Genomic DNA, 57671 nt, shown 5'->3' with positions numbered 1-57671 from the left:
AACTGTTTTTTTTGACCTTTGTTCTTTTAGCTATAGGGTTTCAATTATTAGGTTTCCATAATCCTGTAAAATATGCGTTTCTCGTATCGCTAGTTGATAGTATCCCTTTTTTAGGTACAGGAATACTATTAATACCGCTTAGTGTTTACTTTTTCTTAATGGAGCAACGAATGGCTGGGATAATCGTTTTACTTCTATATATATTTGTTCAGTTAACAAGGCATATTGTAGAAAATGTTTTGTGGTCTTCCTCTATGCAAATAAAGGCCGTCCACGTATTCTTTCTAAGCGCGGCAGCCATTTTAATCTTTGGATTTATAGGAATATTATTTAGTCCGTTTATTTACTTAATCGCAAACAAGTGGGAAAATCTTACGAAGACTTCATCACAATAACTTGACCATTTTTCATCTTTTTACGAATCCAGCGATAGAGTAGCGGTTTAAATAGATTTCTTGTAGGGGAAAATAACAACATAAAGCCAAGAAAATCCGAAATAAAACCAGGAAGTATTACTAAGATAGACCCAATAAAGATGAAAATTCCATTTATAGCAACCTCTCCTGGTGCTTGACCATTTTTGATATTGTCCGAAACTTCTCGAAAGGCTCTCATTCCTTGTCTCTTTGCAAAATATGCACCAATTATCCCACTTGCTAAGATCAAGAGTAATGTATATCCTGCTCCAATTGTTCTACCAGATAGCAACAATATATATAACTCTATTGCTGGGATAACTATGATTAAGCCTATAATCCATTTCATACATTCACCTTCCTATGAAAAGCGCAATCGCCTATGTCTGCCCCGACAGGCAAATGGGGAAAAGCGAGGAGGCAGCTCCTCAGCCACCACAGCTTTTTCACATTTGACCCCGAGGGGTAAGGCGCTGGAGCTAGATCTCCTAGAATAATTGCCCCACCTTAAATGGTGAGGCAATTTTTTAAATAATGCTTGCGTGACCGTTATAAATAGCCCCACTGATCGCATCTATTGTTAATTCTTGACCATCTTTTATTAATTTGGTGGCATTTTCAACACCAACGATGACCGGAATTCCTAAGCTTAGCCCGACAACTGCTGCATGACTAGTCAATCCGCCTTCTTCTGTAATAAGCCCTTTACAATTTTCAATGCTTGGAACCATATCACGATCAGAACCAATCGTAACAATAATACTATTTGTTGTGTCCTGTCCTGCCAACTCACTTGCATTATTTACTACAATGGCTTTTCCATGTGCAGAGGATTTCCCAATTCCTTGCCCTTTAGCAACTTTGTCACCAATTACATGAACTTTCATCAAGTTTGTTGTACCCGCTTCACCAACTGGAACTCCTGCAGTAATTACAACAAGCTCCCCATGGTTTACATACTGATGGGCGATACTTTCTTCAATTGCTGTTTCTAGCACTTCATCTGTTGAATAAGCTTTTTTCCCAACAATCGGGTAAACTCCCCATACGAGGGTTAGGTTTCTAGACGGTAAATCAGAAGACGTCACTGCAATGATTGGAACTCCTGGTCTAAACTTAGCAATCATTTTAGCCGTATGACCGCTCTCTGTAGGTGCGATTACTGCTTTTACTTTTAAGTTTATCGCAGTATGTGCGACAGCTTGTCCAATGGCATCCGTTAAATTCACGTCACGCGCTTTACTTAGCTTGGATACATGTCCACGATAATCGATTGCGTTTTCTGTTCTTTTAGCGATTTTATCCATTGTTTGAACAGCTTCTACAGGGTAGGTACCTGCTGCAGTTTCACCTGATAGCATAATAGCATCTGTTCCATCTAAAATAGCATTTGCAACATCACTAGCTTCTGCACGAGTTGGTCTTGGGTTACGCTGCATGGAATCTAGCATTTGGGTTGCTGTAATAACTGGTTTTCCTGCTTCATTACATTTTTGAATAAGGCTTTTTTGTACTAAAGGAACCTCTTCTGCTGGAATTTCTACACCGAGATCTCCCCTTGCGACCATTAAACCGTCTGAAACTTGAATAATTTCATCAATGTTATCGACACCTTCTTGGTTTTCGATTTTCGGGATGATTTGAATATGAGAGCCTTTATTATTTTCAAGTAACTCTCTAATTTCGAGTACATCTTTAGCTCGACGTACAAAAGATGCGGCGATGAAATCTACATCTTGCTCTATTCCAAATAGTATATCTTTTGCATCTTTCTCTGTAATTCCCGGCAATTGTACAGAAACTCCAGGTACATTTACACCTTTATTGTTTTTTAATGTTCCAGCATTTTGAACATACGTAGAAATAATGCCATCAGACATATTAATATTGGTAACGATTAACTCGATTAAGCCGTCGTCTAATAAAATAATTGAACCTTCTTGTACATCTTCTATTAGTTTTTCATATGAAATAGAAAAACGTTCCGTATTTCCTAAAACTTCCGTCATAGAAATATCAATTGTTTGACCAGACTCAAGTTCAATTGCGTCATTTTCCATTTTATGTGTACGAATTTCTGGCCCTTTCGTATCCAATAAAATCCCTACAATTTTCCCTACTTTTTTGGACACTTTTCTAATTGTTTTAATCCTTGCAGCATGTTCTTCGTGGCTTCCATGTGAAAAATTTAATCTAGCTACGTTCATCCCTGCCTCGATTAATTTTTCTAACTTTTCCTCTGATTCACTTGCTGGCCCTATTGTACAAACTATTTTTGTTTTTCTCATTGTCCAAATCCTTTCTATGTAAAAGAATTATTATCTGGTCTTAAATAGATAATTCTTTCGATAATTGATACATATCCTTATCGAATACTTCGTTTCTTTCAAATGCTTCATTCATATCATAGTCTACCACTTCATGGTTCTGTATGCCAACTGCACGTCCCCCATTACCTGCCATTAAAACTTCAACAGCTTTTGCACCGAACATACTTGCAAGCACTCGGTCACGACCAGTCGGGGATCCTCCGCGCTGAATATGTCCTAGAACGGAAACACGGGTTTCAATATTTGCTTGCTCCATTAATTTAGTTGCAAATTCTGATCCACTCATAACTCCTTCAGCAACGATAATGATACTATGTTTTTTTCCACGAGAAGTTCCGCTTTTTAAACGTTCCACTACTTCTTCCATATTCATGTTTACTTCTGGAATAATAATTGTCTCTGCTCCGCCTGCTAAACCAGCCCACAAAGCTAAATCTCCTGCATCTCTCCCCATTACTTCAACAATAAAAGTTCGATCGTGAGAAGTGGCTGTATCACGAATCTTATCAATACAATCAATTACCGTGTTAAGTGCAGTATCGAAACCAAGCGTATAATCTGTTCCTGGAATATCATTATCAATCGTGCCAGGTATTCCTACGCAAGGGAATCCTTTTTTCGTTAACGTCATCGAACCACGATAAGAACCATCACCGCCGATAACAACAAGCCCTTCAATACCGTTTGCTTTTAATTGTTCTATCGCTTTTTGTTGGCCTTCCTCTGTTCGAAACTCTGGACATCTCGCGGAATAAAGCTTGGTTCCACCTCTTTGAATAATATCCCCTACCGAGCCCAAATTTAACTCTTCCATATTTCCATCGATTAACCCTTGATACCCATGAAAGATTCCTACTACTTCTAGTCCCTCATATATTGCTTTTCTTACAACAGCACGTATTGCAGCATTCATCCCAGGCGCGTCTCCACCACTCGTTAATACACCTATACGCTTCACAATGGTTCCTCCAAACTTTTATATTTAATAATTTCATCTTATCATGAATGGAGTCAAAAAAAATGCGTCACTATAGACGCATTTTTTTACTCGGTGAATTCCCCAATATGTTTGAACTTATTATAACGCTCATCGATTAATTGTTCAGCAGAAAGCTTGGAAAGCTCACGTAAAGAGTTGAGAAGAACTTCTTTCATATACGTTGCTTGTGCCTCTGAATCTCTATGAGCACCGCCATAAACTTCGCGAATAACTCCATCAATGATATTCATCTTTTTCAAATCAGGTGCAGTTATTTTCATCGCTTCTGCCGCTTGTTTAGCGAGTGATGCATCTTTCCATAAAATCGATGCTGCTCCTTCTGGAGAAATAACCGAATAAGTGGAGTTTTCCAGCATATGAATATGGTTTGCAACGCCAAGTGCAAGCGCACCACCACTTCCACCTTCTCCAATGACAACACTAATAACCGGTACTTTTAAACCAGCCATTTCCACTAAATTTCTAGCAATCGCTTCACTTTGTCCACGCTCTTCTGCTGCTTTACCAGGATAAGCCCCTTTTGTATCGATAAAACAAATAATCGGGCGATTGAATTTTTCTGCTTGTTTCATTAAACGCAATGCTTTTCGATAGCCTTCCGGATGTGGCATTCCGAAATTACGTTTAATATTTTCTTTTGTATCAGCTCCACGTTGATGACCAATAATCGTAATAGGTTTACCATCGAACAATGCAATTCCACCTATGATTGCAGCATCATCTCCGTACAGACGGTCGCCATGTAGCTCGATGAAATCTGTAAATAATAATTGAATATAATCTCTTGTCGTCGGACGGCTAGGATGACGAGCAACCTGCACACGATCCCATGGCTCCATGTTTTCATAGATTTCTTTTTCTAATCTTTGTAATCTTTTTTCTAGATTTTCTATTTCTGCAGTCATATCCACGTCTGCATTTACAGTATACTCTTTTAACTCTTCTATTTTAGCTTTTAGCTGAACAACTGGTTCTTCAAAGGGCAATGTTTTTACCATGTAGAAACCTCCTTACTCATATGCATTTGGACAAGTGTTGCCACTTTTTCACGCATATCTTTTCGATGAATTACTGCATCCAACTGGCCATGCTCCATTAAAAATTCTGCTGTTTGAAAATCTTCCGGAAGTTTTTCACGCACTGTTTGTTCAATTACTCGACGACCAGCAAATCCTATCAATGCTTTTGGTTCTGCAATATTAATATCACCTACTGAAGCAAAGCTTGCTGAAACACCGCCTGTAGTTGGATGCGTTAAGATGGAAATATATAAAAGACCGTGATCGCTATGTCTTCTTAACGCTACGGAAGTTTTCGCCATTTGCATTAACGATAGAACACCTTCTTGCATTCTAGCCCCACCGCTTGCAGTGAAAATAATAAATGGAACTTGAAGCTCCGTTGCTTTTTCAATAGCTCTCGTAATTTTCTCTCCAACAACAGATCCCATAGAACCCATTCTGAAATGGGAATCCATAATTGCTACAACTACTTTTTGTCCTTCTAATTGACCCACACCAGTAAGGACGGCTTCATTTATACCAGTTTTTTTTGCATCCGATTTAATTTTTTCTGTATAGCTTGGAAAATTTAATGGATTTACTGTTTCTAAATGGTCGTCCATTGATTCAAATGTGTTTTCGTCTAAAAAGATTTCTACTCGTTCATGTGCAGTCATTTTCATATGATGATCACAAGTAGGGCAGACTTTTAAATTTTTCATCAAGTCCTTAGTGAAGACATTTTTTCTACATTCCGGACATTTCATCATAATTCCTTCCGGCACATCATTTTTCGCTTTTTCAGTTGGTATTGTTGCATATTTCTTTTTTTGGTTTTTTCTAAATATGTCTCGAATCATTTTATTTCTCCCCTATTCGTTAACAATTTCCATTCATTGTAATAGGATATTGCTTGTTGCTCATTCCCAACTTTTAAATTGGTCAAAAGTAGCTTCCAGGCTTTCTTCTCTTCTACATTCATAAAACTGCGATAAGGTTCATCAGCAAACTGTTTCAATAAAAACCATATTTTCAAGGCTAGTCGATTATTAGATATAATGATAATTTCTCGAATAATATCTTCTTGAAGTACTTCCTCATGTAATTTATCTAAGAAAGCATCCCAAATGGATTGTTTATGAAGTACATCTGTCATACATATTGTACGAATTGCGTCTTTTTCTAATGCTTGCATCGTAGTATGAACATCTTTTTTGGATTTAACATCCTGTAATATAAAAGTAGATAATAATTCCACTAACTGATGTTTGCGAAAATCAGAAAGAAAAGTTCCTTCTCCTCTTCTTGTTTCTATTATTCCAAGCAATTCTAAACTTCTAAGCGCTTCCCTTACAGTGGATCGACCAACCTGTAGTCTTTCTGCAAGCTCTCTTTCAGACGGTAGTTTTCCACCAACTGCAATATTTTCATCATGAATGAGTTGTCTTAGTTGCTTAACTATTTCTAAAAACATTTTCCTGGAGTTATTATTTGGAATCATTCAAGCCTCACTCTTCCATTAATTACAAAGTGGTCTGACCACTCATAGTTAATAGCATACAAAAAAATGAGAGTCACGTAAAGAAAAAACTGTACGAGGAATGTACAGTTTATCTTGAAACTATTTTTCCTATTATTTGAGTTCGACCATTACGACGCTCCGATTTTCCCTCCACTACAATGATTGCTAGCTCTTCTAACAAAGAATTATGCTTTGCATAATCCTCTGGAAATAGCGTGACAGAAACACTTCCCGTTTCATCCTGTATCGTGACAAAAGCCATCGATTCGCCTTTTTTCGTTCGAATTTTTTTTATTTCCTGTATTAATCCAACTACGGTGACTTTCCAATCTTTCGAAGCTTGGACGACATCCCAAATATCCATAACTTGTTGAGCCATATGCTTTTTCTTCGAAACTGTAGGATGCTCTGAAAAATATTGACCTAATACTTCTTTTTCAAATTGAAGTTTGACCATAAGTGGCAATTCATCCGTTCGAATATACTTTGACTTTCCAAAATGAGTCGCATTTCCTTCAAATAAGTCAGTATCCTCCGTAGGACTAACAAGTTCTGCGTACTTTACTGCTGCGTCCAGTGTTGCCAGTAGGGTAGATCGCTCTTCTTGGAAATGATCGAGTGCACCTGCTTTGATAAGTGGCTCCATATTTTTTCTAGTAAAATGAATAGCAGATAAATCAGCAGCAAGGTCAAAAAGATCCTCCCACTTCCTTGTTCCATTCCTTCTTTGTTGTAATAATTTTTGGATAAATGCGTGTGAAACACCTTTAATCGCTTGTAAACCAAATCTTACTCCATCATTTTCCACAGTAAAAAAGTTGCTGCTATTAAAAATAGAAGGCGGTAGTATAGGAATTCCTTTTTGCTTCATTTCCATTACTAGTTGATTAATCTTGTCTTGATTGCCCGTTGCTGTGCTAAGTAACGCACAATAAAAAGCTTCTGGAAAATGTGCTTTTAAGAAAGCCATTTGATAGGAGATGACACTGTATGCTACCGCATGGCTTTTTGGAAAACCATAATCTGCAAAGCGAACAATCAGATCATATACAGATGAAGAAGCCTGTTCAGAATGACCTAGTTGAATTGCTTTTTGCACAAAATGCGTTCTTTCTTTTTGCAAGATTTCTCGATTTTTTTTACTTACTGCTCGACGGAGTAAATCGGCTTCTCCAAAAGTAAAGCCTGCCATTTGGGATGCGATTTGCATTATTTGTTCTTGATAGACGATAATCCCATATGTTTCTTGTAGGATCGGCTGTAAAACCGGATGTTCAAATGTCACCGGTAGTTGTCCTCGTTTTCGTTTCGCATAAAGTGGAATACTTTCCATTGGACCTGGTCTATAAAGAGCATTTACTGCTACAATGTCTTCAAACTTTGTCGGTTGGATTTGCTTTAGGGATTGTCGCATACCTTCCGACTCTAGTTGAAAGACACCCGTCGTATCGCCGTTTTGTAATAGATGGAAGGTACGCTTATCATCGAAAGGAATAGAATCCAGCGAGAAAGATTGACGGTTATTCTTATGGATAATCTTTAAAATTCGTTCAATAATCGTTAAGTTTCTTAGCCCGAGAAAATCCATCTTTAACAAGCCTGCCTGTTCCACTTCTTTCATCGGCCATTGTGTTAAAAATAGATCGTCATGCCCCATTTGAATGGGAACTACGTCTACTAATGGGACCGGTGATAGTACAACCCCTGCGGCATGCGTAGAGGCATTTCTAGGTAATCCTTCTAACGCCAATGCAACTTCAAACCACTTTTTTCGTATTTCTTCTGTTTGTATAAACTCACGTAACTTTTGTGATTGTGCATACGCTTCTTTTAAAGTTATGCCATGTTTGTTTGGGATAAAAGAAGAAATAGCTTCTAATGTAGACGATTCAAAGCCAAAGATTCTCGCAACTTCTCTGGCTACTGACTTTGCGGATAATGTACCAAATGTAATAATTTGCGAAACATAATTTTTTCCGTATTTTTCGGCAACATATCGAATAACTTCCATTCTTCTTGAATCCGCAAAGTCAATATCAATATCGGGCATGGTGATACGTTCAGGATTTAAAAATCGTTCGAATAAAAGACCATATACAAGAGGGTCCACGTCCGTTATAAAAAGGGAATAGGCGACAAGTGAACTTGCGGAAGATCCTCGACCCGGACCAGTCAAAATACCCACTCTTTTGGCAAATTTTATAAAATCTTGCACGATTAAAAAATAATCCTCGTAATTCATCTCATTAATAATTTGAAGTTCATAATGTAGACGGTCTTTATAATTTTGTGTCACTTCGCCTAAACGAATGGTTAAGCCTTCTTCGCAAAGTGCTCGCAAATAATCTTTTGCACTTTGCTGCTCAGATAAGGGAAATTTCGGCATAATATGTGATTGTTTGTCGAAATTAACACAACATCTTTCTAGCATAGCTTTCGTATTTTCAAGCCATTCAGGTACATCGGAGAACCATTCCGCCCATTCTTTTTCTGTCAACACATGATAGGAATCTTCCGGAGGTTTTAATCGATTTCGATCAGACATTTTTAAAGATTGATCCATAGCGTTTAATACTTCATAGGCAAACGCATCTTCTTTTTGTAGATAGCGACTCATATGAAAAACAGTAATATTAGTGGAGAATTGTTTTGATGCTTTGAATATTTCGTCTTCGAACTCTTGCTTTATTCCATTCGTTCTTTCTATTCCAACATACAAATTATTATCTCTAAATAAGTCTTTTAGCTCCCCTAAACTATCTTCAGAAAACTGTTTATCTCCTCGATAAACTGCAATGAGACCATCTTTATAAGCTGCAAGCCATTTCTTAGGGAGTTCCTTCAACTCCCTTGTTTCTAAGCCGCTTGAAATTTTTAACAGATTTTCATAGCCTTTAATATTTTCCACATACAGTACGAGTGGAACACTTTTATCGTCTAATTGGACATGGATTGATAGTCCGATAACCGGATGAATTTGTTGATTTTTCATTGCATGCCAAAAAGGCATTATGCCATACAAAGTACTATTTGTAATGGCGACTGCCTTTGCGTGATTACTTTTTAACTTTTCTATAAGTGGCTCCAATTGAATTGTACTTTTCAGCATATCCGCTGATGTTACAATTTGTGGATATACTGTTTCCATATAACACACCTCAATTTACAGCTTTTTTAAATCTTCAATTACCAAATCTGCTTCTTCCCAAGTTTGTACAGAAGCCCCGGCAGCAAGTGGATGACCGCCACCACCATATTTTTTCGCCACTGTATTAATGATAGGACCTTTAGATCGCAAGCGAACTCGAATGGTATCTGTATCTTCTATGAAAAATACCCAGCATTTCATGCCTTTGACATCCGCTAACACACTTACTAATAAGGAAGCCTCTGAATCGGATACATTATATTCTTTTAATAATTTCCGCGTTAGTTTCATATGACCAACACCGTTGTCATCCATTTCAAAGTTTGCATATATATATCCTTTTAACTGAAGCAGGTTGCTTTCTACTTCATACATCCCATTAAATAGTTCTGTGCGATCAAACCCATAAGAAATTAATTGACCTGCAAATTTCATCGTTTGCTCTGTTGTACTATGGAACATGAATCGACCAGTATCCCCAACAATCCCTGCATATAAAAGTCTTGCAACAGTCGCATCCATCTTCCAGTTTTTATAGTCTTTCGCTTCTGCGAAAAGCTCACAGATCAATTCACTTACAGAGCTTGCATTTGTATCGACCCAAAGTAAATCTCCGTACGCATCATCATTTGGATGATGATCGATTTTTATCAGATAGCTTCCTAGCTTATAACGTTCGTCATCAATTCTTTCCGTATTAGCTGTATCTGTAACAATGATTAATGCATCTTTAAAATCCTCATCCAACACGGAGTCAGGACGAGCAAGAAAATCTAATGTGTGTTCATGTTTTCCCGTTGCTAGTACTTTTTTGTTCGGATAGTTCAGAGATATTAACTCTTTCAGTCCAATTTGAGAGCCATAAGCATCCGGATCTGGTCTCACATGTCTGTGAATTATTATTTTGTCATAGCGTTCGATTGTGTCGATGATTTGTCTTTTCATGTCATTTCTCCTCAGTTAGTCAGGATTACCATTCGCATTTTTTGAAATTTACTATTACAATAATAGAAGGATATGATGGAAGTTTCACTTTAATGGAGGTTCATAATGATTCTTAATGGAATATTGATATGTGCAATAGTTATCTCATTTGTTTGGTATTTCTATTTTAAAACAAAACAGTTACGAACAAATTTACCGATTCGAAAAAAATGGTTTGCTGCAAGGGCAGCTGTATGCCTTGGTGCGTTCATGTTTTTCTTCGGTCTTAACTTTTTAGTAATTTACCAATCCTCTGTTACGTATGCTGTTACTGGTTTGTTTGTTTTACTTGGTGGTTATTTTATGTATCATAATTATAAAGCAAGCAAGCATTACGGACAGTTTGTTCAAGAGGAACTCACGTTAAATCAATAAGGATTAGAATGATGCAGCTCTAACAGCTGCATCATTTTTTTATCCCGCATTAACGGGGCAGTAAGACTCCGACTTCAAGATTGAAGAAAAACGTAAAGATGAGTGGGAGATCAACTGCCCGTATAAGCCCGATGAAATAAATGATCCCAGACTAAGTACGCAACATCGTGTTGCTCCTGCGCACAGCTCGTGGCAAAATAAAAGAGCGTTTGCAACGTCTGTGTGTCCCACATCGTGTGGGACATAACTAACAATCTGCGGGGGATGAAGACCCCCCCTGCTGATTGAAGTTTCACTTTATCTCTCCAATAACTGATACGTAACCATTGCTTTTCCTACTAATTGTTTTTCGTTGAAAACTTCTAGGTCCATTTTTGCCACTTTTCTACTCATTTCTAAAACGCGAGCATGTACTCGAAGTATACTCTCTAATTGGATTGGCTTTGTATAATAAATCGTCATATTCTCGACAACACTTTCTCCACGTTTTCGAATTTTCAACGTTTGAGATCCTGTCTCCGTGACTAGTATCGTAAATGCACCGTAAGACATTGCACCAAAATGATCGGTCATTTGAGGGGTTACTTCAAATTCAAAGATAAATTCCTCTGAAGAAATTGCTTTTATTTGCTGTTTCACAATATCATCAATAGTTTCTCCATTTTGAGGTTGCCTCGACGCTGCTTGCAAAGCTTTTAAGACGTCCTGTCTACTGATAACCCCTTCTAGATTGTTGTTATCGCCTACAACTGGCAATAAATCGATTCCTTCCCAAATCATACGGTGACTTGCCGAAGCTACACTCGTTTTCATCGTAATAGATATAGGTGTTCTCGTCATAACTTTTTCAATTAGTTCATGATTTTCTTTTCCGATTACATCTCTAGCTGTGACAATTCCTACTAATTTATTCGCTTTATCCACCACTGGAAATCCTCCATGTGTGGTTTCATCATTCAATTCTCGATATTGCTTTACATGATCGGTAGTACGTAGAAACGATGTTTTTTCTAAAGGAATATAAATATCCTCAATAAGCAGTACGTCTTTTTTGATCAATTGGTCATCAATTGCACGATTAATCATCGTTGCAACCGTAAATGAGTCATAACTTGTTGAGATAACCGGCAATTCAAATTCATCAGCTAGTTTCTTTGTAGGCTCTGGAACATCAAAGCCCCCTGTTACAAGTATTGCCGCTCCTGCCTGTAGTGCGGTTTCATGAACCTTTAAGCGGTTTCCAACAATGAGTAAATTACCAGGCTCTACGTATCGCATCATATCTTCTAATTGCATGGCACCTATTACAAATTTGTTCAACGTTTTATAAAGACCCGTTTTACCACCTAATACTTGTCCATCTACAATATTTACAACTTCTGCGAAAGTTAGCCGTTCAAAATGCTCTTTTTTCTTTAACTCTATTCGTATAGTTCCTACTCGTTCAATCGTACTAACTAGCCTTCTAGTTTCCGCTTCTTTTATGGCACGATAGGCAGTTCCTTCACTAACTATTAAGTCTTTTGCAATTTGCCTAACCGATATTTTATCTCCAACTGGCAGTTTTTCTATATACGCTAATATTTGTTCGTGTTTTGTTGTCATGTAGTCACATCCAAACGCTTGTTATACGTTTATTGTACCACATTTTCCTTTTTTTCTAATCACGTGACAGTTGTACGCTGTCTCCTGCATTTAAAACTTGAACTTCCGCTGATTTTACAAGTTCCTTGAATTTATTTGGATCCTGTTTAATTGGTGGGAAAGTATTGTAGTGAATTGGTACAACTATTTCTGGTTTTAATAATTCCACAGCATAGGCAGCATCCTCTGGCCCCATTGTGAAATTATCTCCAATAGGTAGGAAAGCAACTTTAATGTTATTTCTATCACCGATTAACTTCATATCTCCAAACAAAGAGGTATCCCCTGCATGATAGATTGTCTCTCCCTCTACTGTAAGTAGTATTCCAGCAGGCATTCCAGTATAAACGGATTGACCATCTTCCTTTGTATATGAGGAGCTATGGAATGCTTGTGTAAATTTTACTGTACCAAATTCAAATTCTCTGGAACCACCTATCCCCATTGCATGCACTTTAACACCTTGAGATTCTATAAACTCTGCAAGCTCAAACGGTGCAACTACTAACGCATCGCTTCTTTTTGCAATCTCAACAGTATCCCCTACATGATCATTATGACCATGTGTCAATAGAATGACATCAGCCGTTACTTCCGAAGCCTCTAGATCGGTTTGTCCATTTCCATTTATAAAAGGATCAATTAATATTGTATGTGTATTTGTTTGAATTTTTACTACTGAATGTCCATGATAACTGATATACATGTTGTCATCTCTCCTTAAAAATTATTATACTTCTTAAGTATTGATTCTACGTAGATGCGATAATTCCTTTATTCTGCTATCCTTAATTTATAAATATAAAAGAGGTGTCAGTATGAATCAAGTCGAAAAAATCCAAAACTTTTTACAAACAAACAATATGGAAGCAGCTTTCATCACCACTCCTGATAACGTATTTTACTTTACTGGTTTCCGAAGTAATCCGCATGAACGACTACTTGGTGTCGCTATTTTTAAAGAAGCAGAGCCGTTTATCATTTGTCCGCAAATGGAAATCCCAGATGCAAAAGCTTCCGGTTGGAAAGGTCAAATTGTTGGACATCAAGATACAGATAACGCATGGGATATTGTTGTTCAAACAATGAAAGAAAAAGCAGGAGATATTACAACGCTCGCAGTTGAAAAAGCCCATTTAACAGTTGAAAGATTAGAAGCTTTAATCGAAAGAATTCCCAACTTACAAGTTTCTAGAATTGATGAGAAAATAAACGATCTTCGTGTCATAAAGTCCGAAGAGGAATTAGAAAATATGCGCAAGGCTGCTGAACTTGCTGATTTCGCAATTGAAGTTGGATGTAAAGAAATTGCAGAAGGTAAAACGGAGTTAGAAATTTTAAACGCAATCGAACTAGCTGTGAAAGAAAAAGGCGCTGCTCAAATGTCTTTTGATACAATGGTATTAAGCGGACCAAAAACTGCTTCTCCACATGGTACACCTGGAGAGCGTAAAATTCAAAAAGGCGACTTTATCTTATTCGATCTTGGAGTAGTTTATAATGGCTATTGCTCTGATATCACACGCACAGTTGCTTTTGGTGAACCAACAGCTGATAAACGAGAAATTTATGAAACAGTTCTACGAGCAGAAGAAGCTGCTGTACAAGCCGTAAAACCAGGAATTACTGCGAGGGAGCTGGATAAAATAGCTCGGGATGTCATTACAGACGCAGGCTATGGAGAGTATTTCACTCATCGTTTAGGACATGGGCTTGGAATTTCTGTACATGAATTTCCATCTATTACAGGTGTCAATGAGATGAAATTAGAAACTGGTATGGTATTTACGATTGAACCTGGTATTTACCACCCAGAAATAACAGGTGTTCGCATTGAAGATGACGTTGTTGTAACAGCAGACGGCGTAGAAGTTTTAACAAAGTTCCCGAAAGAATTACAAATAATTTCTTGATGAAAAAGCACTCTTCCATGGGTGCTTTTTACTTTCCTAACAAATATCCTAAAAATGCAAACACTAATCCCCCACTGTAAGTAATAACAAAATATATTAACCACTTTCGAGGATACTTTTGAAGGATGAGCAGCTCTTTATGAAGTGTAGAAAAAGTGGTAAAAGCTCCAAGAAAACCAGTTCCAATTAGCAAAGTATAAATATCCTTTAATCCCACACTCAAAATGAACCCAAGGAGAAAAGATCCAATCAGATTAACTGCAAGTGTTCCAAGAGGTAAACGATCTTCTTCCGTTTTGTTCAACTTCTGAGAGGTATAATATCTAGAGATCGCACCTAAAAAACCTCCAGCTCCTACAGCAAGAATATAATAGACATTCATTCGACCACCTCTTTTTTCCATCCTAAATTACTCATGAAAATACCACCGACTATACTTACAAGAATATACACAAAAGCAAGCAACACTTTTCCTTGCTCAAATAATTGGATAGTTTCTACACTCAAAGTAGAAAAGGTAGTAAAAGATCCTATAAAACCTGTACCAATTACAGCCTTCAACTGACTTGAAAAATAAGTGATTCTAGAACTTAAATAAGCTAAAGCATAACAACCAACTAGATTCACGAATAATGTTGCAAACGGAAAGGATGAACTTGTATAAAAGAAGATTCCTACTAAATAACGTGAAATAGCCCCTAAAGCTCCAGCTAAACCAATATATAAATAAATCAATTGCACCCACTCCATCTTGCCACAAAATTAGAAATCACCCAAATCTTTAAACAGAGTTGGGTGATAGTATGTCCTACTATTAGTTCAAAAGAGTTGCAACATCAACATAAGGTAAACCTTGTGCTTCAGCAACTGCTTTAAATGTTACATGACCTGCTAGTGTGTTAATACCTTTTTGTAATGCAAGGTTATCCAAACAAGCTTGCTTATAGCCTTTATTTGCTATTTGAAGCGCATAAGGTACTGTTGCATTGATCAAAGCCATTGTAGATGTTCTAGGAACTGCTCCTGGCATATTCGCAACAGCGTAATGTACTACACCATGCTTTTCATATGTTGGATTATCATGTGTTGTAATACGGTCAGAAGTTTCGAAAATACCACCTTGATCAATAGCAATATCAATCACTACTGAACCCGGAGACATAGATTTAATCATTTCCTCAGATACAAGCTTCGGTGCTTTTGCTCCTGGAATAAGAACTGCGCCAATGACTAAATCTGCCTCTTTTACCGCTTCTCCGATATTATACGGATTAGAGATTAAAGTTTGTACTTGGCTACCAAACAAATCTTCCAATTGACGAAGACGATCAGGATTAAGGTCAATAATTGTCACTTGTGCACCCATTCCTAACGCAACTCTAGCTGCGTTTGTCCCAGCAATTCCGCCTCCTACTACAGCTACCTTCGCTCGAGGAACACCTGGCACCCCACCAAGTAAGATTCCTTTACCACCATTAATTTGTTCTAAATATTGTGCACCAATTTGAGTTGCCATACGTCCTGCTACTTCGCTCATTGGTGACAGTAATGGAAGAGTATTATTAGGAAGCTGAACCGTTTCGTATGCTATAGCAGTTACTTTCTTTTCTAGAAGTACTCTTGTTAAATCATCTTCAGGCGCTAAATGTAAATAAGTAAAGAGAATAGATTCTTCTCGTATAAGATCAAACTCAGCATTTGTAGGTTCTTTTACTTTCATAACCATTTCTTGGTTCCAAGCCTCTTGCGCTGTTTGAACAATGATTGCCCCTGCGTCTATATAATCCTGATCGGTGAAACTAGATCCTAATCCTGCTCCTGTTTCAATATATACTTCATGATTATAATGCGTTAAACTTACTACCCCAGCCGGCGTCATTGCCACACGGTTTTCATTGTTTTTCGTTTCTTTCGGAATTCCAATTCGCATTTCTATATCCCCCTATGTAATCCGATATTGTTGAATAAATGATTCGACAAGCCAAATAAATCACTTTCGACAATTCCATTCTATCATTTCTATATTCATAATGCTTCAATAATTTAAATTATATAAGTACGAACTTATATTATCTAAATTATACCACTAAAATTTCACATTAAACGCTCTAAAAACTCATTATACACTTGTTCTATTTTGATACGCTTAGACAGACAGGAATAATTAATCCATCATTTCCAAGGGATAAGTACCATGTAATGGTGTAGAACTCTTTAAATTCACTTGACGAAAAATTAAATAATGAAAACAAGCAGGAATATGTCAATAAATATCGAAATATATATGTATAAAGAATAAGGAGGTTTTTATTATGTCATTAAAATATAAACAAATTCTAGTTGCTGTAGACGGTTCAAAAGAAGCGGAATACGCATTTAAAAAGTCAGTTTCTATCGCAGCGAGAAACAGTGCGACATTAAATCTCGTTAATATTATTGATACAAGATCGTTTGCTGCCATCGAAGCTTATGACCGTTCTATAGCTGAGCGGGCACAATCATTTGCAGAAGAATTGTTAGAAGGTTATAAAACAGAAGCACAGGCAGGCGGAGTTCAACATGTAAATATCATCGTTGAATATGGTTCTCCTAAAACGATGATTTCTAAAGACCTTGCTAAAAAAGTAGTAGCAGATTTGATCATTTGTGGTGCTACTGGTCTTAATGCGATGGAAAGATTTTTAATCGGAAGTGTTTCTGAATACATTGTACGTTCTGCAACATGTGACGTACTGGTTGTTCGTACGGAAGAAATTCCAGACTAAGAAAAGCACGTTAAACATTTTAAATACTCGTAATTAGCTAGAGGGTAGCCCTGCTTTAGGGCTACCCTCTTATTTTGCATTTTCTTCTTGCCATATGTCCACTTTTTGGAAAAACAATTCCATCGCTTCTTTATTGGTCATATTCGGAACTTTTGCAAGTAATACTTCACGTGGGGCTTTCAATTCTTCGCTTTTCTTTTGCAAAATCAACAAGCTTTTCTCTTGCCCTTTCGTTTTAAAAATCGAAGTTGGGAATTGAATGACCGCTTGAATCCATCCGTTCTCCTTAATAAACTTATGAAGCTGTGGCGCTTGCTTAGATTCAAAGATAGTGTTTGGCACTAAAAAGTACAAGTATCCACCTGGTTTTACATGCTTCATCGATTGTTCGATGAATAAATGATGTGCATAAGACATTTCCTCTGTACTATGCAAAAAATAGTCCTGTGCTGTTTCAGCATCTGGATAATACCCAACAGGTAGATCACTTACAACTATATCGACGGGATCAATTAATAATGGTTTTAAGGCATCTTGACGGAATAGCTGAATATCATGAGTAAGCAATTCTCCAGTTTGAGCTGCCAGTTGGATTAATAGTTCATCGATTTCTACACCGTAAGCATGATTCTCAAAAGGTAATGCATTCATTACGGTATATAGTAAATTTCCCGTTCCAAACGCGGGATCCAAAATTGACAATTCTTTCTTGTCCTTTGCTACTACTTGGACAAAATAACTTACTAACAGTCCAATGGCATCTGGTGTCATTTGATGATTTACTTGAGAACTTGCTTTCATTCCTTTTAAAATCGCCAATTGAATCGCTTTTCGAATTTGTTCTTTTGTTGGATTAGTTATTGCAGGTACTTTTTTCTGTTCTAACCACAATTCTAATGCGTATACTACCCCTTCCAAATAAGTAGCTGATTGTTGTTCTTCTATAAAGGTGCTTTCTTGATCGATAAACGTAAAAATTTGTTCTACATTTGTGTGCATATATACATCCCTCAAATAAAACCCACTAAACTAGAATTAGCAGGGAGCTTAAGCTCCCTGCTAATTCTTTGTCCAAGACAAAATTGATGGAATAAGTGGGTTTGTTTTTTTATTATTTTGTTGCTTCTTTTACTGCTTCTAATGCTTGATCATAGTCTGGATGATTTGTTCCTTCGCTAACATATTCCGCATAAGTAACAACATCATTTTTGTCCACTACGAATACAGAACGAGCTAGTAAACGTAATTCCTTCATACCAACTCCAAACGCTTCTGCGAATGAAAAATCGCGGTGATCAGAAAGTGTTTGAATAGCGTCCGCAGCGTTTGCTCCACACCAACGTGCTTGTGCAAATGGTAAGTCCGCAGAGATTGTTAAAATCACCACATCATCACCTAAACTAGCAGCAGCTTGATTGAATTTGTTAGTTTGCGTTGAACAAACACCTGTATCTAACGATGGGACTACACTGATTAAACGTACTTTACCTGCAGAATCTTGTAGCGTTACTGGTGATAAATCATTTGCTAACACCGTAAAGTTTGGTGCTTTCTCTCCAACTACTACTTCTTGACCAACTAAAGTTACTGGATTGTTTTTAAATGTTACTTGAGCCATAATTATGTAGCCTCCTTTTTCATTATCTTCATCTTACTAGAATACATTCTGTTCTTGCAACTCTTTTGCAACAGAAGTATGTTCCTGTACCAGTTTTTCTTTTTTATCATAAACTGCTTCATGAACGACTAGCGTATCTGCGATAAAATCATGAATTGCTTGTTTTTTTGGAGTAAACGCGACCGCTATATATGGTAGATTCAAAGGTATAATAGAGATAAGTCTTCCAATCCATTCTCTAAAGATTACCGTACTCCATGTAAGTTTATCTCCATTTTTTGAAACAACTCGAATACCAAAGATCATTTTTCCAACTGTTTGACAACAAAATTTAGTCATCAGCACAAAATACGCATAAAAAAGAAATGCTGTAATAAGACTAAAAGGCGCATACCAAACTGGATCATTAAGTTCCAAGGAGAAAAGTCGGAACACAGGCTTGATGATCAACATACCGACAGAAGATAATATGAGGATATCTACCGTATAAGCCCAAAATCGAATCCAAAAACCGGCAGCTTTATGTTCATATTGCTCCATTCGATTTACGACCGCTTGCTCGAACACAGGTGCCTTTTCTTGCACATTTTGTTCATCTGGCTGTATAATCTCGCTCATCTAGACCCCTCCTTAATTATTTCCGTATAAGTACATCATTTTAGGTGCACTATTGTCTGCGATTAACTTACCTATCAGCTTCGTCTCTATGTCCACCCCTAATAACGACTGGGCTTTCATCGCAAATAATGAACCAAAGCTCTGCGAGTATCCATATTCAAACACTTCCGCGTTTTCTAAATCGTAATCTGTTTTAATCGCAGCAACAGCATCATCTAAAAATCCAATTTCGTCAGCAAGTCCTGCGTCAATAGCTTGGCGACCATTTACGATACGACCATCTGCTACTTTTTTCACTTCAGCTTCTGTCATATTTCGACCTTGTTCAATAATGTCGACAAAATCTTCGTATGAATCATTTAACATTTCTTGCAGCATATTTCTTTCTGCTTCTGTCATTTCTCTCGTAGGACTCATAATGTCTTTATAAGGACCCGATTTAATCGTTACAAACTCAACACCGTATTCTTCAGCTAACTTTCCGTAGTTAATACTTTGCATAATGACCCCTATAGACCCTGTCATCGTTTCTTTATTTACAAAAATTTTATCAGCTGGTGCTGAAATATAATATCCACCCGATGCTGCCATGCTACCCATCGATACATAAATTGGTTTTTCTGTTTCCTCTTGTATTTTTCTAATCTCGCGGTAGATTTCTGCTGATTCTACTACTCCCCCACCTGGAGAATTAACTTGGAGCACAATTGCTTTTACCGTGTCGTCCGTTTTTACTTGTTCTAATTGCTGTAAAAAGACAGAATGATTATAGCCTTCTGCTGCAAATAGGGAAGTAGCACTTCCGGTATCTTGTATAACCCCATCAACCGTTAGTAGTGCGATACGTTCGTTCATACTACCTTCTTCTAATACCGTCTCGAAAAACTCGGAACTCGAAACAGCAGCAAATTCATCTAACATAGCAGTCCAGTCCTTTGAAAATATACTAGACATCGTATTGACGAATAGGGAAATGACTAATAATACGGCTGCACCCAAAATAGCAAGCCAACGTTTCATATTCATTTTATATTCTCCTCCTTTTGTTCTCTCTTTACTTACGTAAAAAAAATTCAAATGTTTCATAAATCGTTAAAATAAATACTATTTACGTTTCCGTACTTCCATTATTTTCGATACAGTGAACAATATAAGCGCGCACCAAATAAACGAAAAGGATAGAAATTCGATTTTACTAAACTGCTCTTTATAGATGATGACACCGATTAAAAGCATAAGCGTTGGTGCTATGTATTGTATAAATCCAGACATGTACAATGGAATATTCTTTGTTCCTTTAGCAAACAAGACAAGTGGAACAGCAGTTGCAACACCTGTCAACAAAAGCAATATTACTGTCAGAATATCCGTTGAAAAAAATACTGCTTTCCCGGTCGCGACTAAGTAAGCAAAATAAATGAGTGCTACTGGTAGGACAAAGAAAGTTTCTATCGTTAATCCTCTTAGGGCATCCACTTTTAATGTCTTTTTAATCAATCCATAAAAGGCAAATGTTATTGCCAATGAAAAAGAGATCCATGGTACTTGTCCATAAGAAATGGATAATATGAGTACACCAATAGCTGCAATAACTACTGCTAACACTTGAGCTCTTGATAACTTTTCTTTTAGAAAGACAATTCCAAGTACCACAGAAAGCAGTGGATTTATGTAATAACCTAAGCTTGTTTGAACTATGTATCCCGCATTCACTGCATAGATAAATATAAACCAATTTCCTGTTACTAAATAAGAAGCTAGCACTAAGCTCCAGAAAGCTTTTCTATCCTTCCATAATTCTTGTATATCGTTTACAAGTTGTTTATAATTGCGACCAATAACAACTAGCAACAATGTGAATACGAATGACCAAATAACACGTCCTGCTAAAATTTCATCACTGGATACATGGCCAAGCATTTTCCAAAAAATCGGCATGAATCCCCATAAAACATAAGCGGTTGCGACTATTATTATTCCTTGTTTTTCTTCTTTTTGCACTTCCCCATCTCCTTATTTTTTCCACAAAAACAATAGATTTATTATATTGCTTTAACAAGTTAAAGTAAACACCAAAACTCTGTCAGAGGAATACAGTCTAAATTTGCGACCGTCTGTAGCTTCGAGCTTCCGCAGGAGTTTAGACATGGAAAAGCACGAAGAACATTCGTCCTTCGTGCTTCATTTTCACCTATTATCTATAATTGTTCTTGTTGCCTTAACTCAACTCTTCTAATTTTCCCAGAAGTTGTTTTTGGTAATTCTTTCACAAACTCAATTTCTCTTGGATACTTATATGGGGCAGTAATTGTTTTCACATGATCTTGAAGCTCCTTCACTAATTCAGGCGAACCTTCCTTCGAAGGATCTAATAAAACAACAAAAGCTTTTACAATCGTCCCACGAACTTCATGTGGACTACCAACGACAGCACATTCTTGCACAGCAGGATGTTTTGTTAAAGCATCCTCTACCTCAAAAGGTCCAATTGTGTAGCCGGAACTGATAATAATGTCGTCACTTCTACCCTCAAACCAAAAATAGCCATCCTCATCTTTTTTCGCTTGGTCACCAGTTATATAATAATTTCCTCTAAATTGCATCGCGGTACGTTCGGGATCTTTTAAATATTCTTTAAAAAGAGCTGGAGTTTCAATATGCACTGCAATATCGCCTACTTCACCAGGTGCACAAATTTCCCCAAAATCATTAACAATCTCTACTGTATTTCCTGGAGTTGGTTTCCCCATAGAACCAGGTCTAGCTTTCATTCCTTTCATTGTTCCAACGAGTAATGTGTTTTCGGTTTGACCGTACCCATCTCGCACTTCTAAATTAAAATTGCGCTCAAAAGTTTCAATTACTTCTCTATTTAATGGTTCTCCAGCAGAAACTGCACTATGAAGTGAAGAAAGATCATAGTCGGTTAAGCCGTCTACTTTCGCCATAATTCTATATTCCGTTGGTGTACAACAAAGTACATTTACTTTTTTCTCTTGAATATTTTTTAAATATGTTTTCGGCTCAAATTTACCATTGTAGACGTAGCCAATAGCACCACTTCCAAGAACCGCAAGAAACGGGCTCCAAATCCATTTCTGCCACCCAGGACTTGCTGTTGCCCAAACGATATCTCCCTCTTGTATACTTAGCCAATTTGGTCCTGACGTCCGTAAATGTGCATATGCCCATGCATGCGTATGAACAACACCTTTTGGATTTCCGGTTGTACCACTTGTATATGATATGAATGCCATATCATCTTTTGTTGTTTCGACTGTTTGGAACACATCATCTTCGCTAACTATTTCATTAGTTAAAGATTTCCAACTACCTTGGCCATTTCCAATTACAAATAATAGTTTATCGTCTAAGTTCGATACTTCGTTAAATTGGCTTAAAAATGGTTCATATGCAATAATCGCTTTTGCTCCACTATGAACTAGTCTATATTCTATATCCTTTGCTCGCAGCATTTCTGAACTTGGAATAACAACTAACCCAGCTTTTAAAGCTGCTACGTACACTTCATACGCTTCTATTAATCGAGGTACCATTACAAGTACGATATCCCCTTTTTTAAGGCCGCTTCGAGTAAATGCGTTTGCAATTTTATTCGCTTGTTGGATTAATTGTTTATATGTACTCTTTTTCGTTTCTCCGTTTTCGGACTCCCAAATAAGCGCTAATTTTTCTTCATTTATACTATATTTTTCAAACTCACTTACTAGGTTATATTGTGCTGGTGCGATTAGGTCTGATTTAATCAATACTATTCCTCCTTTACATCATACAATTAATTATAAAGGAATTAGTTAGATTGTTAAATATAAAAATAATTTTCTGAATATATGTGTTTATCGGTTTAGGGAAACTTCGTGGTAGTGAGTGGAAGAAAGTGACCGCTTGGATTTAGCACGGCGGCGCTTTGCTTTCCGCGGGAGAGTGACGAAACGCTTCGTCGCGAGCGACTGCAGGGTCTCGTCTGTCTCGCTTTCCCGCAGAAGTCTCGAGCGGCCGCACTATATCCCTCCAATTAGGTAGTTGCAGAATAAGTATATCCAATAAATGGCTAAGGGCAATCAAAAAATCTCGAAAGCAACCAGTTGTAGTCTGAGAGCAACCAAACGACTGTTGAGAGCAACTAGTTCTAGTCTAAAAGCGACAAAATTACTCCTGAGAGCAACCAATTATTCATAAGGCAAGTTTACTCGGAGTGAGACGCTCATAATAATGGTGTGTCGTTTGGGGTTTCTTACTAAAAAGCATCGGCTTTACTGGCTTTGTCACGTTCAGCAGGTGTTCTGTCGTGTTCGAGGAGGAGTTTGTCGCATTCACAGCATCTCATGTCAAGTTATACCATTTATTGGTATTGAATAGTTAGAAAACCTCTGAAGAGCGTTTACCTAATAAGATTTCTTACTTCGCAGTTTCCCTAAGCCGTTCATGTCACACAACAAAAAAACCGGCAGCCTAAGCTACCGGTTTATCTGTTTTCTTATTTATTGTAACCGTTCATTTGTGATTGAGCTTGACGCACTAATCGCTTTGTGATTTCTCCGCCTACGGATCCGTTGGCACGCGATGATGCATCAGCTCCTAATTGTACTCCAAACTCTTGAGCAATTTCATATTTCATTTGATCAATCGCTTGTTTTACTCCAGGAACTAAAAGTTGATTTGAGTTGCTGTTGTTGTTGTTTGTCATGTCTCTCACCTCCTTGTGAAATTAGAATGGTCTTTTTTTCGAATTTCATGCACGGAGGATGAGAGGTATATTTTGTTAATTTTTAAAGCAGGTTTTCAAAGTCATTTTTCTTTTTTGTAGGAAAAGAAAGAACTTCTCTATTTTCTACAGCCTCTTTTATTAAATCATCGAAATCCTTAAAGCTCTCGTAGTATTCTACTTTCTCCAACTTAGGTTTTGTTTTAGGGCAAGAAGGAGTGAATATAGTACAACAGTCTTCATACGGCAAGATTGAAGTATCATAAGTACCTATTTCCCGGGCAATATCTATAATATCTAATTTGTCCATAGAAATGAGCGGTCTAAACACTGGTGTGGACGTGACTGCATTAATAGCAGTTAAGCTTTCTAGCGTTTGGCTCGCAACTTGACCTAGACTTTCACCAGTTACAATTCCTAATGCGCCAATTTCTTCACGTACAATATCTGCAATTTTTAACATCATTCTTCTTGTAGTAGTCATGGATACATTTTCTGGAATTTGTGCAGCAATGCTTTGTTGGATTTCCGTAAAAGGAATGATATGCAGTCGTACAGTTGCCCCGAAATGACTTAATTGGTTTGCTAAATCCATTACTTTTTCTTTTGAACGCTCACTTGTAAACGGGGGACTATGAAAATGAATGGCATCTAATCTAACTCCACGTTTCAAAAGCATATATCCCGCAACTGGACTGTCAATTCCACCGGAAAGCATTAAAAGCGAGCGACCATTTGAACCAAGTGGCATACCGCCAGCTCCAGGAATTACTTGCGCCATCATATATACAGCATCCGCTAATACTTCGATTCGTAAGTCTATTTCTGGTTTTTTTAATTGTACTTGCAAAGATGGAAATTGTCTTAAGACATGACTTGCTACTGTCTTTTGCAATTCATACGTATCCAATGGGAACCTTTTATCAGAACGTTTTACTGTTACACGGAATGTTTTGTTTTCACTATCTAAGCTTTCCATTATTTGAAGAGCAGTTGCTTGAATATCCTCTAAATCCTGCGAACAAGAAGCAACAGGGCTAAAAGACTGAATGCCGAATATTTTTGGAAGTCGTTTTATTAGTGCTTCGATCTCTTTATCGTCTGTTGAAGTTAAAAACATTCGATCTCTTTCTGCTTGTACTTTAATATTTGGTAAATCTACAAAAGAAAATTTTATGTTGTTTCGAAGATGTGATATAAACTGTTTTCTATTTCTTCCTTTTGTTGATAATTCACCATATCTTACTAATATTTTTTCCCATTTCATCAAAACTAATCTCCTTTAATAACATTCATTACATGTGTAAATACTACTTTAAACTGATCGATTTCTTCTGGAGTATTGAATGAGCTAAAGCTTAAACGAATAACTCCTTTTATATACTCATCTTGTATATGCATTGCTTTTAATACATGGCTTGTTTTTGTATTTCTGGATGAGCATGCACTACTTGTAGAAACTATAACATTTTTTTGCTGTAAAGCATTAATCAAAACCTCTCCTTTTATTTTTCGGACAGAAAAAGAAACAATATGCGGTGCACTATTAGAAGGAGAGATTATTTTAATAGCAGGAAATGTCTCTAAAAAAGGAATAAGTTCTTCCGTTATTTCTTTCATCTTTTTTGCATTTGATTTCAAGTGATCGTGTGCAAGCCTTATAGCTTTAGCGGTGCAAACCGCTAATGGTACTGGCGTTGTTCCACTACGAATACCATATTCTTGACCGCCTCCAACAAGCATCGGCTCTACTTCAATAAATGTTTTTAATGCTAAAAGACCTGAACCTTTTAAACCATGAATTTTGTGAGAAGAAATGGTGATTGCATCGACATCCATTTCTGCAAAATCTACAGGCAACTTGCCAAAGCTTTGCACCGCATCCATGTGGATTAGCGCTCGACTATTGCTTCTTATATAAGCAATAAGATCCTTGATTGGTTGAATCGCTCCTGTTTCATTGTTCACATGCATGACACTTACTAAAACTGTATCATCTCGTAAAAGGCCTTTTAGCGCATCTATTATTATTACACCGTCCGAGTTTACCGGAATCCACTCAACTTCAAATCCATTTTTCATTAGTTGTTTTGCTGCTTCAAGTACTGAAGGATGTTCAATTTCTGAAACAAGTACATGTCTTCCACGGTTTTTATATTTATTTGCTAAGCCAAAAATCGCTAAATTATTGGATTCTGTTCCACCAGATGTAAAATAAATCTTGTCGCTAGAAGTATGTAAAATTTCCGCTACTTGTTTTCTAGCTGTTTGTAATAATTCGTTTGTTTGATGACCAAATTCATGTATAGAGGCAGGATTTGCCCAAAACTTTTCGTTTACTGCCACAAATGTGTTCATCACTTCCGGATGCACTTTTGTCGTAGCACTGTTATCAAAATAAATCACTGTAATTCCAACTCCTTTTCGGAAAAAAACCACCATCACTTTTATAGTGAGGTGGTTCACGTTTGTATACAAAAGCCATTAGTCGTTTCTAGGATTTAATGCGTTAGACTTTCTAGTTATGTACGCCAGGCCTCTTCTTTAACTATTACTTCGATTTTCTTTAATGCACCTGGTTCTACTTCCTCAACAGCTGTAGCTGCATCTTCTAGCGCTTTTGCATATCTAAGTTGTCTAAAGGCTTCCTCTGCTTCTAATAAGCGCGCATGTATATGGGGATGGCTTGTACGATAACGATTGCCGTATTGTATAATTTTTTCTGTTAGCAATACATTTTCTAACATTTCTTTTGCCCGTTTATGCACTTCTTCCATGCAAGCCTCTGCTTTTTCTAAATAATTGTCTACTAACGTCATATTTAGCGGTACTTCTTGAAGGCTTTGCATAGCAACATAAATATGTTCCTCAGCTTCTTCTAATCGAACATCCATATCTTCAGGAATCCCTGGAATATTCGCTTTTTGTAACATACGATCTGTGTCATGCAAAATATGTTTTAATTCATCTAGTTTTTCACGTGCTTTATTTTCATCTATTCGAAGATTTTTTAAACGATCCGCAAAACGATCTTGTTCTTCATATAAGCGGTCTAGCTCTTCTGCTATTTCGTTTAGTTCTTCCTGTAAGCTAGAATAAGCAGATTGTTCTTCTTCTACTCGTGATGAAAGTAAGTCGAACTTTTTCGCTAAATCTTCCAATTCCTTCAAACAGCTTTGTGGAATCTCTGCCTCTTTTTCTGGTAAGCGGTAGCTTTGTTGAACATAAGCGGCTTCTGCGCTCACTGCACGAGTAACCGTAGTTACTTCCTTTAGACGGCTAGCTGTATGATCTTTATGCTGATCTACATATTTCTTAGCAAGTACTTCTTTTTCTAATAAATCATAGAATGTTTCCATCTCATCTTTGATTTCTTCCACTCTAATAATCGTTTTATCAACTTGAAGGTCCACAATTGCTGCCTTTAAGTCAACTAACTCCGCTTCTATTTCTTCTAATTTTTTCGTCATTTCAAGATGCTGCAAGTAATAAGAACTTTCTTCCATTTCTTTCTGACCATTTCGTAATTCATGAATCGTAGCGGGTATTTTATTTTGTATTTCTGAAAGTATAGTTGGAATTTCATGTAGTTTAGGAAAAAATTCTTTCCCCTTTTCTTGCAAAGTAATCACAATTTCGCGTGCACTTAAATAGTTTCCAGTATCCGTCAATTTATCAAATTCTTCAAAATCTGGTATAAATGATTCTAATTCTTTTTCTAATGCTGGTAGTGCATCTCCGAAAGAATATTGATGTGCAAGCAATGTCTTCCTAGCAGCACGATGCTGCTCTTTCAATTGCTCCATTTCTATTCTGTTTTTTTCTTCACTTCCGATTAGTTCTTCCAGTTCTTTTAGAATCCCAGACATTTTTTCGTCACAAGAAGAAATTAATACTTGAATTTCTTTTTCAATTTTAGAAGCTTTGGGAAATATAAACTTGTCTATATTCTCTTCAGCATCAAACAAAAGAACATCGATTTTCGGCATTTGAACATCCATTACTTCCGTCCATGTATTTCTCCATCTTTCAAACATTTCTTCCGTTTGGCCATTCATGTTCAATTGTTTTACTTTTGTCATTTCTTCTAAAATTGGTTTGTTTTGAATTTGATGTTTTTCATGCTCTAAACGTTCAATCTCTGTATTATGCTTTCTTCTTATGATAAACGCAAAAACTGCAATTACTAAAAGTATAATGACTGCTGGGATGATATACTTCATCGTAAGCCCCCTGTTCCAAATCAAAAAATTCTAATTCAAATGTTACTCTATATATTACCATGCTTTTTATGTTATTGTTTCATAAAACAATAGAAAAGCAATGAATTATTTAAAATAATGATATTTCAACGACAAGGAGGCAGATTTTCTTGAAAAAGGATGGTCATATTCATACGCCCTATTGCCCACATGGAACGCTTGACCCCTTCCATCTATATATTGAAAAAGCAATTCAAAATGGGTTTCATGAAATTACATTTACCGAGCATGCCCCATTACCCAATGATTTTATCGATCCAACACCCGACAAAGACAGCGGAATGGATTTCAACAAACTCGAATCGTACTTCACCGATTTAAATCGGTTGAAAAAACAATATGAAAAAGATATTGTTATATCAACAGGATTGGAAATAGACTTTATTTCTGGTTTTGAACAAGACACCATTTCTTTTCTAAATACATACGGAATGTATTTGGATGATTCCATTTTATCGGTACATTTTTTACCTTTCCAAAACACCTACACATGTATAGATTATTCTAAATCTACTTTTTTAGAGTTTGTTAAACATGTGGGAAGTCAGGAAGCTGTGTATAAATTGTATTATAAAACATTAATGGATTCAATAACGAGTCCTTTAGGAATTTATAAACCGAAACGAATAGGTCATATTACGCTCGTACATAAATTTCAGCATGCACTTCCCGAAAAAGTAGAGGATCACAAAGAAATTATTTCTATTTTATCTGAAATGAAAAACCAACAGCTTCAATTAGATGTTAATAGTGCTGGTCTTGCAAAGCCTTATTGTTTGGAGAGCTATCCTGCACCACCTTATATTCAGTTAGCTAAGCAGCTTGAAGTTCCTGTTGTTTTTGGATCAGATGCCCATAATGCAGAGGATCTGCATCAATTTTATAAGGAATTAAAACTATATTTGTAGAATGGAGAATAATAATGTTTACAAAAACAACTTATTCAGAAGATTTAACAGCAAATTACACTATGTTATCAAAACAATTAGATGCACTTTTAACAGGAGAAACTAATGCAATCGCAAATTTTAGTAATGCTTCTGCTTTACTAAATCAGTTTTTTGACCAAATTAACTGGGTTGGTTTTTATTTGATGGAGGATGGCGAATTGGTATTAGGACCATTTCAAGGCTTGCCCGCTTGTGTAAGAATCCCTGTAGGTCGAGGGGTATGTGGCACTGCCGCGCAAAAATTAGAAACTATTATCGTTCCTGATGTTCATGTTTTTCCAGGTCATATAGCTTGCGATGCAGCTTCACAATCGGAAATTGTAGTACCTATAGTGAAAGATGGCGTATTGGTTGGGGTTCTCGATATCGATAGTCCTATCAAAGAACGCTTTTCGGAGCAAGATGCAACTGGTTTAGAACAATTTGTTCAAGTATTAGTTAAACATATTTAAGAAAAGCAAGAACAACAGAGGGAGTCGATGCTCCCTCTGTTTTTAAAGTTTTGCAAATGCTTGCTTTAAATCTTCTATTAGATCAATAAAGTTTTCAAGTCCTACAGAAAGTCGAAGTAAACCGTCTGTAATTCCCATTTCCAGTCTCTCTTTTTCCGGTACAACTGAATGAGTCATTGTTGACGGATGCTGAATTAAGGTCTCGGCATCACCTAAGCTTACAGCGATTTTTATTAGCTGTAATTCATTCATAAGCTTTTGTGCCTCTTTCATACCACCTACAGTAAATGAAATAAGACCACCGCCACCACTCATTTGCTTCTTCGCAATTTCATACTGTGGATTACTTGGATCAAACGGATAATAAATATTTTCTACAGAAGCAACTGTTTTTAAATAAGCAACAAGTTCCTCTGCATTCTTTGTATGCCGATTCATCCGTATATGCATCGTTTTGATGCCTCTAATTAATAACCATGCATCAAATGGTGAAATAATGCCTCCAAAATCTTTTTGAACGGACAACCGGATTTGCTCTATTTCTTCTTTATCACTCCCAACTATGATTCCTGCAATAACATCTCCATGTCCATTAATATATTTGGTCGCGCTGTGCAAGACAAAATCGACTCCGAGTTTTAATGGATTTTGTAAATAAGGAGATGAAAAAGTATTATCAACGACTACACGAATACGATGTTTTTTGGCGATTTTCGTAATTAATTCAATATCCACTATTTCCATTGTTGGATTTATAGGTGTTTCTATATAAATACAAACAGTATTTGGTTTTATCGCGGCCTCAATAGCTTCTTCCGTATTTAATAGCGCTAAATCATGTGAAATGTTATATTTTTCCTTCAATATGTTCAGAAGTCCAAATGTACAGCCGTAAATCCCACGGGTACAAAGAATATGATCACCTGACTTAGTTAAATGTACTAATATCGCACTAACTGCAGCCATCCCCGATCCAAATGCTAATGCACCTTCTCCATATTCCATTGCAGTCATTCGTTCCTCTAATACGCGAACAGTCGGATTTCCTAAACGAGAATAAACTCCTCCTGTCTCTTCTCCGGCAAACCTTCTTGCTCCCTGTTCAGCTGTTTCAAATGCAAATGTAGAAGTTTGATATAAAGGTACTGCTAGGCTGTCCTGATGTTCAGCTGATTGAAAGCCTTTATGAATGTATGCTGTCTCCTTTTGTACTTTTTTATTTTGCATCTATTTACACCCCTTTTGTAAACGCTTACATATAGTTTATACATAATCGACCAAAAAGAAAAGGCATCTCCCTACAAAAGTTGAGATACCTCCATAACACTTAACTGATTTTTCCCTTTGTTTTTTGCTTTATATAAAGCGATATCTGTTTGATGAAAAAGATGGCGATAATCTATATCATCGCGTTGTTTCCAACTCGAAATACCGATCGAAACTGTCACACTCGGATTTGTTTCCAGTGGTATCGTCATCAATAATTGAGAGCAATTTTGGATGCCTTCTTCGAGTGGCATTTGAGCGTAGTATAACGCTAGCTCTTCTCCACCCCATCTCGCACCTATTCCTTTCTCTCCAACTTTTTTCTCTATAATGGATGCAATTTGTTTTAATATTTCATCCCCAATTTGATGACCATACTTATCATTCACTTGTTTAAAATCATCGATATCGATTAACACAAATACTCCACAATCATCTACTTTCATGGAGCTTTCTACATATTTATCTAAATAATTTCGCGCAAAAAGATTCGTCAAATGATCGCGATTGACCATCTCCTGCAACTTATTGCGGAGTGCAGAGTTACTTATGGCAAGTGAAGAATGCTGAATGAGTGATTGCATTAATTTAAAGGCATCAAACGAAAAGTAATAAGGTTCTTTATGCAAAACTATACTAAAACCCGTTATTGTATTTTGCTCTTTTAACGGAACTGCAATGAGAGAACGATATCCATACTTTAACTTTGTTAGTCGGTTAAAGTCAGCTATGAACAGAGGTTCCTTCCCTTTATTAAAATGATTCGCTACATGCTGAATATACAACTGACCTTCATCTGTATGGAAATAATCATTACTCGCACCAAAGATTTTGTATTCATCTTTTTCAATAAAAACAAAGCATATTTGCTCCGGTATGAAAGATTTTATTAATTGGTTTCTTAAGAAAACTAGCATTTCATCTAAAGAAATATTCGTATTCAATGTATGTGAAGTTTCGTTTATCAATTGCAAATCTGAAACTAATTTATGTGACTGTATATATAATTTTGCGTTTTCAAGGGCATTTCCCGTTGTTTCCGCTAGCGAAGTTGCAAATTCTTTTTGTCTAGTAGAGAAAATATAATCTGTTGGGACAGCAAGTTGTAATATTCCATAAATTCCTTGTTTCCCCTTTATCGGCACATTTATTAATCGTACTCCTAAATCTTCTTCTATTTCTGTAGTAATTTCTCCCGAAACATATGCATCTACTGTGGCTGGTCTTTCAGAAGTGTAGTCAAATAGCTTATAAGGAACTGAAGTTTTTCTATCTTGGTCATTCGATAATATTAACGTAGGCTCTATTTGTGGAAATGCATTATTTATAGCGAATAATGTTCCATTTAATATTTCTCCGGAATCTAGCGTGGAGTTAAATGTTTTTGTTACACTAAATAAATGACGAAATTGGTTTTCTTGCTGGACTAATCTAATCGATTGCCTAATGGTTTTCACAAGCTTACTAATCGTGCAAACAAACTCTTTTATATTTTCTGTTTCGGAGAATTCCTTCCATTTCACTGTTGAATCCATTGCGAGCAATCCAATTGGTTTATCCTCGTGATCCCTCAGTAAAATTTTAACTAGTTTATTCATATCATTTTCAGAATCCCATAAAGGATTTTCGGTAAAGTTTTTCTCATCAAAGAATGCTTTTATATCAAGCCATTTAATCGTAGGCATGTTTTTAGTAAAAGCATAATCTTCTCTCAATGGTTTAAATGAATCCACGTCAAAAATTAAATAATGAGCTATCTCAACTCCAAAAAATTCTGACAATATTACTTTTAAGTCATTGAACCATTTTATAGTAGTCCCATTTACAAGTAAATTCTCGTTATAAACATCTAGAATACGACCTTTTAAATGCGTCATTATTGCGTCATTTTTCATGAGTACACCTCTCAGTTTTCTAAGAGCGGATTTGATACTTTTATCACACTTTAATTGTAATTCTATTTGACTATATCCCTTTAGATTTGTCAATTGTTTCTTGTACTTCATAACTGTTCAATCTATTAAAATGAATTTTATTGACTTTCTCCACATAAAACGATACAATCGAATTTGTGTAAAATAAATGCAGCAGTTGTATGGCCTAGATTGCTCATTTTGTTCCTCTTATAGATGGTGTATCCTGTAACCCTCGGCTGCTAGGGCGATGATACATGAAAACAAAATGTCTGCTAGTCTGAATACATCTGGTCTTATTTTACAACAAAATAAAACCAATATAAAGGAGGAGACATATATGTCTCGTTATACAGGTCCATCATGGAAATTATCACGTCGTCTTGGTATCTCACTAAGCGGTACTGGTAAAGAATTAGAAAAACGCCCTTACGCACCAGGACAACACGGTCCAAACCAACGTAAAAAATTAACAGAATACGGTATGCAATTACAAGAAAAACAAAAACTTCGTCACACTTATGGTGTTAACGAACGTCAATTCCGTAATCTTTTTGACAAAGCTGGTAAAATGCAAGGTAAACATGGTGAAAACTTCATGATTCTTCTTGAAACTCGCCTTGATAACGTTGTTTACCGTTTAGGTCTTGCTCGTACTCGTCGTGGAGCTCGTCAATTAGTTAACCACGGTCACGTTATGATCGATGGTAAACGTGTTGATATTCCATCATTCAGCGTAAAACCAGGTCAAGAAATTTCTCTTCGTGAAAAATCTCAAAACCTAGACGTTGTAAACGAATCAATCGAAGTAAACAACTTCGTTCCAGAATACTTAACATTTGACGCTGACAACAAAGTTGGTACTTTCGTTCGCCTTCCAGAGCGTAGCGAATTATCTGCTGAAATTAACGAAGCTCTAATCGTTGAGTTCTACTCTCGTTAATCGAGAAATAGTATTGAAAGCCTTCAAATCCCAGAGATATCTGGGGTTTGGGGCTTTTTTCAATTTTCAATAATGCACAGATATTGGGGCCAATAAAAACTCTGTATAGTTGCGTATGTATAGGAAAAACTTTATTGAGAGGGAATTGATGCGTTCACAACACCCCGTACATAAGATGATAAACACTACTTACACTAAACCATTTTTAGTTATTCCTGGGTAGCATTCTTGAATAGAACCTGTAAGTTATTGTAAATTGTGTTTACCAACATTACGTTCTACTATCTATTTTCGTTGCTCTAAATCCGTTACTTCCTCAATAATACAAGTGAATCTTTATTTAAGTAGGCATCCATACAGCTGTAATTTTGCAAGTTGAAATTGCAAATCTCAAGGTTGTATCCATATTTATTTGCAAAGTACCTAAAACTATACCAAGACCTGTTTGTTCTACATGAAAGTTTTGTGCAACAGAACCATTACTTACTAAAAGATTCACTGTAGAACCGGTTAATGTACCTAGCAATTGTCTAATTGGTCGTTCACGACAATCACAATCGCAGCCAGCACCAACTGGGGGCAACAGGTTAGGTATAGGAACTGACAGAGAAAACCCTACCCCTATTATATCCGAAATATTTACTACAAAAGTTCCTTCGTCACCTACAACTGTAACTAAAAAATCATTTACTCCTGTAATAGTGTATAAAAATAAGCGGGGTTGTTGATTTGGTGCGTCTGCAATAGTAGCGATAAGTACAGTTTGTCCCATCAGTTGCTGTAAGACATACTGGAGAGGAGAAACACAACAATCACAAATACTCAAACAAGGTAAGTCAGGAATTAAAGGAGGAGCGCATTTAGTCTTACTAATCGAGGAACACTTTCCATCCATTTTCACTCTAACTATTTTTCTTTTTTTAGACATTTTTTCACCTCCTCATTTATTATTTTTATAATATATGTTTCTATCAAATGTTAGATTAGATTAAGGCCTAGCTGTACAATTGATTTTTGCTTAGTTTAGGAACTGTATTGCTTTTCACACAAAAAAAGCGCCAATCTAATCGAATAGAAAAACGCTTTCTTTCAAGATACATATGTTTAAACTTTTTTCATTCCTTGAATTAAATCCAATAACCGCTGTCTCGTCTCATTTGCTTCTTCTTTTAGTATTTTAAAATCATACCCTGATTTATCCTCATTCATATGAACTTCTATTAAATCTCCAATTTTTGCATCTATCGTAAACTTATCTTTTAAAATAACTAACTTGTTCGCTTTGTTATTTTTCTCAAATAGAATGACAAAAAAATCGTCGAAGCGATCTAATATGTACTTTTTTGTAGCCATTGCACCCAGCCCCTCGATCCAAATAATTAACCTATAAAATGAAATTACTTACTATTTAAAAATAGTTGAAAGTTTCTCTCCAATTATTATTCTATACTATTTAACGCTTATTTATCATCCTATTTCACATTAAATTTAAAACTTCTTAATAATTTCATGATTATTTCACTAACCAACGTAAATACTAAGAACTGAAATGATTATAGATTGGAGGATTAGCATATGAAAAATCACAACAGCCATACATCGACAAATAAAAAAATGAAAAATACACATGTTAGCCCAAATTTCACTGAACCTGAAAAATTAACAGATCACGAAAAGAAAAAACTTCAAGTAAAAGATGGACAGAACAATCATCATGTAGATGAACGTGGTGGATTCTAACCAATATACTCTTTTGGGTAAAAAGCTACTTCCCTTTATTTATTGGGAAGTAGCTTTCATTTTATCCCGCATTAACGGGCCATAGGATTCCCACTTAATTTATACAAATTTAATCATTTTGTAGTTTTTCTTACCTCTACGAACGATCATAAATTCATCTTCTAAACGATCACTTTCTCCTACCTCATATGTTAAATCGGTAATTTTTTCGCCATTAACGGATATAGCGCCATTCGTTACGTCTTCACGGGCTTGTCTTTTAGAAGGAGACACGCTTGCTTCCACGATGAAATCCACAATATTCTTCGCATCTTTTGACATTTCCACTGACGGCACATCTTTAAATGCATCTTTCATCTCATCCGCCGATAACTCTTTCAAATTTCCGCTGAACAAAGCGCGAGATATACGAACTGCTTGTTCTAAAGCTTCTTCCCCGTGGATTAAGCGAGTCATCTCTTCCGCTAATGTTGTTTGTGCTTTACGTAAATGCGGTTCATTTTCAACAGTTTCAGCTAATGCTTCAATTTCATTACGATCTAAGAACGTAAAGATTTTCATGTATTTAATAACATCGGCATCGGCTGTGTTGATCCAGAATTGGTAAAACTCATATGGAGAAGTCTTTTTCGCATCCAACCATACAGCACCAGATGCTGACTTCCCAAACTTTGTTCCATCTGCTTTTGTTACTAGTGGAATTGTAATTCCGAAAGCTTTTGTTTCTTCCTCATGCGTTTTACGAATTACTTCCAGACCTGTTGTTATATTACCCCATTGGTCAGATCCACCAACTTGCACTTTACAGTTGTACGTATTAAATAGGTGATTGAAGTCAATTCCTTGAATTAGTGTGTATGCAAACTCTGTAAAAGAAAGACCAGAATCTAAACGAGAAGCAATGGAATCTTTCCCTAGCATATAGTTAATATTGATAAGCTTACCAAAATCACGTAAAAACTCGATAACGGACATTGGCCCAATCCAGTCATGATTATTTACCATTTGAGCCCCATTGTCGGTATTAAAATCGAAAATGCGCTCCATTTGAGTTTTAATACCTTTTACGTTTTTATCAATCTGCTCCGTTGTTTGTAATACTCGCTCTTCAGAACGACCAGATGGATCTCCAACCATTCCTGTTGCACCACCAACTAATAAAATTGGACGATGGCCATGTAATTGGAAACGTCTTAATGTTAGTAATGGAACGATATGTCCAATATGCATACTATCTGCAGTTGGATCTACTCCACAGTATAAAGAAATCTTTTCACTATTTAGTAAATCTTTTAATCCATCTGCATCGGTTTGCTGATAAATGAGCCCTCTCCAGGATAAGTCTTCTAGTAAAGCATTTGTCATTTCAATCTCCTCCTTATAAATAAAAAAAGTCCCTGCACGAAATAAATCATGCAGGGACGCTTAGTTAACAAATTAGCGCGGTACCACCCAGCTTGAAGGAATTCACCTTCCGCTTCAATCACGATATCGTTGTGAAAACGTCTAACTCCAAGCCTGTAATTCGCTCTTTGCACACTGACTAGCTTTCACCAACCGCTAGCTCTCTAAACAGTAAATACAACAACTACTTCGGACTCTTCCTAGTTAAATTATATACCTATTTTACCTAATTTAATCCGTATGTCAATATCTATCGTTTACAGATGAGCGATTATGGTATAATAATTCTTGATTTGGGGGTCGAATAATCAATGAAAAAATGGATGGAGAAAATCCACTTTTATACAGAGAAAATGAATGAGTGGCAAACTACTAAATGGGCGAAAGGATTGCGAATTTCTTCTAGTGTTATATGGAACTTGTGCTTAATATTCTTGGTCACATTCCTTGCGCTCGGAGTATTTGCAGCTTCCGTAGGTGCCGGTTATTTTGCTTCTTTAGTGAAAGAAGAACCACTTCGAGCTAAAGAAGATATGAGAGCGGATGTGTTTAATTATGAAGAAACGTCTGAAATATATTTTGCAGAAAATGTCTATTTAGGAAAGCTAAGAACGGATCTTGAACGTACGGAAACGAAGCTTGCTGCCGTTTCTCCATATGTTATTGATGCGGTACTGGCGACAGAAGATGAATACTTTGAAGTACATAATGGAATTGTACCGAAAGCAATTTTCCGTGGTTTGCTTCAAGACGTTACAAATTCGGATACACAAACTGGTGGCTCTACTTTGACGCAACAGTTAATAAAAAACCAGATTCTAACAAACGAAGTGTCGTACGAACGAAAAGCTAAAGAAATCCTCTTGGCTATGCGTTTAGAACATTTCATGACAAAAGAGGAAGTCTTAGAAGCATATTTAAATATCATTCCATATGGACGAAATGCAAACGGAAGAAATATTGCAGGAATTGAAACAGCTGCAAACGGTATCTTCAATGTAAAAGCAAAAGATCTTACATTGCCACAAGCCGCCTATATTGCCGGTATTCCACAAGCTCCATTTGCCTACACACCTTTTAGACAAGGTGGAGAAAAAAAAGAAGGTGAAGCACTACAAGCCGGTATCGAGCGAATGAAGACAGTGCTTTTCCGTATGAAAGAAACAGGTTATATTTCGCAAGCAGAATATGATTCTGCAGTAAATTATGATATTACACAAGATTTTAGAGAGCCCGAAGTGGTAGCTGAAGAGAAATATCCATGGCTAACAGCAGAAGTAGAAAACCGGGTAAAAGAGATTTTAAGAGTCCAATTAGCTAGTGCAGATGGAATTGACCCTGAAAGACTAGCAAAAGAACCTAAATTATTAGAGAAATATAATATAATGGCTGAACGCTCTATTCGAACAGATGGATATCGCATCCATACAACGATTAATAGAGACATGTTTGAAGCGATGTTAAAAGTAAAAGATGAATTCGAATACTATGGACATACGTATACGAAAGAAGTAAAAGATCCAAATACCGGCGAGATCGTTGCAAAAGATTTCCCTGCTCAAGTTGGAAGTATGCTAATTGAAAATAACACTGGGAAAATTCTATCGTTCCTTGGTGGACGCGATTATAATTTAGAACAATATAATCATGCTACACAAGGGGTAAGACCAATTGGGTCAACGATGAAGCCTTTACTTGTATATGCACCTGCAATTGAATATGGAGTGATAGGAGCTGGGAGTCCCGTAGTGGATATTAAACTGGACAACCTAAAAGGGACGACCTGGGCTAAATCACCAGCTAACTACACGATTGCACAAGAAAAAGGGATTATTTCAGCACGTAGTTCACTTATGACTTCCCAAAACTTATCGACGATTCGATTATATGATTTAATTATGGATCGAAAACCAACTGATTTCTTGTTAAAAATGGGATTTGAACATATTGAAGAAAATGAATATGCAAACCATGCGCTTTCTATCGGCGGGATGACAAACGGTGCTACAGTGGAAGAAAATACAAATGCATTTGGTACTTTTGCTAATAATGGTCAATTTATCGACGCCTATATGATCGAAAAGATTGAAAGCGTGGATGGAAAAGTTATTTATCAACATGAAATCGAGCCAGTACAAGTCTTTAGTCCAGCAACCGCTTATATTATTACTGATATGATGCGTGACGTATTATCTGGTGGTACTGCGAAATTAGCAAACTCACGACTTAAATTCCAGTCCGATTTCGCTGCTAAAACAGGAACAACCCAAAATCATAATGACTCATGGCTCGTTGGTTATAATCCAAATATCTCTTTAGGTGTATGGCTTGGTTACGATGATAATACAAAATCTTTATTTTATATGAATAATCGCTATAATCATCCTAGTGTACGAGTCAATATGCTGTGGTCTAATATGATGAATGCTATGTATGATGTGTCACCAGAACTAATCGATGCACCAAACGCTTTCCAAGTTCCTGAAGGTGTGGTTACAAGATCTTTCTGTGGAATTTCTGGACTAGCTCCTTCCGATGCATGTGCACAAGCAGGATTAGTTAAATCCGATTTGTTTAACGCTGCTGCTATGTTACCAACCGCAGCAGATGATAGTCTAATCTCCTCTTCTTATGTGGTGATAAACGGCAATAGGTATCGCGCATTGGATGCTACTCCAAGGGAATTTGTTGTGCAAGGAGGCTATGGTGTAAACCAAGACTTTATCACACGAATGCTTGGAAGATTTGGTGGGAATGCTAGTAAGCTGTTCCCAGAGAATTCTAGTTTTGGTGGAAATGTTGTTTCAGAAGAAGTATTTAATGCAGATGGTAGCCCGCCTTCAGCGGTAAATGCTACGATCTCTGGAAACACCATTACTTGGTCCAAATCAGCGTCTTCAGACGTTGTTGGTTATCGTGTGTACCAAGTGGTGGATGGACAAAGAATGCTAGTGGCAACTAAAGCGGAAGCCGAATCTCCTAATCATACAATTAGCGGTCCTGGTCAATATATTATTGTATCTGTAGACATTACTGGTTTACAATCAGGCGCTTCCAATATTGTATCGCTAGAAGTTCAACAACCTGAGACACCAGTGGAACCAGTCGTGCCTCCAACAGCTCCAGAAAATGGAGAGGTTGACACGCCAGAAGAAGAAATAATTACTCCTCCTGTTGAAGAAGAACCAGCCGAAGAAGTAGATACTACAACTGCAAGAAGATAATAAAATAAAGCCACAACAACCTAAACTTGGTTGCTGTGGCTTTTCGTTATATATTAATCTTCCATCGTAGATAAGTCGCCAGTTGGCAATTTTAACTCCCAAGCTTTTAAAACTCGGCGCATAATTTTACCGCTTCTTGTTTTCGGGAGCTTATCTTTAAATTCAATTTCTCTTGGTGCTGCATGTGCAGCGAGTCCTTTTTTGACAAACTGCTGAATATCCGCAATTAGTTCATCGGAAGGCTCATATCCTTCATTTAATGCAACAAATGCTTTAATAATTTCACCGCGTACAGGGTCCGGTTTACCAATTACGCCTGCCTCTAAAATAGCAGGATGCTCCAGTAGTTTACTCTCTACTTCAAATGGTCCTACACGTTCCCCGGAAGTCATAATAACATCATCTACTCTTCCTTGGAACCAGAAGTATCCTTCGTCATCCATATAAGCAGAATCCCCAGAAAAATACCATTCATCATTCATAAAGCTAGATTCATATTTCTCTTTATTATTCCAAATTTGACGCATCATCGAAGGCCAGCCTTTTTTAATCGCTAAATTGCCCATCGTGAATGGTGGAACAATATTTCCTTGATTGTCAATGATTGCTGCTTCTAATCCAGGAAGTGGTTTCCCCATTGATCCTGGCTTAATCGGCAGGCAACCAAAGTTACAAATCATTTGAGCTCCTGTTTCCGTCATCCACCATGTATCATGTATGCGTAATTGGAACACTTGCATTCCCCATTTTATCACCTCTGGATTCAATGGTTCTCCAACGGATAAAATATGACGTAATGAGGATAAATCATGTTTTTCCACAATAGCATCTCCTGCTCCCATCAGCATCCGGAAAGCAGTTGGTGCACTATACCATACTGTTACTTTGTAATCTTCAATAGCATTATACCAAGCATCTGGTGAAAAACGACCACCAAGAACAAGTGATGTTGCACCATTCAACCAAGGTCCAAATATGCCGTAAGAAGTACCAGTTACCCATCCTGGGTCAGCTGTACACCAATACACATCTTCATCCCTAATATCCATAACCCATTTCATCGATTGATATTGTTGAACCATTGCATAGTGTACATGTAGAATTCCTTTTGGTTTTCCTGTAGAACCTGATGTATAGTGTAGGATTAGCCCATCTTCTTTATCTACCCACTCAATATCAAAAGCATCCGAAGCATTATGTAATGCTTTGTTAAAATCAATAAACTTATCTGTTTCCTCTATGTTATCCCCTACTAAAAATACCGTTTCTAAGTTCGGTAATTTTTCTAAAGGAACTCTTCCTAATAATTCAGGAGTTGTCACAATTGCCTTTGCTTCACTATCCAATAATCGGTCGTATACTGCTCCTTCCATAAATGCTTCAAAAAGTGGTCCAACAATCACACCTTTTTTAACAGCACCTAAAAGAGAAAAATATAATTCTGGAGATCTCGGCATAAAGATGAATAGTCGATCCCCTTTTGTTAAGTTAGAATATTCCTTATAAACATTGGCAGCTTTGTTTGTCCACTTTTTCATATCTGAATACGTATACGATTCTTTTCTATCTGCATCTTGATAATATAGTGCGACTTTGTCTTTCTTGTCAGACTCTGCATGTCTATCAATGGCTTCGTATGCCATATTTACTTTTCCAGTTTCATACCATGAAAAGTTTTTTTCTGCATCTTCCCACTTGAAAGTTCTTTTTGTTTCTTCATAATCCTTTAACTGATAATCCCCTTGTTCGACTGGTAACAATTCAACTACCTTCATCCTATTCACCCTTTCTATAACTATACAAAAACTATACACTTCTATTCTACAATACTTGTTCACAGTTTTGCCAATCTTTTTATTTTTACGAATGTTTGGTTACGTTTCCTATCCATCCATCTACTTTTTGTAGAAATCATGTATAATAGTGTTAAATGCGTTTATTTTTATAGGTGGTGAAATCGTGATACACGAAAAGACGTATAATGCGTTGGAAATAGAAACAAAACATGGTGCTGTCATTGTCGAAGGACCGATTCCTTCAGATGTAATAGCCGATTTAACGTTTCATGAAGATTTAGTAGCCTTTCGGGCGCCTGCCCAGCAGCATAAAGCAATTATTGAAATTGCCAAATTGCCTGAAGGAAGAATTATTATTGTACGAGACCAAGAGACTATCGTTGGTTATTGTACATTTCTTTATCCGGATCCACTGGAAAGATGGTCGCAAGGAAAAATGGAAAACCTGATTGAATTAGGGGCAATTGAAATAATTCCAAAATTTCGCGGAACTGGTATTGGTAAAACACTATTACGCGTTTCAATGATGGATGATGCAATGGAAGATTATATAACTATTACAACGGAATATTACTGGCATTGGGATTTAAAGGGTACTGGTTTAAATGTATGGGAGTACCGTAAAGTGATGGAGAAAATGATGCAAGCTGGCGGCCTTGAATATTTTGCAACGGACGATCCCGAGATCAGTTCGCATCCAGCTAATTGTTTAATGGCTAAAATAGGCAGTCGAGTGAATGACGAATCCATTCAACAATTCGATCAATTACGATTTATGAACCGGTTTATGTATTAGATAAAAATTATATTTTTTCTAAGGGGTGTATGGAAATGCTTGTAGAAGAAATTATGAATACATCGGTACCGACTTTAACACCTACACATACGATTAATGATGCATTATTGCTATTAAAAGCAAAAAGAATCCGTCATATACCAATTATTAACGCAAACAAAGAAATACTAGGAGTAGTAACAGATCGTGATTTAAAGAAAGCAACACCATCTACATTATTAAACAGTAACAACCCCGAAGTGTATGAATTACCGTTAGAAAAAATAATGACAAAAAATCCAATTGTGGGCCATCCATTAGATTTTTTAGAAGAAACAGCTACTATTTTTTATGATAATCGGATAGGCTGTTTACCTATTGTTTCACAAGGAAAATTAGTCGGTATGATTACGGAATCTGACTTATTGTATAAGTTTATTGAACTGACGGGCGCACATCAACCGGGCTCTCAAATTGAAGTTCGCGTTCCAAACAAAACAGGTGTATTGTTTGAAGTTTCGAAAGTTTTTTATGAACAAAAAGTGAATGTATTAAGCGTACTCGTATATCCCGATAAAGCAAATGAAGATTATAAAATTTTAGTGCTTCGTGTAAAAACGATGAATCCACTCAAACTCATCGAAGCGTTACAAGCAGATGACTTTGAAGTACTATGGCCAAATCATCCGGGAAAAATTTTATGAAAAAAAATGCTGTGTTTGTCTTTTCTGAAGACCAGTTAGGCTATAAATTTTCAGAAACGCATCCATTCAATCAAAAACGCCTAACTCTAACAGTCGATCTTTTAAAAGAAATGAATGCTTTATCACCATCGGATATCGTAGTACCTCGCATTGCAACAGATGAAGAATTAAGTTTAGTACATGATCCTGGGTATATTGAAATCGTCAAAAAAGCTAGCCTGGAAAAAAGTGAAACAACCAATTATGAAAGCTATGGTATCGGAACGGAAGATACTCCCATTTTCCCACATATGCACGAAGCGAGCGCAAGTCTTGTTGGGGGTACGCTAACCGCAGTGGATTACGTTATGGAAGGGAAATCTGTGCATGCACTCAACATAGGCGGGGGGCTCCATCATGGATTTAAAGGACGTGCTTCAGGATTTTGTGTATATAATGATAGTTCAGTAGCTATTAAGTATATGCAGCAAAAATACAATGCACGTGTTCTTTATATCGACACGGATGCGCACCATGGGGATGGTGTACAGTGGAGTTTTTATGATGACCCCAATGTATGTACTATTTCCATTCATGAAACTGGCAGATACTTATTCCCTGGCACAGGTAATATTACCGAAAGAGGAACTGGTGAAGGATACGGGACTTCATTTAACTTTCCGATAGATGCTTTTACCGAGGATGACTCCTTTTTGGAAATTTATCGGACAGCACTTCGGGAAATTGTAGATGCATTCAAACCTGATGTTATTTTAAGCCAAAATGGTGCGGATGCGCATTATTTTGATCCATTAACCCATTTATATGGAACGATGAATATTTACCGAGAAATTCCTAAACTTGCCCATGAATTGGCACATCAGTACTGCGAAGGAAGATGGATAGCTGTTGGTGGCGGTGGGTATGATATTTGGCGTGTCGTTCCTCGTGCTTGGTCTCTTCTTTGGATGGAAATGAATGATATAAAAACACCCGAAGGCAACTTACCAAAAGTTTGGCTCGATCGTTGGTCAAAAGAGTCACCAGTTCCATTCATTCCGACTTGGATGGATCCAAATCCATTGTATGAACCAATTCCACGTAAAGCAGAAATAACAGAGAAAAATAAACAAATGCTCGAAAAAGCCCTATACGCACTTCGCAATCAGCAGTCATACAAAAATCACCAGTAACCATTTTGGCTACTGGTGATTTTTTATCCCGCATTAACGGGCAGTAAGACTCCCACTTCAAGATTTAAGAAAAGCGAAAAGATAAGTCGGAGATCAACTGCTGGCATGCGCCCGATGAAATGTATCGCATACTAAGTACGCAACATCGTGTTGCTCCTGCGCAAAGCTCGTCGCAAAATAAAAGAGCGTTTGCAACGTCTACGTGACCTACATCGTGTAGGCCTTAACTAACAATCAGTGGGAGATGCCCCCCACTGATCAAAGTTTCCCTTTATTTGACGGAGTCTCTTTCCTCAATTCGATAAGGAAGTACGACAATTTGTTCGTCGATTTTTTCTTTGTTCATAAATTTCGTTAATAATCGCATAGAAACTGCGCCAATATCGTATAAAGGTAATACGACACTTGTTAACTGTGGTCTAACCATTCGAGCCAGTTTAGAGTTTTCAAAACTGATGACTTCGATGTCATTTGGTACATTTAGTCCACTATCCTGTGCCCCATGGATCAAACCAATTGCAATCTCGTCATTGCCTGCAAAAAATGCGGTTGGAGGATTGGTAAGTTGCCCCAATTCTTCCCATGCAACAAGCCCATCATCGTATGTATTATCTACACCTACGATCAAGTTATCATCAATTTCAATATTTGCCTCTTTTAATGCTTTTTCATAACCAGAACGTTTATATACACGATCTATGGTCGAGTCCATATTTCCAGAGACAAATGCAATACGAGTATGACCATTTTGGATGAGGCGATTTACAGCGTCCACTGCTGCGTCATGATATTCGATATTAACAGAAGGAAACGATTCAGATGTTTCCACGGTGCCTGCTAAAACAATCGGGACGCTCGACCTTTCCATTTCACTAAGCATATCCTTTGTTACTTCGTCACTCATCATCACAATTCCATCCACTTGTTTACTGAACAATGTAGAAAGTAGCTGTACTTCTTTATCAGCCTGCTGGTCAGAGTTCGTTAATATAATATTATAGCGATACATGGTTGCTATATCTTCTATGCCTCGCACTAGTTCTGCGTAAAATACGTTAGAAATATCCGGTATTATTACCCCTACTGTTTTTGTTTTCTTACTAGCCAACCCTCTAGCTACTGCATTCGGTCGATAGTCCAATCGCTCGATAACAGCTAACACTTTTTGACGGGTTGCTGGCTTGACGTTTTGGTTTCCATTAACTACACGTGAAACAGTTGCCATCGACACATTTGCTTCTCTTGCTACATCATAAATGGTTATAGTCAACGCATATCCCTCCTTCACATTTTTTACTATTTATATTATATATAAATAATACTTGATATACCCTATAATTTTCAATCAAATAGTAAAACCGACTCTATAAGAAGAGTCGGTTTTGTGAAATTTTTCTACTTATGCATGCACTTCATGTGTTTTCATGAAGTTTTGTAATGAATTATAGAACTCATCGAATTGCTGTAAATTCATTTGCTGTGCAGCATCTGATAACGCAACTGCTGGATCTGGATGAACTTCAGCCATTACTCCATCTGCTCCAATTGCGATAGCAGCTTTAGCTGCAGGTAAAAGAATATCACGACGTCCTGTTGAATGTGTAACGTCTACAAATACTGGTAAATGTGTCTCTTGTTTTAAGATTGGCACTGCTGAAATATCTAATGTATTACGAGTAGCACGCTCGTATGTGCGGATTCCGCGTTCACATAAAATGATTTGGTCATTTCCTTGTGACATTATATATTCTGCTGCATGAATGAACTCATCTAGTGTAGCTGCAATACCTCGTTTTAATAACACCGGCTTATCAATAGAACCTACTGCTTTTAATAATTCGAAGTTTTGCATATTACGAGCACCGACTTGCACTACATCTACATAGTCAAGCGCTTCATCTAAATGGCTAGGTGTGACAATTTCAGACACGACTGCTAGGCCATATTCTTGTGAAATTTGTTTTAAAATTTTAAGGCCATCTAATCCTAGACCTTGGAAATCGTAAGGTGATGTACGTGGTTTATACGCTCCCCCACGAATTAGCTTTAAACCTTTTGCTTGGATTGCAGCTGCTACTTCTGCTACTTGTGTATATGACTCTACTGCACATGGACCAAACACGAAAGAAGGTGCTCCGGTACCAATTTTCTCACCGTTTATTTCCACGACTGTGTCAGCAGATTTCTTTTTACGAGATACTAATAATGCTTTCTTTTGATCATCCACTTGTAATTCCAAAGCAGTTTTGAATATTTCTTTAAAAATATGCTCAACCGTTGATTGTGGTAGTGGACCAGCATTATTTTCTTTTAAGTGATCTAACATATGTCTTTCACGAAGAGGATCATATCTGTTCACACCTTGCTTTTCTTTCACTCTTCCTATCTCTTTTACAACACCGGCTCTTTCATTGATTAACTGTAGAATTTCTACGTTAATCTCATCTACACGACTGCGTAGAGCTTCTAAATCCATATGACTCATAGATATTTCTCCTCTCTTCTTTCCACCGACACTTTATATCGACTGAAAATTATGATACATTTTTAAGTATAACTCATATTATAATCAATGTTTGTGAAAATGTCACGCATTTTTATTTTAGCGATTCAACTCGCTAAAGTATTTGCCTGAAAAAGGACGTGGGAAATTGGCATCTAAGTTATTTGCATTAGATATAGGAACAAGATCTGTAGTTGGAATTATATTAGAAGAGCGCAATGAGACCTTTCATGTTGTCGATATATTGGTCGAGGAACATAAAGAACGTGCAATGGTCGACGGGCAAATACATAATGTACTGAAAGTGGCAGAAGTAATCCAATCGATAAAAAAGCAACTGGAGGAAAAACATGGTCCACTTGAGAAAGTAAGCGTTGCGGCAGCTGGACGAGCGTTAAAAACTGAACAAGCAGAAGTTAAACTGGATATAAAAAATAGACCAATCTTTTCAGAGGATGATATAAGCCGACTAGAGCTTTCAGCGGTTCAACAGGCACAGAATAATATTGTACAAAACGACACTGAAACGGAATCGAGCCATTACTACTGTGTTGGATATAGTGTTTTATACTACCGATTAGATGGTGAGGAAATCGGTAGTTTAGTAGACCAACAAGGTCGTGAAGCATCTATAGAAGTAATCGCAACCTTTTTGCCACGAGTAGTTGTCGAATCATTACTTTCTGCATTAAAGAGAGCTAATTTGGAAATGGAAGCTTTAACATTGGAACCTATTGCAGCGATTAATGTACTTATACCTCCAACTATGCGGAGGCTTAATGTTGCACTTGTAGACATTGGTGCTGGAACTTCCGATATTGCAATTACAGACTTCGGTACAGTTGTTGCATATGGCATGGTGCCCAATGCAGGGGATGAAATTACAGAAGCATTAAGTGACCATTACTTACTCGATTTTCCACTTGCAGAAGATGCAAAAAGAGCGATTAATACGAATGATTTTATACCGATACAAGATATTTTGGGATTCAAGCAAAACATTCCAAAAGAAGAAATGATAGCAGCGATTAGACCGGCAATATTAGAATTAGCCACATCTATTTCAAGTGAAATTCTTCGGTTAAATAATAACCGATCAACAAAAGCTGTAATGCTAGTGGGTGGAGGAAGCTTAACCCCTTCCCTTACAACAATTTTAGCTGAAAAACTAAATTTACCTGCAAATCGTGTGGCAGTCCGAGGAATTGATGCTATTCAAAATTTAACAAAAGAAGCACATATTCCTGTATCTCCTGAACTGGTTACACCGATCGGAATTGCGATTGCAGCAAAACGTGCACCAATACAATATATGTCGGTAAAAGTTAATAACCAAGTCGTTCGCCTATTTGAGCTAAAAGAAATGACTGTAGGGGATGCACTGCTTGCAGCGAATATCCCTACGCGACAATTATATGGCAAACCCGGAGCAGCACTTTCAGTGGAAGTGAATGGGCAAACGATACATATTCCAGGTGAACATGGGAAACCAGCTGTAATTATGTTAAATGGCATGAAAACTAATACAAAAGCAGTGATAAAAAATAAAGATATTATTGAAATATTAGATGGTGAGAACGGAAAAGAGGGTTCCGCTTCTGTCCGTGATTTAATCGATAACGCTTCTGTCAAAACAATCTATTTTCAAGGTGTTGTACATACAGTTGAACCTACTGTAAAAGTTAATGGAAAAACAATTTCTATTGACACGGCATTAAAAGAAAGAGACAAAATAACAGTCGATACGCCACAAACAGTGGAACAAGTTTTACAAGCTCTTAAAAAAGAACATTATGTAGCACAGTTGACTCCTTATTCGGTTACCATTAACGATAAGAATCAATATATACCGGATCTGTCATCGAAATTATTATTAAACGGAAACATAGTAAAACTTTCGTATCCTGTTCAAGACAATGATGTTCTAGAGGTAAGCGCAACGAACTATCCTACCTTGCAACAACTCGCTGATCAATTGGAAAAGAAATTGACGGAACATTTAATAGTTACTTTCCAAGGAGAAGCAGTCGAGCTAACGAGAGAAAGTGCGGTTGTAACAATTGGGGAGAAGAGAATCTCGCCTACGGATAATATTCCAAGTGGAGCAAGCCTTCAATGGAAGCAGGAAAACCATTCTCCTTGGATTTTCCAGGATGTATTCCGTTTTACGAATTGGAATATGCCAGAAGGTGCTAGTTCATTTCAAATTATTCGAAATGGAAGCCCCTCTCGATTTGATGAAGAAATTTTTGGTGGGGATGTATTAGAAATAATCCTTAAATAATAAAACACGAAACGAGCATATACTCGTTTCGTGTTTTATTATTTATTCGAGTTATTAGTACCTGTAACCGCTTCTTTTAGCGCTTCTGCTACTGCAGTAGTATCTTCTTGTTCTGCCGTTACCTCGTCTGTTGTATTTGAGATGGTCTCCATATAATCCATAGGCTCTTCCCCTTCATATGAAGCGGTACCATCGTCTAAAGGAGATGTTGGTTGCCCTTTAATCGACTTCACTTTATCTACTAATTGACCTGATTGCTCTTGTAATTGCTTCGAGATTTGTGACGTTTTCTCTTTAGCAGTTGAAGAAAAATCTAACGTTTTTTCTTTTAATTGTCCTGCTTGCGTAGAAAGATTGCCACGAAGCTCTGATCCTGATTTAGGAGCTAATAACAATGCCGTCGCAGCGCCGATAATACCACCGATGAATACCCCAATGATAAAATCTTTTCCATTTACTTCTTCTTCACGATAAACATTATCTCTCGTTTCGTTGTAGTAAGGGACTGCTGGATAATTTGGAGTTGCTTGTCTATCATACGATGCCTGATTTGCGTAATATTCATGATTATAAGTTGCTTCATTATAATTTGGTTTTTTTGTTTCGTGATTGCTCATATAAATTCCTCCAATTATAAATTTGTTTTTTTATTTTGTTCATAAGCATGATAACCAGCTTGCTCTAACTCTTTTCTTTCTTTCCATTTATCTCGTATTCCTAATACAACGTTACTCCACTGGACAACTTGCGCTATTTTCTCTTCGTTCTTTGCTACCTCGGATGTAACAGAAGACGTTAGGCGCTGTATAGAATGGTTAAAACCACTTACAGAAGTACCTACATTTTTTACAGCATCCACAACTGTATTTAGTTTTTCAGACTTTTCCTGGATATCTTCCGCTAATCCGTTTGTTTTATGAAGAAGTTCCGCTGTTTCCTTTGTAACATTTTGTAGATTTGTATCAAGTCCATCTAATGTGTCCGCAACATTATTTAAAGTCTTTTTAACTGAAAACAATGTAACAGCTAGACTTATACAAAGCACTAAAAATGCAACTGCAGCTATAATAGCAGCTATGTATAAAAGATTTTCCATTTTGTCTTCTCCCCTTTTTTCATTGACCTATAACATTTTTACCCTAAAAGAATAAAATTAAACTTCTTTCTCTATATTACTATACTACGTTTCTTTCAAATATCCTTTAAAAAAATGCTTAATCACTAAAGGATTAAGCATTTTTTTCAGCTATTTAGTTTTTCTTCGAACGCTTGCTGATATTTTTGTACATCCCCAGCTCCCATGAAAAGATAAACTGCATCTTCATAGACAAGTAATTGTTCTACCGTCTCTTCATGTAAAATATGACTGTTTTCGATTAAATCGGCAAGTGTTTGTACGGACAATTCCCCAGCATTTTCCCTAGCAGAACCGAAAATATCACATAAATAGACTTGATCGGCTAAACTTAGACTCTCGCTAAATTCATGCAAAAACTTTTTCGTTCTTGTAAATGTATGTGGTTGAAATATCGCAACAATTTTTCGTTTTGGATATTTTTGCTGTGCTGATTGAATCGTTGCTTTAATTTCTGTTGGATGATGCGCATAATCATCAATAATAATACGGTCCCCGATAATTGTCTCGGTAAAGCGTCTTTTCACACCTTCAAACGTTTCTAATCCTCTTTGGATAGTATCCGCTGGAACTTCTTCATAATGGCATAGAGAGATAACTGCAAGTGAATTTAATACAGCATGGTCTCCGAACAATGGAATCGTAAAACGCTCATAGAACTCATTTCGTACAAATACATCAAAAGAGGTTCCTTCTGTTGTTTTTTCGATATTTCGGGCTGCAAAATCATTATGCTCTCCAAAACCATAATAGACAACTGGTACCGGTGCTTTAATCTTTTGTAAATAGACATCGTCGCCGCAAGCAATAATTCCTTTTTTCACCTGCATTGCCATCGATTGAAATGCGTTAAATACATCCTCAATATCTTGGAAATAATCTGGATGATCGAAGTCAATATTGGTCATGATCGCATAATCCGGGCTGTAGGCTAGAAAATGTCTACGATATTCACATGCCTCAAATACAAAGTTGGCTGCATCCTTTTCTCCTTTACCAGTGCCATCACCGATTAAAAAAGAAGTAGGTGCATACCCACTTAATACATGAGAAAGCAATCCAGTTGTAGACGTTTTGCCATGTGCACCTGTTACGGCAATGGAAGTAAATCGGCTCATATAGTCACCTAAAAAGTTATGATAACGGATGACTTCCAAACCTAGTTCCTTTGCTTTTATAAGCTCGGGATGACTATCAGGAAAAGCATTTCCTGCAATAATTGTCATGCCCTCATCAATGTTTGCTTCATCAAACAACAACACATTTATATTTCTTTCATGTAAAGGCTTTTCTGTAAAGAAATATTTTTCAATATCAGAGCCTTGTACCTCATTTCCTACATCATGTAATATTTGTGCCAAAGGGCTCATTCCAGAGCCCTTGATACCTGTAAAATGATACTTTGTCATACGTTGTAAACCTCCTGGGGCTATCCCCGCTTAAATACACCACTAGTTAATCCAGTTTTAATTTCATCTATCATTTATCTGCGTAGACGTACTCCCCATTATATCATTTTTTCATCCATACATTTAATAAACAATATTAACTAAATATTTGATCTAAACTATCATTAGTAAGTAACACATCTCTTGCTTTACTACCTTTTTGCTCCGAAATATAACCACACTCGTACATGGCATCTATTAGCCTTGCAGCACGGTTATATCCAATATGGAATTTACGCTGTAACAAAGAAGTCGAAGCAGATCCTTGCTCTACGATAAAGCGGCATGCTTCTTCAAATAAATCATCTTGCTCAGAAGTTTCTGCTCTTTGCAACAATTCCTCTTGTTCAAATATATAGTCAGGAGTCCCTTGACTTCTCGCATATTCGATAACCGCTTCGATTTCATCGTCAGTTACGTAAGTACCTTGTATGCGAACAGGACTGGACATGCCATTTCCTTGATACAGCATATCTCCTTTACCTAATAGGCGTTCTGCTCCTTGTTGATCTAAAATCGTACGTGAATCAATTTGGGAAGAAACAGAAAAAGCAATACGTGTAGGAATATTGGCTTTGATAAGTCCTGTAATAACATCTACAGATGGACGCTGAGTAGCTAAAGCTAAATGAATACCACATGCTCTCGCTTTTTGTGCAATACGACAAATAGCATCTTCCACTTCTGCAGGAGCCATCATCATTAAGTCAGCAAGCTCATCAATCACAATCACAATGTACGGAAGTTTTTGAGCAAATTTTCTTTTATCCGTTGCAAGCGTGTTATATCTGCTAATATCACGCACTCCAATATGCGCAAACAGTTGATAGCGACGCTCCATTTCCTCAACAGCCCATTTAAGTGCTGCTGTTGCAGCTTTTACATCTGTAATAACAGGACTTATCAAATGCGGAATGTGATTAAAAGGAGCAAGCTCTACCATTTTAGGATCGATTAATAGTAATTTTACTTCTTCAGGTGTTGCTTTATACAACAAACTAACAAGTAAAGAGTTAATAAATACAGATTTCCCCGATCCTGTTGCTCCTGCAATTAAACCGTGCGGCATTTTCCGTAAATCCAGTGTCACGGGTTTTCCAGTAAGATCGAGTCCAAGCGCTGCTTCAAGTGGTGAATCCGACTGTATAAAAACATCCGTATTAAGCACTTCGGAAATGCGAACGGCCCGAGACGTCCGGTTAGGTATTTCAATACCAATCGACCTTTTCCCCGGAATTGGTGCTTGAATACGGATATCCTTTGCAGCAAGGGCTAGTTTTAAATCATCAGCTAAGTTACGGATTTTACTTACCTTTGTCCCGTGCCCTACAGTCAGTTCAAATTGTGTGACAGCCGGGCCTTGAACCATTTGTACAATTTCCCCGGTTACTTGAAAATGAGATAATGCTTCTACTAACGTATATGCCTGTTCTTCCATCCATTCTTTGTCCTCATCCTTCATTTCTGGAGGGAGCAAATAACTGAATGATGGTCTTGTATAATTAGATAGAACGATTTCCTGCTCCACTTGCGCTTCATTTTCATTTGGAGAGGTTTCAGGTACATCGATTTTCTCTGTAGGCTTTTGCTGTATATTATTTATATTTAGTCTATTCATCTTTTGCTTATCTGATTTCAACATTAGGACATTAAACGGTCGAATATTTTCTTTTTGATCTTCCGGTTTCTCTTCCTCTACTTGCTCCAACATCTCTAATGGTTGTTCTTCCGCTATTGTCGCCGCAGTTTCTTCGGAAGCAATTTCTTTTGGAGCTATAGTAATTGGAGCTTCTACTATGATTGGCTCTTCTGCTTGTTCCTCTTTTTTAATTATCGCCTTTTCCATATGTTGTTTATCTGATTTCAGCATCAATACATTAAAAGGACGAATGTTTTCTTTTCGAACTTCTGGTTTTATTTCCGGTTTATCTACTAGTAGTGCCGATTTTTCTTCTTGTACCTCTCGTTTTTCTTCTGATTCTTCTAATTTTACTTCCTGTACTACAGGTGTTACTTCTAGTAATTCCAGTTTTTCTTCCTGTACTTCTGGTTTTTCTTCTAGTAATTCCAGTTTTTCTTCCTGTACTTCTGGTTTTTCTTCTAGTAACTCCAGTTTCTCTTCTTGTACTTCCGGTTTCTCTTCCGGTATTTCTAGTTTAACTTCTTGTACTTCTGGTTTTTCTTCCGGTACTTCCGGTTTAACTTCCTGTACTGTTGGTTTTTCTTCTAGTAACTCCGGTTTCTCTTCTTGTACTTCTAGTATTTCTTCTAATACTTCCGTGTTTTCTTCTAGTACTTCTGATTTTACTTCCAATGCTTCTTGTTCTAATGGAAGTACAGCATCCTCTATCTTTCTAAACGTTGATACCGATTCTTCTTTTTCCAGTTGTTGCGGAATGCTAGTTAGAGGTGTTTCCTCTATCGTTACTTTTGTTATTTTCGCTTCTGGTTCCACTTTGTTTTCAATAGGTAGTTGCTTTTCTCTATTTTTGGAAAATCCATAAATTGGTGACGGTACCTCAGTTGGCGTAAATGCTCTTTTTTTACTTACTGACGTAATAATATCATCCGTTGTATTTTTAACTACTTGTTGTTCTACTTTTTGTATTTTTCGCTGTTGCCATGTTTCTTGAATAGTACGGATTGGTGCATTGTCTACTACTGATTTGTTATTAGGATTTGAAGTTCCTCTACTTTTTTTTGAATACCCATATACAGGGGAAGGTACTTCTGATGGTGTAAATCCTCTTTTTTTCCTTATAATTGCGGGCGTATCATCCACTATAGTCTTGTCGGAACGGTGTATAATGGTCGGTTGTTTCCTTTGTTGCCATTTCTCTTGCGTGTACAACGGCTTATATAGTTGTTCTTCTGGTAATGGTTTTTCTATAAAAGGCTCTTGCATCGTGTTTTCTTCGATTTGTGGCTCATATACCGTTTCATTTTTTTCATCATCAGATATTAACGGAAAGCGGAATGGTGTTCTTGATCGTGTAGTCGAAACCGTTTTCTCTACTACTTCGATTTCTTCTCTATTTTCTTCTTCATTAAGTCCAAATAGTTTTTTAAACCAATTCAATTTCATCACTCTTTCTAATAGATACATTCTATTTTACCAATAAAAACGATATACGTCCCCTTATATAATAAAAAAGCATACCAAATTGGCATGCTTTTTCATATTTTGATATAAATTAGCTAATTACAGATAAAGAATACATGTCTTATGATTCAAAGGATGTTCCAATTTCAGCATTTTCGTCTAGAACTAATATACCCTTCACTTCAGGAGCGTTCGGTAATGCTAATTCTCTTGCAGAACAAAGCATACCGCTAGATGCAATTCCACGAAGCTCTGCATCTTTAATAACCATACCAGAAGGCATCACTGCTCCTACTTTCGCCACTACAACTTTTTGGCCTGCATCCACATTAGGAGCCCCACATACAATCTGTAAAGTTGTTTCTCCAACATTTACTTGGCAAACTTTTAATTTGTCTGCATTTGGATGCTGCTCTAATGATTCTACGTAACCAACTACAAACTTAGGTGATAAATCCACTTCTAATTGGTAGTCTGCCCCATTTGTATGTAAAGCTTGCTGTACTTTTTCAGCAAACGCTTCTGTAAGCTCAACATTGCCTTTTGTTTCTATTTTTTCGTATTTGCTAAAGTTAAAAATATTGATCGCTAATACTTCGTTTGTTTTTGCATCTTTTACAAACGTAACGTCACCTCTTGTTTCCGTCACTACTTTTTCTACTTTTTCAGGTGTTAATTGCACTAAAAGTACATCCCCTACGCCTACTTCATTGTAAAAAATATTCATTTGTCTTCGTTCTCCTTCGTTACTCGATTTTTCGCCATGATAAATATCGGCTCTAAATCTCCATTTTCATATATAAAAGATAATGAAGTAATGGGTACTGTTCCAACGGTGAAGAAATGCATCGTCATTTGTGCTAGAACATCGTATCCAGTTTCATTTCTTATATCACCGATAATCATAACATCTTGATGGGGTACAGAAACAGTCATATCTCCAACAATTATTTTTTTCATATCTCGAAGGAGTGATTCGTTTAACATACGACTAGCATCATATCCATCATTGTTATTGAAGAAATAGAAAGTGTTGTCCGCTACGACATCTTTTTTATAATTTGTTTCTAAGTTTCTAACTTGGAATAATGCTCTTTCGCGAATTTCTGTTTCCCTAATATTCCAAGCAGCTAACATTTTTTCATCGAGTAATCGATAGGTGCTTCCTAAGTCTAATGCATAATAAATACGTGTTTCTGCAGTATGATCTTTTGTAATAAATTTATTTCCTTCATTCGATTTCAAAGGAAATGAGGTCGAACGTATAATTGGATAAACAGAAGAAGCCGGATCAATTTCTCCTGCTTTTTCTTTTTCCATCGCTAAAAATGTATGATGAATCGTGTAGACTACCTCATCGATCGCTTGATCCTTCTTCGTTTCGTATTTAGCTAAAATAGGAGGTATTGACATATCAATTCCTTTACCTATCTCCTTATGCGTCAATCGAAGTTTGTTTGTCTCGCGATTATAATCATACGTATATATCTCTTCTGATAGTTTTGTTTTTAAAACTCTTATAAATTCTAGTGCTTTCACAGTAAATCTTTCCCTTCCATTCAATCAATTACGCCACGGTGTAACTATTGGCTGAAAAAAGTTAAACGGTCCACCATGAGTGAACCGTTTGAATGTTTTACATCGTTTGAAGAAATGATTCAATTTCTTCTCTTGTTTTGCGGTCTTTACTAACAAAACGACCTTTTTCCACACCATTTTCGAAAACGATAAAACTCGGAATCCCGTACACGTCTAACTGGCCACATAAATCGATAAATTCATCCCGATTTACAGACACGAATGTAAAGTTTGAAAACTTGTCTTCTATTTCTCCCATAAAAGGGTCGATGAAATGGCAATCCGGACACCAATCCGCTGTAAATTTGAAAACTACCTTTTCCTCTTCCTTTAACTGCTCGAATTGTTCTATTGAAGTTAAATTTTGCATGTAAATTCTCCTTTAATTTGTTGTGATGGATCGAACAATTGTCATCATTTTTTCCAAATTCCCTGCAATATCTTGTTGTTTGGAAATCGTTGACAGCTTAATACCACCAATACTAGTAATGAGCTCGTATTTCTCTTCACTATTTTCGAGAACCGCTACAAATCCAAATCGACCATTTTGTTCAAATGTCTTCTCTTCTACTATATTTAAATTAGTGTCTGCCATCATTAAATCATAATATAATCGACTACCTGGTAATTCGTTAGGGTTAAGAAATAAAATATAGGAATCTTTCCCTTTCGAAAGAATAATATTCGTTTCATCAGGCTCATCTTCTATTGAAAAACCACTAGGGATAAATAATTTCATATTGTTTATTTTTTCATTCGGTTTTTCAGCATCACTTTGAAAAACTAACTTAGCATTTTCTATACCATCTTCCACTTCATCTTCCATGGAAGAGCATCCAACTAATAAAATGACAGCTAGCGACGCGAAAAAAAATCGCATCCAATTTCGAGTCATTTACTTTCCTCCATTCACAGCATAACTGCTATATATTTTAACGATGATTTACCTTACATGCAAC

General features: G+C 36.8%; 52 protein-coding genes, 1 pseudogene and 1 other annotated feature (2 of these 54 cut by a window edge). Of the genes and pseudogenes, 13 read left to right on the top strand and 40 right to left on the bottom strand.

Going from position 1 to position 57671, the window contains the following annotated elements; translation table 11 throughout:
- Positions 1 to 395, top strand: the 3' portion of a protein-coding gene (locus ACIP9W_RS00655) for an AI-2E family transporter (RefSeq protein WP_400785106.1). It extends 574 nt beyond the left edge of the window; 395 of the gene's 969 nt are visible here — the last part of the coding sequence; its start codon lies off the left edge, out of view; the stop codon is at positions 393 to 395.
- Here the strand turns inward: ACIP9W_RS00655 and ACIP9W_RS00650 are convergent.
- From ACIP9W_RS00650 to ACIP9W_RS00615, 8 genes are all read right to left on the bottom strand, one after another.
- The gene (locus ACIP9W_RS00650; protein ID WP_400785104.1) at positions 373 to 765 is read right to left on the bottom strand and encodes an FxsA family protein; all 393 of its coding nucleotides are present in this window, start codon (positions 763 to 765) and stop codon (positions 373 to 375) included. The two genes, ACIP9W_RS00655 and ACIP9W_RS00650, sit on opposite strands and share 23 nt — an antisense overlap.
- A gap of 178 nt (positions 766 to 943) precedes the next feature.
- Positions 944 to 2704, bottom strand: a complete 1761-nt coding sequence (pyk, locus tag ACIP9W_RS00645; RefSeq protein WP_282241396.1) for a pyruvate kinase — start codon at positions 2702 to 2704, stop codon at positions 944 to 946.
- A 40-nt stretch (positions 2705 to 2744) separates the two neighbouring features.
- Positions 2745 to 3704, bottom strand: coding sequence for a 6-phosphofructokinase (gene pfkA / locus ACIP9W_RS00640; protein ID WP_400785102.1), 960 nt, complete (start codon positions 3702 to 3704; stop codon positions 2745 to 2747).
- An 86-nt stretch (positions 3705 to 3790) separates the two neighbouring features.
- The gene (accA, locus tag ACIP9W_RS00635; RefSeq protein WP_400785100.1) at positions 3791 to 4744 is read right to left on the bottom strand and encodes an acetyl-CoA carboxylase carboxyl transferase subunit alpha; all 954 of its coding nucleotides are present in this window, start codon (positions 4742 to 4744) and stop codon (positions 3791 to 3793) included.
- Entirely contained in the window at positions 4738 to 5607 is an 870-nt protein-coding gene (accD, locus tag ACIP9W_RS00630) for an acetyl-CoA carboxylase, carboxyltransferase subunit beta (protein WP_400785098.1), read from the bottom strand. Before accD ends, accA begins: the two co-directional genes overlap by 7 nt.
- Positions 5604 to 6248, bottom strand: a complete 645-nt coding sequence (locus ACIP9W_RS00625) for a FadR/GntR family transcriptional regulator (protein ID WP_400785096.1) — start codon at positions 6246 to 6248, stop codon at positions 5604 to 5606. The genes accD and ACIP9W_RS00625 overlap by 4 nt, the downstream gene beginning before the upstream one ends.
- A gap of 109 nt (positions 6249 to 6357) precedes the next feature.
- Entirely contained in the window at positions 6358 to 9417 is a 3060-nt protein-coding gene (gene dnaE, locus ACIP9W_RS00620) for a DNA polymerase III subunit alpha (protein ID WP_400785094.1), read from the bottom strand.
- 15 nt (positions 9418 to 9432) lie between these two features.
- Positions 9433 to 10362, bottom strand: a complete 930-nt coding sequence (locus tag ACIP9W_RS00615; RefSeq protein WP_400785092.1) for a DHH family phosphoesterase — start codon at positions 10360 to 10362, stop codon at positions 9433 to 9435.
- Between the two features lie 105 nt (positions 10363 to 10467).
- On the opposite strand from ACIP9W_RS00615, the gene ACIP9W_RS00610 reads away from it, so the two are divergent.
- Positions 10468 to 10776: a YtpI family protein gene (locus tag ACIP9W_RS00610; protein ID WP_282241390.1), complete on the top strand. Its 309-nt coding sequence runs from the start codon at positions 10468 to 10470 to the stop codon at positions 10774 to 10776.
- A 297-nt stretch (positions 10777 to 11073) separates the two neighbouring features.
- Here ACIP9W_RS00610 and ACIP9W_RS00605 read toward each other — a convergent pair whose 3' ends face one another.
- Together ACIP9W_RS00605 and ACIP9W_RS00600 are read right to left on the bottom strand one after the other, a co-directional pair.
- On the bottom strand, positions 11074 to 12381 hold the full coding sequence (locus ACIP9W_RS00605) for a DRTGG domain-containing protein (protein ID WP_282241388.1): 1308 nt from the start codon (positions 12379 to 12381) through the stop codon (positions 11074 to 11076).
- Between the two features lie 55 nt (positions 12382 to 12436).
- A complete protein-coding gene (locus ACIP9W_RS00600) occupies positions 12437 to 13126 on the bottom strand; it encodes a metal-dependent hydrolase (RefSeq protein WP_400785090.1) in 690 nt (229 codons plus the stop codon).
- 112 nt (positions 13127 to 13238) lie between these two features.
- Here ACIP9W_RS00600 and ACIP9W_RS00595 point away from each other — a divergent pair, with 112 nt between their 5' ends.
- Positions 13239 to 14333 (top strand): M24 family metallopeptidase, encoded by a 1095-nt coding sequence (locus tag ACIP9W_RS00595; RefSeq protein WP_400785088.1) that lies wholly within the window; start codon positions 13239 to 13241, stop codon positions 14331 to 14333.
- 28 nt (positions 14334 to 14361) lie between these two features.
- On the opposite strand, the gene crcB (ACIP9W_RS00590) is transcribed toward ACIP9W_RS00595, so the two are convergent.
- The 3 genes from crcB (ACIP9W_RS00590) to ald all read right to left on the bottom strand — a co-directional run bounded on the left by crcB (ACIP9W_RS00590) (position 14362) and on the right by ald (position 16263).
- Positions 14362 to 14736: a fluoride efflux transporter CrcB gene (crcB, locus tag ACIP9W_RS00590; protein WP_400785086.1), complete on the bottom strand. Its 375-nt coding sequence runs from the start codon at positions 14734 to 14736 to the stop codon at positions 14362 to 14364.
- Positions 14712 to 15068: a fluoride efflux transporter CrcB gene (crcB, locus tag ACIP9W_RS00585; protein ID WP_400785084.1), complete on the bottom strand. Its 357-nt coding sequence runs from the start codon at positions 15066 to 15068 to the stop codon at positions 14712 to 14714. The genes crcB (ACIP9W_RS00590) and crcB (ACIP9W_RS00585) overlap by 25 nt, the downstream gene beginning before the upstream one ends.
- A 79-nt stretch (positions 15069 to 15147) precedes the next feature.
- A complete protein-coding gene (gene ald, locus ACIP9W_RS00580; protein WP_400785082.1) occupies positions 15148 to 16263 on the bottom strand; it encodes an alanine dehydrogenase in 1116 nt (371 codons plus the stop codon).
- Between the two features lie 382 nt (positions 16264 to 16645).
- On the opposite strand from ald, the gene ACIP9W_RS00575 reads away from it, so the two are divergent.
- Positions 16646 to 17098 carry a universal stress protein gene (locus tag ACIP9W_RS00575; protein WP_282241382.1) on the top strand — a complete coding sequence of 151 codons (453 nt, stop codon included), beginning with the start codon at positions 16646 to 16648 and terminating at the stop codon, positions 17096 to 17098.
- A 69-nt stretch (positions 17099 to 17167) separates the two neighbouring features.
- On the opposite strand, the gene ACIP9W_RS00570 is transcribed toward ACIP9W_RS00575, so the two are convergent.
- The 10 genes from ACIP9W_RS00570 to ezrA all read right to left on the bottom strand — a co-directional run bounded on the left by ACIP9W_RS00570 (position 17168) and on the right by ezrA (position 28283).
- Positions 17168 to 18097 (bottom strand): class I SAM-dependent methyltransferase, encoded by a 930-nt coding sequence (locus ACIP9W_RS00570; RefSeq protein ID WP_400785080.1) that lies wholly within the window; start codon positions 18095 to 18097, stop codon positions 17168 to 17170.
- 112 nt (positions 18098 to 18209) lie between these two features.
- Positions 18210 to 18716, bottom strand: a complete 507-nt coding sequence (gene tpx, locus ACIP9W_RS00565; RefSeq protein ID WP_400785078.1) for a thiol peroxidase — start codon at positions 18714 to 18716, stop codon at positions 18210 to 18212.
- 36 nt (positions 18717 to 18752) lie between these two features.
- A complete protein-coding gene (locus ACIP9W_RS00560; RefSeq protein WP_400785076.1) occupies positions 18753 to 19334 on the bottom strand; it encodes an RDD family protein in 582 nt (193 codons plus the stop codon).
- A gap of 12 nt (positions 19335 to 19346) precedes the next feature.
- Positions 19347 to 20360 carry a signal peptide peptidase SppA gene (sppA, locus tag ACIP9W_RS00555; RefSeq protein WP_400785074.1) on the bottom strand — a complete coding sequence of 338 codons (1014 nt, stop codon included), beginning with the start codon at positions 20358 to 20360 and terminating at the stop codon, positions 19347 to 19349.
- Between the two features lie 78 nt (positions 20361 to 20438).
- Positions 20439 to 21335: an EamA family transporter RarD gene (gene rarD / locus ACIP9W_RS00550; protein ID WP_282241377.1), complete on the bottom strand. Its 897-nt coding sequence runs from the start codon at positions 21333 to 21335 to the stop codon at positions 20439 to 20441.
- 197 nt (positions 21336 to 21532) lie between these two features.
- Positions 21533 to 23104, bottom strand: a complete 1572-nt coding sequence (mbcS, locus tag ACIP9W_RS00545) for an acyl-CoA synthetase MbcS (protein ID WP_400785072.1) — start codon at positions 23102 to 23104, stop codon at positions 21533 to 21535.
- 728 nt (positions 23105 to 23832) lie between these two features.
- Entirely contained in the window at positions 23833 to 24042 is a 210-nt protein-coding gene (locus ACIP9W_RS00540; protein ID WP_400785070.1) for an alpha/beta-type small acid-soluble spore protein, read from the bottom strand.
- A gap of 82 nt (positions 24043 to 24124) precedes the next feature.
- On the bottom strand, positions 24125 to 25327 hold the full coding sequence (thiI, locus tag ACIP9W_RS00535) for a tRNA uracil 4-sulfurtransferase ThiI (protein ID WP_400785068.1): 1203 nt from the start codon (positions 25325 to 25327) through the stop codon (positions 24125 to 24127).
- A gap of 5 nt (positions 25328 to 25332) precedes the next feature.
- A complete protein-coding gene (locus tag ACIP9W_RS00530; protein WP_400785066.1) occupies positions 25333 to 26466 on the bottom strand; it encodes a cysteine desulfurase family protein in 1134 nt (377 codons plus the stop codon).
- 116 nt (positions 26467 to 26582) lie between these two features.
- Positions 26583 to 28283, bottom strand: coding sequence for a septation ring formation regulator EzrA (gene ezrA / locus ACIP9W_RS00525; RefSeq protein ID WP_400785064.1), 1701 nt, complete (start codon positions 28281 to 28283; stop codon positions 26583 to 26585).
- Positions 28284 to 28432: 149 nt separating this feature from the next.
- On the opposite strand from ezrA, the gene hisJ reads away from it, so the two are divergent.
- Both hisJ and ACIP9W_RS00515 read left to right on the top strand, forming a co-directional pair.
- Positions 28433 to 29230, top strand: a complete 798-nt coding sequence (hisJ, locus tag ACIP9W_RS00520; protein WP_400785062.1) for a histidinol-phosphatase HisJ — start codon at positions 28433 to 28435, stop codon at positions 29228 to 29230.
- 14 nt (positions 29231 to 29244) lie between these two features.
- Positions 29245 to 29724 (top strand): GAF domain-containing protein, encoded by a 480-nt coding sequence (locus ACIP9W_RS00515; protein ID WP_400785060.1) that lies wholly within the window; start codon positions 29245 to 29247, stop codon positions 29722 to 29724.
- 42 nt (positions 29725 to 29766) lie between these two features.
- Here ACIP9W_RS00515 and megL read toward each other — a convergent pair whose 3' ends face one another.
- Together megL and ACIP9W_RS00505 are read right to left on the bottom strand one after the other, a co-directional pair.
- On the bottom strand, positions 29767 to 30951 hold the full coding sequence (gene megL, locus ACIP9W_RS00510; RefSeq protein WP_400785058.1) for a methionine gamma-lyase: 1185 nt from the start codon (positions 30949 to 30951) through the stop codon (positions 29767 to 29769).
- A gap of 71 nt (positions 30952 to 31022) precedes the next feature.
- Entirely contained in the window at positions 31023 to 32885 is a 1863-nt protein-coding gene (locus ACIP9W_RS00505) for a sensor domain-containing diguanylate cyclase (protein WP_400785057.1), read from the bottom strand.
- A gap of 358 nt (positions 32886 to 33243) precedes the next feature.
- Here ACIP9W_RS00505 and rpsD point away from each other — a divergent pair, with 358 nt between their 5' ends.
- Positions 33244 to 33846 (top strand): 30S ribosomal protein S4, encoded by a 603-nt coding sequence (rpsD, locus tag ACIP9W_RS00500; RefSeq protein ID WP_282241495.1) that lies wholly within the window; start codon positions 33244 to 33246, stop codon positions 33844 to 33846.
- 340 nt (positions 33847 to 34186) lie between these two features.
- On the opposite strand, the pseudogene ACIP9W_RS00495 reads toward rpsD, so the two are convergent.
- Positions 34187 to 34666, bottom strand: a pseudogene (locus ACIP9W_RS00495) (hypothetical protein); the annotation flags it as partial.
- A gap of 284 nt (positions 34667 to 34950) precedes the next feature.
- Positions 34951 to 35199 (bottom strand): DUF3006 family protein, encoded by a 249-nt coding sequence (locus ACIP9W_RS00490; RefSeq protein ID WP_142538810.1) that lies wholly within the window; start codon positions 35197 to 35199, stop codon positions 34951 to 34953.
- A 222-nt stretch (positions 35200 to 35421) separates the two neighbouring features.
- Between ACIP9W_RS00490 and ACIP9W_RS00485 the strand changes: the two genes are divergently transcribed.
- Positions 35422 to 35586 (top strand): hypothetical protein, encoded by a 165-nt coding sequence (locus ACIP9W_RS00485; RefSeq protein WP_282241368.1) that lies wholly within the window; start codon positions 35422 to 35424, stop codon positions 35584 to 35586.
- Between the two features lie 99 nt (positions 35587 to 35685).
- On the opposite strand, the gene tyrS is transcribed toward ACIP9W_RS00485, so the two are convergent.
- On the bottom strand, positions 35686 to 36951 hold the full coding sequence (gene tyrS / locus ACIP9W_RS00480; protein WP_400785054.1) for a tyrosine--tRNA ligase: 1266 nt from the start codon (positions 36949 to 36951) through the stop codon (positions 35686 to 35688).
- Positions 36952 to 37000: 49 nt separating this feature from the next.
- Positions 37001 to 37201 (bottom strand) — a binding site (T-box leader).
- Positions 37202 to 37301: 100 nt separating this feature from the next.
- Here tyrS and ACIP9W_RS00475 point away from each other — a divergent pair.
- On the top strand, positions 37302 to 40214 hold the full coding sequence (locus tag ACIP9W_RS00475; RefSeq protein ID WP_400785052.1) for a transglycosylase domain-containing protein: 2913 nt from the start codon (positions 37302 to 37304) through the stop codon (positions 40212 to 40214).
- A gap of 53 nt (positions 40215 to 40267) precedes the next feature.
- Here the strand turns inward: ACIP9W_RS00475 and acsA are convergent, their stop codons facing one another.
- Complete coding sequence (gene acsA / locus ACIP9W_RS00470; protein ID WP_400785050.1) at positions 40268 to 41989, bottom strand: acetate--CoA ligase; 1722 nt, start codon at positions 41987 to 41989, stop codon at positions 40268 to 40270.
- A 184-nt stretch (positions 41990 to 42173) separates the two neighbouring features.
- On the opposite strand from acsA, the gene ACIP9W_RS00465 reads away from it, so the two are divergent.
- The 3 genes from ACIP9W_RS00465 to ACIP9W_RS00455 are packed head-to-tail and all read left to right on the top strand — an operon-like array spanning position 42174 to position 44661.
- Complete coding sequence (locus ACIP9W_RS00465; RefSeq protein WP_282241364.1) at positions 42174 to 42806, top strand: GNAT family N-acetyltransferase; 633 nt, start codon at positions 42174 to 42176, stop codon at positions 42804 to 42806.
- Positions 42807 to 42841: 35 nt separating this feature from the next.
- Complete coding sequence (locus ACIP9W_RS00460; RefSeq protein ID WP_400785048.1) at positions 42842 to 43489, top strand: acetoin utilization AcuB family protein; 648 nt, start codon at positions 42842 to 42844, stop codon at positions 43487 to 43489.
- A complete protein-coding gene (locus ACIP9W_RS00455) occupies positions 43486 to 44661 on the top strand; it encodes an acetoin utilization protein AcuC (protein ID WP_400785046.1) in 1176 nt (391 codons plus the stop codon). Before ACIP9W_RS00460 ends, ACIP9W_RS00455 begins: the two co-directional genes overlap by 4 nt.
- Before the next feature lie 271 nt (positions 44662 to 44932).
- Here the strand turns inward: ACIP9W_RS00455 and ccpA are convergent, their stop codons facing one another.
- Together ccpA and ACIP9W_RS00445 are read right to left on the bottom strand one after the other, a co-directional pair.
- Entirely contained in the window at positions 44933 to 45931 is a 999-nt protein-coding gene (ccpA, locus tag ACIP9W_RS00450) for a catabolite control protein A (RefSeq protein WP_400785044.1), read from the bottom strand.
- Between the two features lie 129 nt (positions 45932 to 46060).
- Complete coding sequence (locus ACIP9W_RS00445) at positions 46061 to 47146, bottom strand: bifunctional 3-deoxy-7-phosphoheptulonate synthase/chorismate mutase (protein ID WP_282241360.1); 1086 nt, start codon at positions 47144 to 47146, stop codon at positions 46061 to 46063.
- Positions 47147 to 47312: 166 nt separating this feature from the next.
- Here ACIP9W_RS00445 and ACIP9W_RS00440 point away from each other — a divergent pair, with 166 nt between their 5' ends.
- Entirely contained in the window at positions 47313 to 49448 is a 2136-nt protein-coding gene (locus ACIP9W_RS00440; RefSeq protein WP_400785042.1) for a cell division protein, read from the top strand.
- A gap of 38 nt (positions 49449 to 49486) precedes the next feature.
- Here ACIP9W_RS00440 and ACIP9W_RS00435 read toward each other — a convergent pair whose 3' ends face one another.
- The 9 genes from ACIP9W_RS00435 to ACIP9W_RS00395 form a co-directional block, all read right to left on the bottom strand.
- Positions 49487 to 50065, bottom strand: a complete 579-nt coding sequence (locus ACIP9W_RS00435) for a YtxH domain-containing protein (protein ID WP_282241358.1) — start codon at positions 50063 to 50065, stop codon at positions 49487 to 49489.
- Between the two features lie 14 nt (positions 50066 to 50079).
- Positions 50080 to 50544, bottom strand: a complete 465-nt coding sequence (locus tag ACIP9W_RS00430; protein ID WP_282241357.1) for a DUF948 domain-containing protein — start codon at positions 50542 to 50544, stop codon at positions 50080 to 50082.
- Positions 50545 to 50690: 146 nt separating this feature from the next.
- The gene (gene murC / locus ACIP9W_RS00425; RefSeq protein WP_282241356.1) at positions 50691 to 51992 is read right to left on the bottom strand and encodes a UDP-N-acetylmuramate--L-alanine ligase; all 1302 of its coding nucleotides are present in this window, start codon (positions 51990 to 51992) and stop codon (positions 50691 to 50693) included.
- Between the two features lie 136 nt (positions 51993 to 52128).
- Entirely contained in the window at positions 52129 to 55110 is a 2982-nt protein-coding gene (locus ACIP9W_RS00420) for a DNA translocase FtsK (RefSeq protein WP_400785039.1), read from the bottom strand.
- A 145-nt stretch (positions 55111 to 55255) separates the two neighbouring features.
- The gene (ytpR, locus tag ACIP9W_RS00415; protein WP_400785037.1) at positions 55256 to 55861 is read right to left on the bottom strand and encodes a YtpR family tRNA-binding protein; all 606 of its coding nucleotides are present in this window, start codon (positions 55859 to 55861) and stop codon (positions 55256 to 55258) included.
- On the bottom strand, positions 55858 to 56673 hold the full coding sequence (locus tag ACIP9W_RS00410) for a DUF1444 family protein (protein WP_400785035.1): 816 nt from the start codon (positions 56671 to 56673) through the stop codon (positions 55858 to 55860). The genes ytpR and ACIP9W_RS00410 overlap by 4 nt, the downstream gene beginning before the upstream one ends.
- Before the next feature lie 97 nt (positions 56674 to 56770).
- Positions 56771 to 57082: a thioredoxin family protein gene (locus ACIP9W_RS00405; RefSeq protein ID WP_400785033.1), complete on the bottom strand. Its 312-nt coding sequence runs from the start codon at positions 57080 to 57082 to the stop codon at positions 56771 to 56773.
- Positions 57083 to 57094: 12 nt separating this feature from the next.
- The gene (locus tag ACIP9W_RS00400) at positions 57095 to 57607 is read right to left on the bottom strand and encodes a hypothetical protein (RefSeq protein ID WP_400785031.1); all 513 of its coding nucleotides are present in this window, start codon (positions 57605 to 57607) and stop codon (positions 57095 to 57097) included.
- A 63-nt stretch (positions 57608 to 57670) separates the two neighbouring features.
- On the bottom strand, position 57671 holds a 1-nt sliver of the coding sequence (locus ACIP9W_RS00395) for a DUF84 family protein (protein WP_400785030.1). Its footprint extends 521 nt past the window's final position; just 1 of its 522 coding nucleotides falls inside the window; its start codon lies off the right edge, out of view; the stop codon is cut by the window's right edge — 1 of its three bases falls inside, at position 57671.

This window comes from Psychrobacillus sp. NPDC093180 (genome assembly GCF_044754065.1).
GTDB lineage: Bacteria > Bacillota > Bacilli > Bacillales_A > Planococcaceae > Psychrobacillus.
The sequence above is the reverse complement of the archived record's forward strand: the minus strand, read 5'-3'. Positions and strand labels throughout refer to the sequence as shown.

Bases quoted from the DNA above. Each gene is read 5' to 3' on its own strand.
- ACIP9W_RS00650 (WP_400785104.1), bottom strand. From the start codon at position 765: ATGAAATGGATTATAGGCTTAATCATAGTTATCCCAGCAATAGAGTTA.
- pyk (WP_282241396.1), bottom strand. From the start codon at position 2,704: ATGAGAAAAACAAAAATAGTTTGTACAATAGGGCCAGCAAGTGAATCA.
- accA (WP_400785100.1), bottom strand. From the start codon at position 4,744: ATGGTAAAAACATTGCCCTTTGAAGAACCAGTTGTTCAGCTAAAAGCT.
- accD (WP_400785098.1), bottom strand. From the start codon at position 5,607: ATGATTCGAGACATATTTAGAAAAAACCAAAAAAAGAAATATGCAACA.
- ACIP9W_RS00625 (WP_400785096.1), bottom strand. From the start codon at position 6,248: ATGATTCCAAATAATAACTCCAGGAAAATGTTTTTAGAAATAGTTAAG.
- dnaE (WP_400785094.1), bottom strand. From the start codon at position 9,417: ATGGAAACAGTATATCCACAAATTGTAACATCAGCGGATATGCTGAAA.
- ACIP9W_RS00615 (WP_400785092.1), bottom strand. From the start codon at position 10,362: ATGAAAAGACAAATCATCGACACAATCGAACGCTATGACAAAATAATA.
- ACIP9W_RS00610 (WP_282241390.1), top strand. From the start codon at position 10,468: ATGATTCTTAATGGAATATTGATATGTGCAATAGTTATCTCATTTGTT.
- ACIP9W_RS00605 (WP_282241388.1), bottom strand. From the start codon at position 12,381: ATGACAACAAAACACGAACAAATATTAGCGTATATAGAAAAACTGCCA.
- ACIP9W_RS00600 (WP_400785090.1), bottom strand. From the start codon at position 13,126: ATGTATATCAGTTATCATGGACATTCAGTAGTAAAAATTCAAACAAAT.
- ACIP9W_RS00595 (WP_400785088.1), top strand. From the start codon at position 13,239: ATGAATCAAGTCGAAAAAATCCAAAACTTTTTACAAACAAACAATATG.
- crcB (WP_400785086.1), bottom strand. From the start codon at position 14,736: ATGGAAAAAAGAGGTGGTCGAATGAATGTCTATTATATTCTTGCTGTA.
- ald (WP_400785082.1), bottom strand. From the start codon at position 16,263: ATGCGAATTGGAATTCCGAAAGAAACGAAAAACAATGAAAACCGTGTG.
- ACIP9W_RS00575 (WP_282241382.1), top strand. From the start codon at position 16,646: ATGTCATTAAAATATAAACAAATTCTAGTTGCTGTAGACGGTTCAAAA.
- ACIP9W_RS00570 (WP_400785080.1), bottom strand. From the start codon at position 18,097: ATGCACACAAATGTAGAACAAATTTTTACGTTTATCGATCAAGAAAGC.
- tpx (WP_400785078.1), bottom strand. From the start codon at position 18,716: ATGGCTCAAGTAACATTTAAAAACAATCCAGTAACTTTAGTTGGTCAA.
- ACIP9W_RS00560 (WP_400785076.1), bottom strand. From the start codon at position 19,334: ATGAGCGAGATTATACAGCCAGATGAACAAAATGTGCAAGAAAAGGCA.
- sppA (WP_400785074.1), bottom strand. From the start codon at position 20,360: ATGAATATGAAACGTTGGCTTGCTATTTTGGGTGCAGCCGTATTATTA.
- ACIP9W_RS00540 (WP_400785070.1), bottom strand. From the start codon at position 24,042: ATGACAAACAACAACAACAGCAACTCAAATCAACTTTTAGTTCCTGGA.
- thiI (WP_400785068.1), bottom strand. From the start codon at position 25,327: ATGAAATGGGAAAAAATATTAGTAAGATATGGTGAATTATCAACAAAA.
- ezrA (WP_400785064.1), bottom strand. From the start codon at position 28,283: ATGAAGTATATCATCCCAGCAGTCATTATACTTTTAGTAATTGCAGTT.
- ACIP9W_RS00515 (WP_400785060.1), top strand. From the start codon at position 29,245: ATGTTTACAAAAACAACTTATTCAGAAGATTTAACAGCAAATTACACT.
- megL (WP_400785058.1), bottom strand. From the start codon at position 30,951: ATGCAAAATAAAAAAGTACAAAAGGAGACAGCATACATTCATAAAGGC.
- ACIP9W_RS00505 (WP_400785057.1), bottom strand. From the start codon at position 32,885: ATGAAAAATGACGCAATAATGACGCATTTAAAAGGTCGTATTCTAGAT.
- rpsD (WP_282241495.1), top strand. From the start codon at position 33,244: ATGTCTCGTTATACAGGTCCATCATGGAAATTATCACGTCGTCTTGGT.
- ACIP9W_RS00490 (WP_142538810.1), bottom strand. From the start codon at position 35,199: ATGGCTACAAAAAAGTACATATTAGATCGCTTCGACGATTTTTTTGTC.
- ACIP9W_RS00485 (WP_282241368.1), top strand. From the start codon at position 35,422: ATGAAAAATCACAACAGCCATACATCGACAAATAAAAAAATGAAAAAT.
- tyrS (WP_400785054.1), bottom strand. From the start codon at position 36,951: ATGACAAATGCTTTACTAGAAGACTTATCCTGGAGAGGGCTCATTTAT.
- ACIP9W_RS00475 (WP_400785052.1), top strand. From the start codon at position 37,302: ATGAAAAAATGGATGGAGAAAATCCACTTTTATACAGAGAAAATGAAT.
- acsA (WP_400785050.1), bottom strand. From the start codon at position 41,989: ATGAAGGTAGTTGAATTGTTACCAGTCGAACAAGGGGATTATCAGTTA.
- ACIP9W_RS00460 (WP_400785048.1), top strand. From the start codon at position 42,842: ATGCTTGTAGAAGAAATTATGAATACATCGGTACCGACTTTAACACCT.
- ACIP9W_RS00455 (WP_400785046.1), top strand. From the start codon at position 43,486: ATGAAAAAAAATGCTGTGTTTGTCTTTTCTGAAGACCAGTTAGGCTAT.
- ACIP9W_RS00445 (WP_282241360.1), bottom strand. From the start codon at position 47,146: ATGAGTCATATGGATTTAGAAGCTCTACGCAGTCGTGTAGATGAGATT.
- ACIP9W_RS00435 (WP_282241358.1), bottom strand. From the start codon at position 50,065: ATGAGCAATCACGAAACAAAAAAACCAAATTATAATGAAGCAACTTAT.
- ACIP9W_RS00430 (WP_282241357.1), bottom strand. From the start codon at position 50,544: ATGGAAAATCTTTTATACATAGCTGCTATTATAGCTGCAGTTGCATTT.
- murC (WP_282241356.1), bottom strand. From the start codon at position 51,992: ATGACAAAGTATCATTTTACAGGTATCAAGGGCTCTGGAATGAGCCCT.
- ytpR (WP_400785037.1), bottom strand. From the start codon at position 55,861: ATGAATATTTTTTACAATGAAGTAGGCGTAGGGGATGTACTTTTAGTG.
- ACIP9W_RS00405 (WP_400785033.1), bottom strand. From the start codon at position 57,082: ATGCAAAATTTAACTTCAATAGAACAATTCGAGCAGTTAAAGGAAGAG.
- ACIP9W_RS00400 (WP_400785031.1), bottom strand. From the start codon at position 57,607: ATGACTCGAAATTGGATGCGATTTTTTTTCGCGTCGCTAGCTGTCATT.